Here is a 57671-nt window from a genome sequence, read left to right as displayed (position 1 = left end):
AGTAGAGACTCTATTGTATCTACCACATTATCCTTTTCAACAAATTGCTTAGTCAAAGTATCTCTTCTAGCTAATTCTACCGTTCCTTTTTCTAAATCTTTTGGACCAATAGCTATTCGAAGAGGAACACCCTGCAATTCATACTGCGCAAACTTGGCTCCTGGTCTATGCGTATCACGATTATCAAACTTAACCGAAATCCCTTTAGATCTTAAATCATTTACTATTTCATTAGCTACTTCCGAAATTTGCTCTAATTGCTCTTCTCCTTTATATATAGGCACAATAACCACCTGTATTGGAGCCAAATTAGGAGGCAGAACCAATCCGTTATCATCACTATGCGTCATAATAAGAGCCCCCATTAACCTTGTAGAAACCCCCCATGATGTAGCCCAAACGTAATCTAACTTTCCTTCTTTTGAGGTAAATTTAACATCAAATGCTTTAGCAAAATTTTGTCCTAAGAAATGTGAAGTTCCTGCCTGCAAAGCTTTACCATCTTGCATCAATGCCTCAATACAATACGTATCTTCTGCTCCAGCAAAACGCTCGCTTTCTGTTTTCCTTCCTTTAATCACTGGTATAGCCATAAAATTCTCAACAAAATCTGCATACACATTGTTCATCTGCTCAGTCTCAGCTATAGCTTCTTGTCTAGTTTCATGAGCCGTATGCCCTTCTTGCCATAAAAACTCAGCCGTACGTAAAAAAAGACGGGTTCTCATTTCCCAACGAACTACATTTGCCCATTGATTAACCAAAATAGGTAAATCACGATAAGACTGTATCCAACCTTTATACGTATTCCAAATAATAGCTTCAGATGTTGGGCGAACGATTAGCTCTTCTTCAAGTTTTGCCTTTGGATCTACAATCAATTTAGAGCTGTCTTCCGGATCCGTTTTTAACCTGTAATGGGTTACAACAGCACATTCTTTAGCAAATCCTTCAGCATTTTTTTCTTCAGCTTCAAAGAGGCTTTTTGGGACAAATAATGGAAAATATGCATTTTGATGCCCAGTTTCTTTAAACTTTCTATCTAATTCTGCCTGCATTTTTTCCCAAATAGCATACCCATACGGCTTAATAACCATACATCCTCTTACTGCTGAATTTTCGGCTAAATCAGCCTTTACGACTAATTCATTATACCATTTTGAATAATCTTCACTACGCTTCGTTAAATTCTTGCTCATAATCTGCTATTTGGCACAAATGTTGTGGCTTTGTTAAATATAATTTAATTAGCGCAAAACTAACTAAATTTGTAATGTTCAACAATAAAATAAGAAGATATGCAGTCTAAAAATTATTTTCAAAGAAATGGTGCTATAGGAGTCCTACTACTTGGCAGCATATTTTTGTTGACGTCTTGTGGCTCTTATGAATATACCCCGCATAATGATGGTATATATGGAGAAGCAAGAAGCCAAAGAAATATTGAAAATCAACAACCGAGTAATAACAACAATAATAACTCTGGTTATTATTCGTCCTATTTTTCAGAAAAATCTGCACAAATAGACAATGTAATAGAAAACAATGAGATTTTTACAGATGTTGATTCATACTCTAGTGAAGGATATGATACCGCAGACACAACTGCTACTGCAATTAATTATGAAGCAGGGCAACCTACTTGGGGAAGCAACCCTACAGAGGTTAATGTGAATTTATTCAATACCGGTTGGGGATGGAACGGCTGGGGATGGAACGGTTGGTATGGCCCAGGCTGGGGATGGAACGCTGGCTGGGGATGGAATGCTGGTTGGGGATGGAATGGACCAGGATGGGGCTTAGGCTTTGGATGGGGCAACCCATGGTATGGTGGTGGTTTTTATTGCCCTCCATATTATGCAGGCTTCTATAGAGGTTTTAATCGCGGTTTCTATCGTGGTTCTTATGGAAGAGGTCGATATTATGCTTACAACCGAGGCGCACGTAATGCTTATGCGTATTCAACCAGAAGTCGTGGTGCATACAACTCAAGATATAATGCCAGGTCAAGAAGTTCTGCTAACTATAGCAGAAGTAGACAAAGCTATACAAATCGAAGAAGAGTATCTGCAGATTCAAGAAGCAGGACAAGATCTTCAAATTATTATAATAACAGTACGCGATCCCGATCATCATCTGTAAACCGAGGTGGAACCAATAGATATTATGGTTCTTCAACACGGTCAAGAAGTTACTCTTCTCCTAGTCGAAGTAGAGGGTATTCACCGTCTAGATCATCCAATAGCAGAAGCTCTGGCTACTCTAGAGGAGGTTCATCACGCAGCAGTGGTTTTTCTCGCTCTGGTGGAAGCAGATCAAGAAGCAGCGGCTCTCGAAGCGGAGGAAGCAGAGGCCGAGGAAGAGGTTAAATGATAAAACATATCTAAACCTGATCATTATCAGACAACTTTTCTGAATGTCTTATTATTTTTGAGATATTCTGTAATTCAAAACTTAAAAACAGATGAAAAAAATATTTTTATTCATATGCACCATATCTATGTCTTTTCTGAATGCTCAAGATATTACAGACGCTCTACGATACTCCCAACAAAACATTATGGGTACAGCTCGATTTAGAGGCATGAGCGGGGCATTTGGTGCTCTTGGGGGTGATTTATCGGCTTTACAAATCAACCCAGCGGGATCTGCTGTATTTTTAGAATCGAATGGTTCAGTTACGCTCTCGACTAGCAGAATCGATAATGACGCAAATTATTTCGATGGCTTTTCTAATAATAGCGACATGAACTTAAATTTTAACCAGTTAGGAGCAGTTTTCATTTATGAATACAATAAAGATTCTAATGGAGTTAATAAATTTTCTTTAGGATTAGCCTATGATCAAACCTCAGATAATGCTGATGAGTTTCTTGCTTTTGGCCGAAGTGAAAGTACTGCCACTTATAGTAATTCAATAGATAATTACTTTCTAGCTGAAGCACAAGGAATCCCCTTAGACTTAATCACTCTTAGGTCTGGAGAAAATATTGATAATTTATATTCCTTTTTAGGAGAAAACGAAGGTTTTAGTGCACAACAAGCTTTTCTTGGTCACGAATCCTTTTTGATCGAAGCCAACGATCTAGACAATCCTGATAACACTTTATATTTTTCAAACATTGCTCCAGGTGTTTTTGATCAAGAGTTTTTCTTCGAAAGTACAGGCTTAAATGGTAAATTTACCCTTAACGGAGGAGCACAGATCAATCAAAACTATTATATAGGTTTCAATCTTAATTCTCACTTTATAAGTTATGATAAGGTTACTCAATTTTTTGAGCGAAATGATAATACTGGAAGCATTGTAAATGAAGTAACTTTTACCAATAGACTATCAACTACTGGAGCAGGTTTTTCTGCTCAAATTGGAGGGATTGCAAAAGTATCACAAATGATTCGTTTAGGGGCTTCTTTTGAAACGCCAACCTGGTATTATATTGAAGAAGAAACCACACAACAATTAGAAACATTCGGAAACACCAACGGACGAGCATTAGTAGATCCAAGAGTCACTAATATTTTTCCAGAGTATCGATTACGCACTCCCGCCACTGCAACGGGAAGTATCGCTTTCTTGTTTGGTCAGCAAGGATTAATCAGTTTAGATTACTCCTATAAAGATTATTCATCTATAAAACTTAGTTCTGATCAAGGTAATGTATTTTCTAATGTCAATAGAGAAATTAACGACAACCTTCAAGGCGTTTCAATAATTAGACTAGGAACAGAATGGAGAAATGGTCAGTGGAGTTTTAGAGGCGGTTTTAATTACGAAGAAAGTCCTTATGAAAACGATCTGTTATTTGGGGATAAAATAGGATATTCTATTGGTGGAGGATACAATTTTGGGAAGTTTAAATTTGACGTTGCCTATGATTATTCAGAACAACAAAGAGAGGAAGAGTTTTTCCCCGGATCTGGCTTCACTAATTTTGCAGTCATAGACTCGTATAGAGACAATTTCACGTTTACACTTGCGATGAATTTTTAAGAACAAATCAATATACATAATAAAAAAGGGAGGTAATTAAATTACCTCCCTTTTTTATTATCGTATCAACGAAAAGTTTCCTGCAAAAACCCTTCGTCTCATATTTGGATCTCTAGGTTCATTGAACTCTACTCTAAACCAATAATCGGAAGACGGCATTAGTTTACCATTATAGGTACCATCCCAACCTAAACCACCAGGGCGTAGCTGTTTTAACAATTTACCGTATCTATCAAATATATAAATTAATGCATCTGATTGATCTTCTATATTGATAAGACTCCAGGTATCATGAAATCCATCTCCGTTTGGAGTAAAATATTTAGGATACCCAAGAATCATAAAAATATCTGATTCTCTTTCGCTATCAGGGCAATTCGCATATCTAGCAGTTATGCGATAATCTCCCGGAGGAACATTTTCAAATACAGGAGAGGCCTGAAATTCTCTGTATACTATAAATCCATTTCCTAAATCCCGATCAAGCCTATACTCAAAATCTTCAAATCCCGCTGCTTGAACCTCTGGCGCAGCAGTAACTTGCGCAGTAATCGTGTAACTACCAGCAAAAGACTCTTCTGCAATACTATGCGATACCGAAGTTACGGCATTAGAAACATCTAAAACCACCAAATCATCTCTTCCTACTTCAACTGTTCTACCTGTATCAGAATATCCAATTAATTCATATACTCCCGGAGAACTCACTTCTAAAAACGGCACTCCTCCTTCAGGATCAGGAATAGAAGTAAAATTAGTAGTTCCTGGGTCTGCACTTCTCCATTGATAAGCAATAGCATCAGGGAATCTTCCTTCTATAGTAACCGGAAACTCGGATGGACCGCAAACCGCGACATCCATACCCACTCCCGGCTCAAGGATACTACAATCAGTTGTTCCTGCGTTAGGATCACCAAGATTAGTTTGTTGAAGCTGAATAACACCGGCTTCATCAGAAAAATTAGTAATCAAAATGATATAATACTCCCCAGATTGTGCAGAAGGAATTGTAAATGTTTCTATGAAAATATTTTCTTCAGGGGTTCTGGCATAACTACAATCTACAATATTCGTATTATCCATACCCAAAAGCCCAGTAGTATAATACTCAGGATCATCAACATTGTTAACACATTCTTCTGGACGCAAGTTCTCTCCATCTCCATTGTTATCACACCCAGTAGCCAACAGGTCACAATCTATAAACGACGTTGGAAATGGTCCCCAGGCGATAAAATCTACATCTAGCTGCCTTTCACCTCTATCCAAAGTGTTATTTACATTAATCTCTACCCATTGCTGAATATCAAAAATTAATTCGCCAGGTTGATCTATACGAATATAATACCAAGACGAGTTGCGCGTGGTATTAAGACACCCTAAGCCTTGAAAGCTTATATCTTCTCCCGTTATATTTGGAAATGTTAATTCTTGCGAAGCATCAGAACAAAATGGATTAGCAGTTCTACATGCCAGATCATTATCCTGTGCATGAATAGTAGTGTTGCAAATAAGAATAGCTACTATATATAATAAGATTTGAGGTAATACTTTTGCCATTTTCATATAACGTAAAAACTATATTTTTCTTGTATTATAGCCATATTTGGGATTTAAATATACACAACTTCTCCAAGAAATATGTAAAATATAATTGTTTAACATAGCTTTTACCAAGTAAAACAACAAAATCGTATCTTTGCAAACCATAATATTGCGGGACTAGTAAAAATTACAATTTTTACAACCTCAATATTAGGGATATTAGTAAATTATAAAAAATTGAAGTGTGAAAATTGACAAGGCCCTTGAAGCTATTGAAGCGCTAGGTGATAATCATGTAGCTACTAGCGCTACCACTCCCCTTAGAGAAGATGCGTTTAAACTTAGTGATAAAGAAAAAATTGCCTCTATAAAAGCAGATGTTGCCAGTATTATGGAAACTTTGGGGTTAGACTTAACAGATGACAGCTTGAAAGGCACACCGCAACGTGTAGCCAAAATGTTTGTAAATGAAATTTTTTCTGGTCTTCATCCACAAAGAAAACCAGATGCCTCTACATTTAGCAATCACTACAAGTACGGTGAGATGTTGGTAGAAAAAAATATAACTGTATATTCTACTTGCGAACATCACTTACTACCAATTGTGGGACGTGCACATGTAGCTTATATATCAAATGGTACTGTTGTTGGTTTATCCAAAATGAACCGCATTGTAGATTATTATGCTAAACGTCCTCAGGTACAAGAACGATTAACGATGCAAATCGTGCAGGACCTTCAAATTGTTCTAGGAACAAAAGATGTTGCTTGCGTTATCGATGCCAAACATTTATGCGTGAACTCCAGAGGGATTCGCGATATAGAAAGTAGTACTGTAACAAGTGAGTTTGGCGGCAAATTTAAAGAAGAATCTGTACGAAGAGAATTCTTAGATTATATCAAACTAGATACTACCTTTTAATCCAATTTTAGACACAAATTTTTGTATTCATTTAAATTATGGCAGGAGCTCCGTTGTATTTATCCATAGACCACCAACTAAAAGTATATAACTCAATTTCTGGGCAAAAAGAAACGTTTAAACCCATTACCGAAGGCAATGTTGGTATGTATGTTTGCGGCCCCACTGTATATAGCAATGTACATTTAGGAAACTGCCGCACCTTTATTTCTTTCGATATGGTGTTCAGATATCTGAAACACTTGGGTTACAAAGTAAGATATGTAAGAAATATAACGGATGCAGGGCATTTAGAAAATGATGCCGAAGAAGGTGAAGACAAGATTGCCAAAAAAGCACGCCTAGAGCAGTTGGAACCTATGGAAATAGTGCAACGATACACACTGGATTTTCATACCGTGATGTCTAATTTCAATGCATTACCACCTAGTATTGAACCCACAGCCACCGGACATATTGTAGAGCAAATAGAGATCATTAAAACCATTATTGATAATGGTTTTGCATACGTATCTAATGGTTCTGTATATTTTGATGTACAGAAGTTTAATGAAACAAATCATTATGGAAAATTAAGTGGTCGTAATCTTGAAGATATGATCGCCAATACTCGTGAATTATCTGCTCAAAGTGACAAAAAAAATCCTCAGGATTTTGCACTATGGAAAAAAGCTGATCCACAACATATCATGAGATGGCCATCGCCTTGGAGTGATGGTTTCCCAGGTTGGCACCTAGAGTGTACAGTAATGAGCACAAAATATCTTGGCGAACGTTTTGATATTCATGGCGGTGGAATGGATCTAAAATTTCCTCATCATGAATGTGAAATTGCTCAAGGTGAAGCGGCTTGTGGCCAAACACCTGTAAATTATTGGATGCATGCGAACATGCTTACATTAAACGGAAAAAAGATGGCAAAATCTACAGGAAATACTATATCTCCTGAAGAATTATTTTCCGGAAATAATGACTTTTTAGGCAAACCATTTCACCCAACAATTGTTCGCTTCTTTATGATGCAAGCGCATTATCGTAGTGTTTTGGATTTTTCTAACGATGCATTAGAAGCTTCAGAAAAGGGGTACTATAAATTAATGGAGGCTATTCAAACGGCAGAAGGATTGCAAGCAACAAAAGAAACGGAAGGGCTCGATGTTACTAAATGGATTGTTGAATGCTATGAAGCAATGAATGACGATTTTAATACACCAATTTTAATTGCCAAGTTGTTTGATGGTGTTAAATTCATCAATAATGTAAAAGACCAGAAAGCCTCAATTAATGATATTGATTTGATATTACTACAGAATGCCTTAGATGGTTTTGCATTTGGTATCCTAGGGCTTGTTAATATTAATGAAACCTCCTCGGGTATTAGTGATAAACTATCTGGCACGGTAGAATTACTTATAAAACTAAGAGCAGAAGCAAGAGCTAATAAAGATTTTGCAACAAGTGATAAAATTAGAGATAAACTTCTAGAAATAGGAATTCAACTGAAAGATGGTAGAGAAGGCACCAGTTTTTCTTTACATTAACAGCACTAAAATTGGCTTCTAAAATTGGCATAAAAAAAATTCTGATTTCACCTTTTATAGGATTGGTACGATTATATCAGATCTTGATTTCACCTTTAACTCCTGCTACTTGTCGATACCAACCAACATGCTCGCATTACACTATCGAAGCACTGCAAAAGCATGGTTTACTTAAAGGCGGTAAGCTTTCTATTAAAAGAATTTTTAGTTGTCATCCTTGGGGTGGTAGCGGGTATGATCCCGTACCTGAAGTGAAAGATCTATCAAAAAAGAATGAATCGGCCGAAAAATAATTTCATCATTTTCTAGCAATTTTATACATACTACATTTCTCATTTAAATACCTATATTTACTCTCGAAAAATAAACCTCTTATATGATATTCTCAAAAATTATCTGGAACCCAGTTGAAGGAATAGACCTTGGCTTTTTTATGATTCGTTTTTATAGTTTAATGTTTGTGGTAGCCTTTTCACTAGGTTGGTATTTAATGAAAAAAATATACATCCGTGAGAACATATCTATAGAAAAATTAGACAGTATTTTTATTTATGCCGTAATAGCAACACTTATTGGTGCACGTTTAGGTCATGTTTTCTTTTATGATTGGGATTATTATAAAAACAATCTATTAGAAATCATTTTACCTTTTAGATTCAAGCCAGAATTTGAGTTTATTGGTTTTCAGGGATTAGCAAGTCATGGTGCAGCAATAGGGATCATCATTGCTATGTATTATTATTCCAAGAATGTTATCCAGAAACATATTCTCTGGGTATTGGATCGACTCGTTATCGCAGTAGCATTTGGCGCTATTTTTGTTCGTTTAGGAAACTTTTTTAATTCCGAAATTATTGGAAATGAATCAGGAGATTCATCGTTTGGAGTGAAGTTTGTTCGTGAATATTATAGTAAATCAGAAGCCGTGCAAAAAACCGGAATCAAAAAGGTAAATGAAGCCTATAATGCTATTGTTGAAAATCCCAAGTTCTCATCTCTTCTAGATGCAGTTCCGTACAGACATCCTGCACAACTATATGAAGCTTTTGGTTATATTTTTGTAGCGATTATTCTTTGGTTTATTTATTGGAAAACCGATAAACGAAATAACCCAGGATTTCTTTTTGGAGCTTTTCTGATTTTATTATGGACCGTACGATTTTTTGTAGAATTTGTAAAGAAAAGCCAAGGTGGGTTTGAAGATTCTCTAGGAGATGCATTATCAACAGGACAATGGCTAAGTATTCCATTTATCATTGCCGGTATTTACTTTGTAGTAAGATCATTAAACAAAAAGAGTGAGACTATTTAAGAACCTCTCTACGTATACAAAATAACAAAAAGCCGATCCATAATGAAGATCGGCTTTTTAAATTCTATACAATTCAGTATGTTAAAATACCTCGTTAGATTCTTTAAGTTTTTCTGTATTTTCTACTAACTGAAGCTCATCAATAATTTTTTGAATATCGCCATCAATAATATTACCTAAATCATAAAGTGTAAGACCAATTCTATGATCAGTTACACGACCTTGCGGATAATTATAAGTTCTAATCTTAGCAGATCGATCTCCAGAAGAAACCATACTTTTACGTTTTTCAGAATCTGCCGCTTGTTTTTTCTCCAGCTCCAAGTCGTATAACCTTGATCGTAATACTTTTAAGGCTTTTTCAAGGTTTTTATGCGATGATTTCTGATCCTGACAACTTACAATCATCCCTGTGGGTTCATGATGTAATTTAATAGCAGAATAGGTAGTATTAACTGACTGCCCTCCAGGACCCGTCGATGTTGTTCTTTCTATCCTTACCTCTGTCATATCTAATTCAACATCAAATTCTTCAGCTTCTGGCAATACCATTACGGTTGCAGCACTGGTATGCACACGACCTTGAGTTTCTGTTTGAGGAACACGCTGTACACGATGTACTCCCGCTTCAAATTTCATTGTACCATAAGCATCTTCTCCATTAACCTCAAAAATAATTTCTTTATAACCTCCACTAGTACCTTCATTTAAATCAACCACACTTGTATTCCATCCTTTTCCTTCGCAATACTTAGTATACATTCTAAACAAATCCCCGGCAAAAATACTAGCCTCATCCCCTCCTGTACCTGCACGAATCTCAACCACGCAATTCTTAGCATCCTCAGGATCTTTTGGAACCAGCATAAATCTAATTTTTTCTTCCAATCCAGGAAGTTCTTCTTTTGCTTCTTCCAGTTGCATCTTGGCCATTTCTACCATTTCTGCATCACTCCCATCTGCAATTATCTCCTCAGCTTCTTTAAGATTATTGGTAAGTTCAATATATCGATCTCTCTCATCCATAAGTGCTTTGAGATCTTTGTACTCTTTATTTAGCTTTATATACCTTTTCTGATCTGCAATAATATCAGGTTGAATGATTAAATCACTCACTTCATCAAATCGTTGCTTTACAATATTTAATTTATCAATCATAATATTTCTATCCTAACTATGGAAGATACAAAAGTAAGGTTTTTTTGCACAAAAGGCGATACCTTCTTGGGCTACTATATATACTTTTCTTTCACAAAATCGTATTTTTGAAATGAATATGAAAAAATACAACATTACATATCATCATTTCTCGATTACTAAGTGGTTTTTTCTTATTGCTGTTTTATTCTGTTTACAAGGGTTTTCTAATTACAATTCCCCAGAAGTTAAACAAATCACTTCAGAACTTACAATTCAACCTAAACAGAAACAACCTTTTAGTACTGTTTGTTACCAAAAAAAATTAAAACAGCATATAGATCACTGCTTTGTTGATAAAAAACACAACACATTAGCACAGCTACATACGCATAGTGCAAGAACAACGATCAACACCTACTTACTCACTTTTTCTTTTTTAGACAGATTAATCATTAGAATCTCCTACCCAGACGAAGAAGAGTCTTTTCAACTAGTATAACCCTGTTATACATCGTATCAAAATCAATTTAGAGTATTTCTACGTTCACATCGTAACCCTAAAGATGATGACACATATTATCATTTACCGCATGAAAAGATTCAAAAAAATATTAAGGAGATTGGCTCTAATTTTATTTATAATGATAGCCTGTTTAGTTCCAGTTCCTTTTCTTTTTCAAAAAAAATCAGGAAAATTCGACCAGGACAACAAGATAGAACTTGTAGATTCTCAAGAAGAGAAAACCCAGATTAAAACAAAAAAAATAGATAACGAGTTATTTTCATAACTCTATATTCTGAGTTTTTGAGGTTAATTAACTCTAGTAGAAATCTCTCCTAATTCGATAACTTCAAAATTATCGAGAGTGACTTGTTGTAGATTTCTTAGGTCATCATTATCCCAATTATCATTGGGAGCTCCTGTGATAAAAATATCAGAACCCACATCAGCCAATATAAGCCCATACTTTTTCATGGCTCTTAAAATAATTTGATTCGTTTCAGAAAAACTACTAATGTCATAATTTGCCTTAAGACGTAATCTTCCTCCAAAAGGTAACAATTCATCACTTCTTTCTCCAGAAACCAGATGCCTTGCTGGTAATACATAACCTTCATATATTTTATTACGTCCAATTGTAAAACGAATTGGATGATCAATTTCACCTTTTTCGATTTCTGGATAACGAACTAATAAAGGAAATATAGGCAATCCGGCAGCATCTGCCGAGGTCCAGCCATCTGGTCTATAGGTAACAGTATTTAAATCAAAAACAGCAGCTGAGGAAGCCTCAAACCCGGCACCAGACTGTGAGGCATTATATAATTCATAGAGCATTCCGTTTTCAATATTTACAGAAATTATGTGACTATCTCCTGCCCCATTCCCTTCAATAGGTGCATTTAAGGGAATCGGGAATGGTCCTTGATCACTTTCATCCCCATAATTACCATCATACGAATTAGCCCTAAATGTAATTGGTACCAAAGGTTGATTGTTATTAACTACTACATAAGGTATCCCTATCGGAGCACCTTGATACAATCCACTACCAAAATCAGCAAATAGATGTTCGCTAAGACCGATGTTATTCAAAATTAAATCAGAATTGGGATCGATAGGACTATTAGAAATATCCATATTTAATGGATGATTTTCTGGAAACAGCTGAATGTTTTCTGCATCGGCCAACTCCGTATCTCCGGGAAAATTAGAGTTTGTAGAAGAGTTTTCTGCATCATCTGAGGAACAAGAAACCAGAAACACAAAAAGCAAAATGGTTGAATATAAGATTGGGGTATTCATAACATTAGGTGTTTATGATTTCATAACGCTATAATATCATAAATATTTTTAGGCTATTTTTCTTAAATCTAATATCTTTAATCTGGAATGGAATTAAAAAAAATTGGATTTGGAGGAGGTTGTCACTGGTGTACAGAAGCTGTTTTTCAAGCCTTAAAAGGAGTGACTAAAGTAGCACAGGGATATATTAAAAGTACAGGCAATGAACACTATTTCTCTGAAGCTGTTATTGTATCTTATGATCCCATGGTAATACTATTAAAAGATCTTATTGAAATTCATTTACACACACATAAAAGTACAGCCAACCATAGCTTTAGAAAAAAATACAGAAGTGCAATTTACTATTTTGAAGAAGCCGATAAAAACGATATTGAGCATCATTTAGACCAGCAACAGCAAAATTTTAACGCTCCAATTATTACCAAAACCTTGCCTTTTCTTGAGTTTTCACCTTCTAGACAAGAGCTTCTAGACTACTATATCAAAAATCCAGAAAAACCTTTTTGCAAGAAGTATATTCATCCAAAATTAGAATTTTTAAGAAATAAATATGCTACCTCAATGAAATAATCTTAACTATACGTATATGTTCCAAATTCACTATTGATAGTTAATTTTTTCTTATCTGATGCTTCAACCTTACCCACGATCTGTGCATCTACATTAAAGCTTTTTGAAATTGAAATAATTTCTTCAGCAATTTCTGGAGAAACATACACCTCCATTCGATGACCCATATTAAATACCTGGTACATTTCTTTCCAATCTGTACCTGAATTCTCCTGTATTAATTTGAATAATGGCGGAACATCAAATAGGTTATCTTTTACAATATGTAAGTTATCGACAAAATGTAAAATTTTAGTTTGCGCTCCTCCACTACAATGAACCATTCCATGAATAGTCTTACTATCAAACTTTGACAATATCTTCTTAATAATTGGAGCATACGTTCGCGTAGGAGATAACACTAATTTTCCAGCATCCAATGGAGAACCTTTAACCTGATCTGTAAGGCTTGTATTACCAGAATACACTAATTCTTGAGGAACTGAGGGATCAAAGCTTTCTGGATACTTTTTGGCCAATACCTCACTAAACACGTCGTGTCTGGCGGAGGTTAAACCATTACTACCCATACCTCCATTATATTCTTTTTCGTAATTTGCTTGACCGAACGACGCTAATCCAACGATTACATCACCAGCTTTTATATTGGCATTATCGATAACGTCTTTTCGTTTCATACGAGCGGTAACCGTAGAATCAACAATAATAGTTCTTACCAAATCACCAACATCTGCAGTTTCTCCTCCTGTAGAATGAATTTTTACTCCAAAGTTATCAAGTTCTGTAAGAAGTTCTTCGGTGCCGTTAATAATTGCAGACAGTACCTCTCCCGGAATCAAATTTTTGTTTCTACCTATCGTAGAAGACAGCATGATATTATCGGTTGCACCTACACATAAAAGATCATCTATATTCATGATCAATGCATCTTGCGCTATACCTTTCCATACTGAAAGATCTCCTGTTTCTTTCCAATACATATATGCCAAAGAAGATTTGGTACCGGCTCCATCTGCATGCATAATAAGACAATAATCATCATCACCTGTAAGATAATCAGGGACAATTTTGCAAAATGCTTTCGGAAAAAGTCCTTTATCAATATTCTTGATTGCACTATGCACATCTTCCTTGGATGCAGAAACTCCTCGTTGTGCGTAGCGTTTACTTACTTCTTGACTCATGGTATTGAAATTAAAGCGCAAAGATAATTCAATTTAATTCAAAGACTAAATTGAAAACAGAAAAATCCGAATCGCAATTGAATTACAATTAAGATTCGGATTTTAGATGTTTTGAAATCAAGTTGGATTATTACTCCCAGTCTGGCATAGCAGCGTTTTCAAGCACTGTAGTTCTGGCGTCCAAATCTGAAATTGGAACTGTTAAAACATTTCTTGCAGAAATACCATCATTAGATGTATTTACAAAAATAATACTGGCTTCGTTTGGAGAAAATCTGGCATCCAAATCATTAGTTCCTGGCACTTTACTTGTAGATAAGTCTGTACTTGTCATCGCACCAAAATCATACACAAACACCCTGGAATCTAATTGACGATAATTTAAAGGGTTCTCTGTACCCGATATATCTCTACTATATAATAATTTAGTTCCATCAATTGATAAATTAATACTTCCGGCGGCACCGTTCTGCCCTGTTAATACCACATCTTGCACTGTGCCTGACTCGTCTATTGTAAAAATCTGTACAGCATATCCATCCAGATTATTAGTTTTTAACGCAATGATCCCGGTAGTTTCATTTTTATCTACCTCTGTAATAAGATCTCCTGTTGTTTGATATATCTCTTCCAAACCACTACCATCGACATTAATAGAATACAATCTGTTCTGATTTGGGAACAATAGTTTTGCTCCGTTATCATCCCATGAAAAATCTATTTCTTCTAGGTTAAATCCAGATACTCCTATTGAAGAGGTGACCTGTTTAACTTCTGAACCATCTTCATTCATAGTAAATAAATGTGTTTGCGAGCCTACAGATTGTAAAAATGCTATTTTACCAGTACTAGGATTTCTTCGAGGCCTAAAACTATTTTTTGAAGTAGGAGTAAGTGAAATTACAGTACCTCCACTCTCGCTAGCAGAATAAATAACACTATTACCCTCTACTAATCGTGTAAAAACAATCCTATTATTAGGAGGTGTTGCCGTTTCAAAAGCAAAAGTAGCACTATTTACCGGGCTATTTATATTATCATTTGCTGCAACATCCCAAAAGTATTTTACTCCATAAGAAAGTCCAGACAATGTAAATGTTGTATCTGTTATATTTTCAAAACGCTCTACCGTCGCGTTTTCATCATTTCTTAAACTTACGGTGTAGGTTAATGTATCATCATCAGGATCACTAGCGCTCCACACTAATTCTACATCTACAGGAAGATCCACGGAATTATCTGCCGGCGTGATTAATGTAGCCGCATTAGGTGGTCTATTACCTGCAGTTTCTATATCCATTTCAAAAACGACTTCTAACTCCCTATTAGAGATTATCGTAATTCCTTCAAAAACTGCTAATAAACCTTCTCGTTGAGCCGATAGCGAATAATCTCCCGAAGGCACATTCTCTAGACGGTAGAAGCCATCTGCATCTGTAAAAACTGTACTGGTTCCTGGGTTGGTAGATATTTTCACATTCTCTAAGGGTTCGTTTGTTCCCACTCTAACCACACGTCCCTTGACCGATCCTAACCCGACTAAATCAATAGTATCTTCACTACAGGATACGATGGTCAACATGACAAAAATGCTTACTATTTTTATAATAAATTCTTTCATTTACTTAATAATTTTATACTTTAGAAACTATATCTATTTTAATTTTTTACTCCATCCTTTTTGACTGGTTTCCCAAAATACCAGTTGAGTCCTAAAGAAAAATTAAAATATTGGTCGTCTCGTTTTCCTTGTGCTATATTGTCTAGTTCATCATTTAAAACAAGATGTTGAGATACATTAGCCGAAATTCCAATATTATCAGAAATTAAATATTCGACTCCCCCACCATATTGGAATTTAAACGCACTAGTATCAAAATCATCATCATTTACTACGCCGATTCCACCAAAGAAAAAGGGTGATATTTTCTCAAATGGTAATAATGTCAATTCTGCATTAACTCCGATAGCATTAAACCCTTCAGAAAATGCATTTTCGTTTGTAAGTTCAAATTTATTAATACTAGCATTTAGATTAAGGTATGGGTTAAAATACCATCTTACCCCTATTTCTGCAGAATACGTAAATTCGGGATTATTATAATCTCCACTTATCAGCGCAGTACCTCCTTTTATAAAAATAGATTTTTGAGATCTTCTATCCTTGAAGTATCGATCATATAATGCTGTGTTTTGTGCTTCACTTTTTTCAACTTTATAGTTCCCGATAAGTTCATTAATTTTTTCAGGTTCTGCTTTAACCGCCCACAACTTGTCTTCTATTCCTTCTATGATCAATGATTCTACAGCTTTTTCTATAGCTTCAGAAACAGCTAATTGAGCAGGTTCATTTTTGGTAAAGCCAGTTTCAGCTTCAAGCAGCCTTCTAAATTTCACATATCTAAAAAAGTTAGCATCTAGTGCTTGTGATAAAATAGTTTTAGATACATATACGGTTTTTAAAATTTTTCCACTAGATGTTGACACTGCTCTTAAATATACCGTAATTCTATCTTGTCTATATTGGGTAGATCCACCTATACCAAAGTATCTGGCTCCTAGACCTCCTGTAATTATATTTGAGTCATAAGAAACAATACCTCCTTCTAAAATAATTCCCGCATATAATAATGGTGGTAATTGGGGTTCGTTTGGATTTTTGGTTTTTCTATACTCTTTTCTGGTAGAACGAATGATATTACGCTCATTGAGTAAGTTGCTTAAATTTTCTCTTTCTATAGGTACAAACCATTTAGAGTCTTCTAACGCTTTTATTAAAATTGTAGTTGCCCCTTGTGTGACTGCAGTACTAAACGTACTTCCAGCTTCAGTGGGTTTATATTGACCCGTTTGATCTCTAAACTTATACACGCCTACAACCACTGGTTCTACTGGAGGAGGAATATTTCTTAGTATTTCCGTCACTTCTGTATCCTCTCCAATTCTAGCTGTTTCTATCTGAATAGGTTGATTAAAATATGCTCCGCATCCGGATAATAAAAGTGCGCAAGAAATTATTGCGATTACTTTATAAAACTTATCGTACATTAAAAATTAATTAGGAATTATTACTTGGGACTGATCTCCGGTATTAGTATCCAAAATATTGATCACCAAACCTTCTCCAGAAGGGAAGATTTCTATAAAAAGTGACCCAAAACTAAACGTACCTTCAGTAAGGCCGTCTTCACCAAATTGATCATTAAATAATGATCTTGATATTTCATTTAGTAATTGATTATTTAAACTTTCGGTAAATCTTTCGAGATCCGATCTTTCATCTCTAGATGCTTCATCAGGATCTGTAAATTTATTTTGGGCCTCTGCAGAACTTAGAAGCCATTGATAATTAAATGTATCTCCTCCAAAAGCTGGGTTTGTAGGTCTGTATACCAGATCTTGGCCAAAAGAGAGACCATAGACTGAAAAAATAAGAAATATAGTTATTACAATTGATTTCATCCTTACATACTTTTTTAATATCGAAAAATATCCTTTTTCTGTTTTTTGAGGTCTTTAAAATATTTATATACTTTTCGTATTGAGATTTTCGACATTTGTTCTAAATATTCAAGGTCAGGTTTGCTTAAAAATTTATGAAGTACATTATCTTCAATCTTGACTTGAATTATTGTTGTACGCCCAAAACTTAAAGTTTCATACACTCCCACAACTTTATTCCCATTTATTTGATTAAGTGTGTATGAATTATAAAAAAAATCATAAAAGTCTCTACCAGGCTTTGTCTTTGTCTCTTCGACGACTATACCTTTTAACTCTAATCCATCATCTGATGATTCTTCTTCATTTTTTTGAGGCTTTTTTTTTATTTGCTCGTTAAATGCTATGCGATCTTTAGCAATGATTTTATCATCTTCATAAATAAGTAAAAGCAATATAACTTTATCTGTACTATCTATGTTTAGTGAAATTTTTGATAGTTCTTTACTTTCATTAGCCTCTAAAGTAAATCTACCTTCTTGGTTATTTTTTGACGTATTATTTTGAGCATCAGTTCTAAAAACAGTGAATACATAATTTAAGCTCTTATAGACTTCTGTAGTATTAGTTGCGGTACTTGTAATAGAAACAGCATCATCAATAGTTTCTGTTTTAATCTTTGCCGCAACATCAATATTAACAAACTGAGCTATAGAAACCTGAAATATCAAGCTAAAGAGTATAATGAATTTCAGTTTCATGACTTAGTATATGACATTTAAAAACTTCTAACAATTATGGTCTTGGCATCTCCAGACATTTTAAATTTCAGGTTTTTGGATAGTTCATTGCCACCAAAACGTTCAAAGATCAAGTTATCCCCTTCTTGAATAAGTTGAAGATTGGTCGATATTTCTGAATTAAAAGAGAAGTCTACCACAGAATTATTGTTTCCATTTTGTGTGATTGCTTTTTCTATCTCTCTTGCTGATTCATTAATCTCAACTGTATTTTGATCTCCATTCTGAACTATTTTTATATCAGAAGATTCTGCAATAATATTAGAAAAAACAACATTGTCAGTTCCTATCTGTTGAATAAAAATAGAATTTACTCCTTCAGAAAGCGAAGATTGATTTCTTGCACCCTGAGACACTATATTATCTACCTGGGATAATGCAATAAACTTATCCTGATCGGTAATCGAAATTTCACCTTCTTCATTACTTTGCGCAAAAGCAACCAATGTAGAAAGCAAAACAATCGCGAGTGTATTTAAAATCGTGTTTTTCATCTTTTCGGAATTAAAAAACTAAGAAAGAGTTATGCTTATTTTTATCATAAGCATAACTCTTCTAAAGATATTAATTTTTTTACTTAAATCTTATTAAAATCCTCCAGCACCATTAGACTGTGTTACTATTGAAGAATTATTAGATCCAACCTGAAGAATTACACTATTATGCGCATCTCCTGTTTGTGTAACAAATGTAAAGTTGTCAGTTCCGAATTGAGTATCTTGAGCAACATTTCCATTACCTGATTGGAAAATATCACTGATGTTACCTGCACCATTTTGTGATGTAATTGCAAGGTTCTCATCTCCTAACTGTATTTGGCTAGCAATATTATTTTCTCCTTGGATACCAAAATCACCTTCTTGAGAAACTTCACCTATATTACCATCACCAATTTGGAATTGCTGTGAAAAGTTATTACCTCCAAAGAATAATAGATTCTGAGTTACAGAAGCGCTATTTCCATTTCCTAACTGAGTTTGAGTAACTGTGTTGTTATCTTCTTCATGCTGAGCAAATGCATTATTTCTTTCACCAGACTGGAACTGATCTACAGAACCACCTCTAGAATCAAACAAGAAACTACCTTGGATAGAAGTCGCCACGTTACCGCTTCCTACTTGATTTTGGATATTTACATTATCAGAACCATCCTGAGATGCACTAGCTTGGTTACCTAACCCATCTTGATCTTGATCAGAACTATTATTCGTTCCATTTTGAACCGCAGATACCAAGTTTTCGTCTCCTAATTGAAGTTGATCAGAAGTATTATTACTTCCATTTTGAGTTGCCTCAGCTACATTTCCGTTACCAACTTGGATTTGGATTGAGAAGTTCTCACCTCCAAAAGATGCTAAATTTTGTTCAGCGCTTGCGCTATTTGCATCTCCTAATTGTCCTTGAAGAATTGTGTTATTATCTTCTTCATGGTTAGCAAACGCTTCATTTTCGTCTCCTAATTGTACTTGTTGTACTTCTCCTCCTCTTGATCCAAAAGAAACACTTCCTTGAATAGAAGTTGCAACGTTTCCTCCACCTTGTTGATCCTGGATCACAACATTATTAGTACCCCACTGCTCAGCTTCAGCCATATTAGCTTCTCCGAACTGAAGTTGTTGCGAAAAGTTAAAACTACCCACTTGCGCAATTGTAGAAGTATTAAATGCTCCTTCTTGACTGCTATCGCTAAAGTTATCTATACCTTCTTGCGTAGATGTTGCAGAGTTACCATCTCCTATTTGCTCTTGAAAAGCTGTATTAGTAGATCCCTCTTGAGATACTACCGCACTATTACCATCGCCTTCTTGAGTTTGAATAGCAAAATTATCTCCTCCAAAAAAGGCTAAATTTTGAGTGGCACTAGCAGAATTTCCGTTACCTACTTGCAATTGATACACCTGATTAGCATCTTCTTCATGTTTAACAAAAGCAGTATTTTTATCTCCTATTTGAGTTTGCTCTACAATACCATTTCTAGAATCGAATGCATCACCCTGGATCGCTTGTGCGTTGTTTCCTCCTCCTTCTTGAACTGTCAAAGAAGAATTGAAAGTTCCAACTTGTGAAATATCAGCAACATTATCTTCCCCTGCTTGACTGACATTACTAGCATTTGCTTGTGCAACCATAACTGATGCACTCAATAAAGCCGCTAGACTAAGAATCATTGTTTTCATACGTAATATATTTAAAGTGATTTATGAGTTTACTTTTTTAAAAAACCTTACCATAAGAAAAAGCTTAGAAAAACCTATTCCTTTAATTTAAATCCAATAAAAAACTGTTTGGGGAGACCTTAGGGGTATTGTCAAAAACTACATACTTTGACATTGACAAATTTATAAAATTATAGAAGTTATTTTATTAATTCTTCAACTATTCGACGAAATACGTTACGGAAAACCCGTAAAAACGGGTTTTCCCACATATTCATTAAGGATTTAACAGATGGCTATTTTTTCACAAAAACCATCAAAAACACAAGTAAGTCAGTTAATTCTTACTTTATCGCGTAAAAAGAAGCTCTCTATACTTTGTTAATGGCCACAACTCATCATCGACAAGAAGCTCTAGTTTATCGCAACTATATCTAATCTCATCAAATAAAGGTTTTACCTTATTACAATAATCTGAAGCTTTCTTTTCTATATCAATTAATTTATTCGCTTTTCTACGTTCACCGGTCATTTCATTCACCTTGGTATTGATTTTTCCGATATGCTCAGAAATTTCTTCAATGATCTCCATTTGTTCCTTAGCATACTTTTTAAAATCTTTACCATAAAGTTCTTTCAAGCCTGAAACATTATTGATCAACATGTTTTGATATCTAATCGCTGTTGGAATTACATGATTACGAGCAATATCTCCAAGCACTCTGCCTTCTATTTGGATTCTCAATGCATATTCTTCTATCTCTATTTCATAACGCGCTTCGGCTTCAGTTTTATTCATTACGCCCATTTTTTCAAAAAGCGCTAAATTTTCTTTAGATACCTTAGCCCTTAAAGCCTCAGGAGTGGTTTTATTATTGCTCAGCCCTCTTTTCTTTGCTTCTTTCTCCCAATCTTCGCTATACCCATTCCCTTCAAAAAGAATATCTTTAGATTTTTTTATATATTCTCTTAATACATTAAAAATTGCTTCATCTTTTTTCAACCCTTTCTTATCTATCAATGCATCAACTTCTTCTTTAAAATCAACCAGCTGTTTCGCTACAATAGTATTAAGAATCGTCATTGGATTTGCACAATTTGCTTTAGAACCTACAGCTCTAAACTCAAATTTATTCCCGGTAAAGGCAAAAGGAGAAGTTCGGTTACGATCGGTGTTATCCAATAAAATCTCTGGTATTTTACCTACAACATTCAGCTTTAAATCAGTTTTCTCTTGTGGAGATAATTTACCATCAGTAACACCTTCTAACTCTTTAAGTACGGCTGTCAATTGATCTCCTATAAACACAGACATAATTGCTGGTGGAGCTTCATTAGCACCTAAACGATGGTCATTACTGGCAGAGGCAATACCTGCTCTCATTAATTCTTCATTGTCATTAATTGCCTTTATTGTATTAATGAAAAAAGTCAAAAATTGAAGATTACTCATTGGGGTTTTTCCTGGACCTAAGAGATTTACCCCTGTATTAGTTCCAAGAGACCAATTATTATGTTTTCCTGATCCATTAACTCCTGCAAATGGTTTTTCATGCAACAATACTGTAAGATTATGCCTAGCTGCAACCTTGCCCATGATATCCATTAGCAATGAGTTATGATCTACTGCCAAATTTGTTTCTTCAAATATGGGAGCCAACTCAAACTGATTAGGAGCAACCTCATTATGTCTTGTCTTAACCGGTATCCCCAATAACATACATTCAATTTCAAGATCCATCATAAAATTTAATGCCCTTGTAGGTATACTTCCAAAATAATGATCATCTAACTGTTGCCCTTTTGCCGAAGAATGCCCGAGCAATGTTCTACCAGTCATAACTATATCTGGTCTAGAATAAACCAATGCACTGTCTATCAAGAAATACTCTTGTTCCCAACCTAAAGAAGCATTTACTTTTTTTACATTTTTATCAAAATATTTTGCCACTGCTGTTGCTGCATGATCAACTGCTTGCAAGGCTCTTAGTAGTGGCGTTTTATAATCTAAAGCCTCTCCTGTATATGCAACAAAAACGGTAGGAATACATAATGTGGTCCCATAAATAAAAGCTGGAGAAGTTGGATCCCACGCTGTATATCCTCTGGCTTCAAAAGTATTTCGTATACCTCCATGAGGAAACGAAGAAGCATCAGGTTCTTGTTGCACCAATTGACCTCCTCCAAATTTTTCTATAGCCTCCCCATTACCAATAGTTTCAAAAAAAGCATCATGTTTTTCTGCTGTAGCTCCTGTAAGTGGTTGAAACCAGTGCGTATAATGTGTAACCCCTTTAGACAACGACCAATCCTTCATGGCAGAAGCAATTTGATCTGCTATCTTACGATCAATCTTAGCACCACTCTCAATAGCATCCATTACGCTATTATAAGCATCTTTAGTTAGCGATTGTAACATGGTTTTTTGATCAAAAACATTTTCGCCAAATAATACCGAACGACGTTCTGTTTCTTTAACTGCCACAGAGCCACGATTTAAGGTTTCTTTTAAGGCTTGAAATCTAAGTGTTGACATAATTGAATGGATTTTATTGCAAATATAAAACAAGTTTCTATTGAAAATATGAAAATTAAGCTCTTTTAAAATTGAAGATTTTTAAAAATACCCCCTAAAAAAGTAGGGTGTTCATAAAATTTGAATAATAAATACACTTTCACCCCTTGTTTTTTTCATGTTTATAAAAAAGAAAGTTAAATTTGCAGCTATATAGAGTTCAATTTATAAAGTGTTAATTATGAGTAAAGCTAAATTAGAGTACATTTGGCTAGATGGTTACAAACCAACTGCTAATCTAAGAAGTAAAACAAAGATTGAAGAAAATTTTAGTGGAAAATTAGAGGATTGCCCAATGTGGTCTTTTGATGGTAGTTCTACAAGACAAGCTGAAGGAGGTTCTTCAGATTGTTTATTAAAGCCTGTAGCTATTTATCCAGATCCTACAAGAAGAAATGGATATTTAGTAATGACCGAAGTTTTAAATGCAGATGGAACACCTCACGAGTCTAATGCCAGAGCTACAATTGATGATAATGATAATGACTTCTGGTTTGGTTTTGAGCAAGAGTACTTTATTATGGATAAAAATACTCAATTACCTTTAGGATTCCCAGTAGGTGGATATCCTGGACCACAAGGAATGTATTACTGTTCTGTAGGTGGAAAAAACACACACGGTAGAGATTTCGTAGAAGAGCATGCAGATCTATGTATTGATGCCGGTCTTAATTTTGAAGGAATCAACCAAGAAGTTGCAAGTGGACAGTGGGAATTTCAATTATTCTCTAAAGGAGCTAAAAAAGCTGGAGACGAAATTTGGATAGCACGTTACTTATTAGATCGTCTTACTGAAAAATATGGTTATTATATTGAATACCACCCTAAACCTATTAAAGGAGACTGGAATGGGTCTGGTATGCACGCAAACTTCTCTAACACTGTTCTAAGAACATGTGGATCTAAAGAAGTATATGAAACTATTTGTGAAGCATTTAGGCCTGTAACAAAAGAGCATATTGCTGTTTATGGAGAATTTAATGATCAAAGATTAACCGGAGAGCACGAAACACAATCTATTAATGAGTTCTCTTATGGTGTATCTGACAGAGGAGCATCGATAAGAATCCCTATCATTACTGTAGAAAAAGGATGGAAAGGTTGGTTAGAAGACCGTCGCCCTGCTTCTAACGGAGATCCATATAAAATTGCAGCTAGAATTGTTAAAACAGTAAAAACTGCAGATGTTGCTGCTTTGATAGCATAACAATAACATACTTGAACTAACCACCATGTTGGTTAAACGCAAAAAACCTCTGAGAATTTCAGAGGTTTTTTTATTATTTAATCTAATCTATCTTCCTTTCTATTTCAAAAATACTAATGCAATAAAAATAACATAGCTCACAAAGATCAATAATCCTTTTGGACGAGTTAGCACCATTTTTTTAGGAATAAAAGCCAACGGCAATAAAACCAGTGCAAAACCAAGCATCCAGTATATATTAACACTCATTAAGGTTTCATCTTTTACAGCTATAGGCTGTATCATAGAAGTTATTCCTAATACTGAAGCAATATTAAAGATATTAGACCCTATAAGATTTCCTAAAGAAATAGCTTTTTCCTGTTTAAGAGCCGCAATAACTGAAGCAGCCAACTCAGGAACACTAGTACCAACAGCAATAAGTGTTACAGCAATAACGCCTTCACTTACTCCTAATTTTAAAGCTATATCCTCAGCTCCTTTAACCAATAACTCAGAACCAAAATACAAAGCACACCCTCCTATCAACAACCACATAAAAATTTTAAAATTTGATGTTTTTTGTAAAGAATCATCCACTTCTTCTAACATAGTATCAGAAAATTTTCGAGCCCTTCTAATTAAAAGAAAAAGATACAGTAACAACGACACAAACAACACAAGTCCTTCAATTTGACTTAAAACACCATCATTAAGTAGTGCATAAAGCGCAAATGATAACAAAACCATTACTGGCCAATTAAATTTGTAAAAATCCCTATCAATAGCCAACGGACCAATGATTGCTGTAATACCCAGAACCAAACCTATATTTGCAATGTTAGACCCTACGACGTTACCCAAAGATATATCAGACAATCCATCTAATGCAGCTTGTATACTAACTAATAGTTCTGGCGCAGATGTTGCAAAAGAAACCACGGTTAAACCAATAACCATTTTCGAAAGTTTTAGCCTAAATGACAATGCTACAGAGGATCTCACCAAAAACTCCCCTCCAACAACAAGAAGAACCAGTCCAATTACAACATAAAGTATACTCAATATCATAGCTTATTATTTGCCTGCGAATATAAAATAAGTATAGCATTGTTCATGAATTAAAACTCATGTTTTTTATCTTTTTATTATCTTCGAAAGATGAAAAAACAACTATTTTCGATTCTTGCGAAAACAAATAAATTAATCTTACCTAGTTTTACCAAAAAGCGTTTAGATCTAGCTAAAGCGTCAAAGTTTCAGCTACTGATATTTGGATGGAGATTATATGTCACCAAAAGAGCACTAGACTAAAAAAAGCCAGTCAAATCTTGCGCAAAGATTTTTTTTTGCAACACTCATCTTTACATTTCGTATTTAAGATGAATATTTGATATCCTTATATAAACAACCTAAAATATTTAGTATGAAAACGTGGCTTATCATAGGGTTAAGCATACTAGGTATGCTTTCTCTAACGGCATTTACCGAGAACCCTAACAAACCAGTAATTGCCAATCCAGAGCAATCAGACGAAATAACAGCTGTAATTAATAAAAATACATCTGAAAAAGAATTAGAGGACCTAAAAACATTTTTTGCAGAAAACGGTATAGAACTAATCATTAAAAAAATTAATTATAATGATCAAAATGAAATTACTAGTTTGAGTTTGATCCTTAAAAGAGGCAACTCTAAAAGTCAATATTCTTCATCTTCTAATCAACCCATTTCTGAAATCGAATTAGGCTACAAAGACAACAGTCTATATATCACTAATTCTGGTATATTTGATATAGCAGCTTGGAAAAATCAATCCGGTTTTAAGTATCCAAAAATAGATATGGATAGTATAATGAAAAAACACAATTTTGCTTTTGACTATAATTTTGATGAAGAAACAGATTCACTAGCTTTTAATGGACATTTTAATATTCAAAAGTTCAAAGATCATATTATGAAATCCTTTTCTTTTGATGAAGATGAAAACGGTAATTTCTTTTTTAATGGTCAACCCATGCATTCTTTCGGAAATCCGAATACCCAAAGATTTCGTTTTATAGACAATCCAAATATTGAAAAATTAATTATTATAGACGGAAAAGAATCGGACTTTAAAACACTAGATAGTTTAGCAAAATCAAATCAACTTGCCGAAGTAGATTTTCTAAAACCAGAAACTGCTATCAGTATTTATGGTGACAAGGCAAAAGATGGGGCTATAATTGCAATTACAGAAAAGTAATTGAATAACTATAGTATTCGAACCAAAAGCTCTCCAAACGAGAGCTTTTTTTAATTTAATAACTCAACAAAGAAGCTACAGGATACTTTAGCTTATCACTTCCGTTAAGAAAATCAAGGGTCATAATAAAATTACATTGAACAACTATCCCACCTAATTCTTCTACTAAATCACAAACCGCTTTAGCTGTACCACCAGTAGCCAAAACATCATCATGTATAAGTACGTGCTCTCCTGGTTTGATTGCATCAATATGAATCTCTACAGTATCATCTCCATACTCTAAGTCATACGTTTTCGATTTTACCTCATATGGAAGTTTTCCTTTTTTACGTACAGGTATAAAACCCGCTTCTAATCGCTCCGCAATCATACCTCCGATTATAAATCCTCTTGACTCTACTCCTATCACCTTGTCAACTTTAATATCTCTTGGCGAGAGATTGGCTAATTTACTTGCACAACTGGTTAGCGCCTCATAGTTACCTAACAAAGGAGTAATATCTTTAAACAAAATCCCTGGCTTAGGAAAATCAGGAATATCTCTTATAAAATCTTGTATGTTCATCGGCCGAAAATAATGAAAATTAAAAAAAATGACCAAAAAAAAGGGAAAACCTTCATTAAATTAAGAAAGTTGCTCAAAAACCCCCTTCAGATGTTTATTTTTCTAACCATAAAACACATTTTAAATTACAATATAAAACAACAATAAAGAATTATTACTTACATATCAAAACCAAAATTACTTTTTTAATTACATACATATAATCACTTTTATAGATTTTGGTATAAACATTTTGCCAGTATTTTTTCTTCAGATATATTGAAAAAACAAGTAACAATTACAATTAATTAATAATCAAAAAAAATAGAAATCATGTAAACAAAACTACTACTTCAAGTAATGGAAAAATTAATCAATTAATCATTTTAAACTATTTAATATGTTAACATTTTTAGGAATCATAATGATTCTTACAGGAATCATCATTTTTATTATCAAACCAATTTTTACAACTTCCAAAGTTTTAAAATGGTTTACCACAAAGCGTAATTTTCAAATGATCGGCTTAGGTTTGATCTTAAGTGTAGTCTCTGGAATATTCTTTTATGCAGAACCGGGTACGGCCTACGCAGTACAATATCCATGGGGAAGCCAAAAAGCTGTAGTAAACCAAGGGATTAATACAAAAATGTGGGGACGTCTTATACCAATACAGTTTGAATTACCTATAAAATATGTGATTCCGGATAAAGAAGGTGAACTAGGAGAGCAAAGTAAATATGCTAATGTAGATGTAGCTAAGTATTGGGCATTTAGCGATGCGGTTAAAGCCAGAATTGCTACTTCGGTAGTAATTAGTATTAATACAGTTGACGAAGATCAATTTTTATCGGTTGCCGATCGTAATAAAACAGAAAGAAACTTGATCCGTTCACGTATCATTCCAAATATTGATCAATCCATAAAGAACACATGTAAGCTCATGGATGCTCAAGATTATATTTCAGGGCAAGCTTCAGATTTCGACCGGTATTTCAAAGATCAGTTAGAAAATGGTATGTATGTATTAGAAGAGTATATTGCAAACGAGAACAGAGAAACTATTGGGGATAGTACAACGGTGCGAACGATAGTTAATAACGAATCTAAGCAGAAACGTTTTAGAATAAAGTACGAAAATGGTCAGCCGGTAAGAGAAAAAGGCAACTCTCTTAAGGCGTATGGACTTACTGTTGTGCAAGCTGTTGTGACCGAAATTGATTGGGAGTCTACTTTTGATAAGCGATTACAGCTTCAAAAAGAAGAAGTAGCACAAACACAATTAGAAAAACAACAAGCAGAACGTGAATTCTATCGAGCACAAAAAGAAACTGCAAGAGGTGAAGCTGAAAAAGCTGCAGAAAGAGCTCGATTAGAGAAAGAGCAGATCCAAAAAACGATCGAAGCAGAAACCAAAGCTAAAGTTGCCGAGTTTAACCTAATCGAGGAACGTAAAAATTATGAAGTAGCTCAATTTAAGGCCAAAACTCAAAAGACCATGGCAGATGCACAATCGTATGAAAATGCAAAATTAGTAAATGCTGGTCTTACTCCGCAAGAACGCGCAGAATGGGAATACAAAACCTCTGTTAATATTGCCAGAGAGCTTAAAGAACTAAAATTACCAGAAATCTATATCCAAGACGGAAATAAACAAGGTAACGAGGGGAATCTATTACAATCTTTGATTGGAGCAGATTTAGCTAAGAAAATAATGTCAAACAAAAGCAAATAAAGTGATTAATTCTTGACAATTACACATCAAATCAATTGCTTATGCATTATATATCAGGCTACTTGAATTATATCTTTGAGTATTATTTCACCAAGGTATATCAAGTAGCTTTTTTTAGTTATTAAAAAGTCGAAATAAATGTTGTCAACTATATAAAAAACATTTATATTTGCACCCGCAAAACGGCCTCGTAGCATAACTGAATAGTGCACTTGATTACGGCTCAAGAGGTTGCAGGTTTGAATCCTGCCGAGGTCACAGAATAATCAAAGAGTTACAGAAACAAACCACTGTAACTCTTTTTTATTTACACAAAATTTGCACCTAAAACTTCAATCTAGGTAGTGACTTCTTTTCCCAGTATTTCTATATTTTCAACGATTCTATTTAACTCAGCTAATAAAGTAGTATTATGTATGCTCTCATTGTTCAGATAAATCAGTTGAAAATGAAAAACCACTCTATTTCTTGAGTGGTTTTCGGTTGTAAACAAATCTATTATGGTTCGGTCCCCAACTCCCATAATGTAATCTTAAATTCGATATGCTTTACTAAGTGATAAGTTTAGTTTATAAAAGGATTACTCCATTTTGCATCTGTATAAACACTGGTCCCTGAAAGCGTTTTAATGAATGCTTCGAGTGCCTGAATCTCTGCAATAGTTAAATTAAGGTTCTGCCCGTTACCTCCTGGTCCGCCACGCAAACGGTTATCCAAATTTGTATTTCCCGTGGCATCGATATCATTATAATGCTCTATTGCATCGATTGCAGTAGCCATACTGGCATCATGCATTAATGCTCCATTAATAATTCCCGAACTATTAAAAATATCTCGTAAGGTTGGTGCTCTGGTTACCGTAAGGTCGGTTGCCGTGGCATCTGCAAAAATACCAATAACACCATTATTTAAACTCATAGGATCGATATCAAACTCTGGAGCCGCGTGACAAGTTATACATCCAGCTCCATTTTGATTTGGTGACCTAAAAAATAAATCTTTTCCCTCGTTTTCCAGTGCAGTGAAATTAGGAAACTGTTGATTATCATTTTGAACAACGGACCTACCCACATCATATTTAGCGTCAAAAGATTGTATACTGCGAATAAACTGCGCCATACTTTCTTGTAAACGTGCTTCAGTTATGGTTGTATTACCATAAACAAACTGAAATAACTCCTGATAATAATCCAAGGCTTCCAACTTTGTCAAAAGATCTGCTAGCGCAGGATCTCCATTTTGGCCACTAAAGCCCATTTCAGCATGATCTTGTATAGGTTGCGTGGTTTGCTCTTCTAATGTATTAGCACGTTCATCCCAAAAAAAACGTGTTTCTCTGGCAAATCTTGTATTGATTAAACGCATACTATGCCTACCCGTTACACCATTGACGCCTATACTCACATTATTATTATCACCAAATGCAAAGGCTTGCTGATGACAACTTGCACAAGCAATAGTATTATCTACAGATAGATTTTTATCATAAAACAAAACCCTACCTAATGTTGCCTTTGCATCGGTAATCACATTGGTATTTGTATTATCCTTGGTTATATAATCTGGAATGTTCTGATTGGCGTAATTAGCTAGATTATCTAAATCTATATTACTTCCAAATATTTGTTGAATCACCAACGAATCTACGATACCTTCGGAATTTTCATCTGGCACTTCTACATAATTTTCATCACCAGAACAAGAAATCAATACAGAAAATACAAGTATTGCTATTAGTTTATTTACATTCATATTTTGGGGTTTTTCGGTTGATTTTAAGTATTATTAGACTTATAAAACTTTAAAAGGTTTAATTCGGAGGCTAGTTTTTTAGCAATTATTCGGTTCTAAAATTCCAAACCTGACCAATGGTAGTTCCTTGATTGCTATCCTTCACTACTACTCTCCAATAATACTGTGTGTCTGAAGCAACCGAAACATCAAAGTTTGTTGTTGTGATATTTTCAGTCGTCAATTGTGGTGGATTGGTCTCTCCAAAATATACATCATATACCAGCGTATCACCATCGGCATCAGTGGTATCCCAAGCTAAAGAAACTGTGTTGCCAGTAGGTGTTGCTCCATCTAGAGGTGTAACTGCTGTTGGTGCATAAGGAATCGTATTGATACCTGCATCTGGTTCTGTAAAGAAAGATTGCGTGGTGGAGTAATCGCTCTCATTACCTTCACTATCTCTGGCTTTTACACGCCAATAATAAGTAACTCCTTTTTCTAACGTAAAAGCTTGTAGGGCTTCGGTGGTGACCGCAGTAAATGATATGCTCCCAAAATTATTATCTGTAGAGATATCGATGATATAACTTATGTCATCTCCTTCAGGATCGGAAATTGAATTCCATGTAAACTCTAGGTTAAAATTTGTGCAAGTCAAATTTTGAGTAGGAAATACTAAACCTGGTGCTACAAGAGCTTCATTTGTTAGTGCTCGGGTTGCTCCTCCATCATCATCTCCACTACATGAGAGCACTAAGGATAGAGTTATTAAGGTTATAAATATCTTTTTCATGATTATAATAGGTATAAGTTTAAACAATTTGATAATCCCTGGTCCTAAAAGTTACTCTTTTACAATTCTGAATGTACTTGACGCATCACCTGATATTGTGACAAAGTATACTCCTTGTGATAATTGCCCCATCGGCAATATTACTCTTCCATCCACAACACCATATTCTTTTGAAGCAACAATTACTCCTAAAGTATTATGAACTTCTATCTCCACTGTTGTTTTTGTAAACGATGGAATTGTGAGTGTTACATCAGATCTGGTTGGATAAAACCTACATGTGTAAAAATTGAAACTAATGCTTTAATAAGTGCACCTAAATACAAAAGGGTTATAGATAGTTTTGAATACTCAGGAAATTTTAAAAAACCCTATTGTGATAAAGAGGAAAAAATTATCGTCACGATTTTACATGCCCATGTTCATGTTATTGATGACGTTCTTCATTGGTTCTAGCTTATCGGGGATTATGCTTTGGATGAATAAGGGATTTACAGAAAACTTTTTTGAGATATGGATGACTAATTTTTTTCGTACCTGGATAATTGTCATTCCTATTGTGATTGTGACCCTCCCCCTAGTAACCCGAATAACTAAATTCATAGCCGAATCACCTAAGAATTAAATATTAAAAGATATGAATAAAAAAAGTCGCTACACAGAAAAATTGTCACACAAAAATGCAACTATAGTAATGGTAGACTTCCTTACGGGGTTTGATCCCGGGTTACGCACCATTGAGAAAAGCACTTTTGTTAATAATGCAACTGCATTCGCAAAAATTTCACAAATTTTTAAGATGCCTACCATTGTTTTAGGTGAAGAAGGTGGTTTCAGGGGTAAATTTTACCCTCTTGTTTCAGAATACCTTGGCCATGGTATATCCGTAGAACGTTTTACACCCAGTGCTTGGGATGAACCAAAATTTAGAGAAGAACTCGAAAAAATTGGTAGAAAGAAAATTATTTTGGGAGGCATTGCACTTGACATTTGCGCTCAATTGTTAACCCTCGATTTACTTAATAATGGTTACGAACCTTACGTAGTTGTAGATTGTTCAGGTAGTGACCAAAAACTTGTAGAACATGCAGCCATGTTACGTATGACACAGGCGGGAGCTACCATGGTTTCCTGGGGAACACTTGCATCTGAATTAATGGGTGATTGGAGAACGCCAGAAGGAGAGGCTGTTGGAAAACTGTATCAGGAGCATAGTGGATGGGGTGGCTTTTATCAAGCATTTAAAGATTAAACTTAAAATATTTCAAAATGAAATTTCAGGAATTCGAACAACACAAATTATATGTAAACAATACTCGTTTACATATTCGAAAAGCGGGCACGGGACCTCCAATAATTCTGATACATGGCTGGTTAGGAACCTCCTATACCTGGCGTAAAGTTGCACCTAAATTGATAAAAGAAGGTTTTATGGTTGTCTGCCCAGATATGCGAGGATATGGTGATAGTGATAAACCAGAACAAGGCTACGATGGATTGAATCTTGTTGAAGACCTACGTGGTATTATACAACAGTTAGACATCAAGGAAAAGGTACATATAATAGGTTGGGATATGGGAGCATTACCGACCTATTTGTTTGCTTCAAAATATCCTGAGGAAGTTGCCAGTATCACTTATCTGGATGAACCGTTGCCTAGTGTGAACCTTCACCAATTTACCACATTCACCGAGGAAAATCATGGTGGCTATTGGCATTTTGGTTTCAACTCAGCCATAGATCTCCCTGAAATATTAATCTCAGGTAATGAACGAGCATTCTGGAATTACCTCTATGGATTGATGTTATACAATCCGTCTGCAATTTCAGAAGAAGATAAAGATGAATATATGCGCACTTATGCCTCAAAAGCTGGAATACGAGGTAGTGTAGGATGGTACAAAGATGCATTAACTACAACAGAGCAATTTGCGGTAGCCATTAAGAACGGAAAAATTATTGTTCCAGTATTGGCCCTTGGTGGTCAATATGGTTCTGTATATACTCACGAACAATTAAAGCCCTATTGCGAAAGCATAGTTGGAGGTATCATCCCTAATTGCGGTCACATGATAGCAGAAGAACGGCCAGAATATTTGGTAACTGAACTTTTAAAATTCTATGAAGAATTATAATTACTTAAAAGGAGTTGAAAACAGTCAGAATTAATGCAAAAAACCTCATTCATAATTCTCATGGTTTTACTAACAGGAGCCAATACTCATATGACTTTCGGACAAGAAAGATCCTTAGAGAGACCTCCTATCATTCCTTTAAGACAACTAGAGAATTATGAATTCTTAAAAGACTCCAGCAAAGCCTCCTTGTTCTTTGATCCTATAAAGTTTATCCCGCTTAACAGAAAGAAGGACACCTATATTTCACTAGGTGGTGAAATAAAAACGTTTTATGAAAGTATTTTGAACCGAGAAGATGAAGGTGAAGGATATTTATTAACTCGATTTATGATTCATGCAGACATTCATCTAGGAACCAAGTTTAGAATCTTCATTCAACCAGCTTCTGGTTTCGATTTTTTTAAAGAAGCCCCAGCTTCCATAGTTGACAGAGATGAATTGTTTTTACTGAACTTCTTTGCAGTTTACAAATTTCTCCAAAACGAAAGTAATTCACTAGCCTTTAGACTTGGCAGACAGGAACTGAATTATGGCAGAGGTAGACTAATTACTATACGTGAAGGACCAAACATTAGACATTATTGGGAAGGCATTAGCTTGCTTTTTGATAGCCCTAAATGGAAAGGAGATGCCTTTTTTACAAAATATGGTACAAATAAATCTGGAGTGTTTGACAACCCTATTTGGGATAACGAAGAGACTTTTTGGGGTAGTTATTGGCAATCTAAAAAAACAATCTTTAAAAATACTAAGTTAAACGTATACTATTTAGGCTTTATAGATAATGTGTCGCAATTCTTTAATGCTACAGGAAAAGAAACACGACATTCTATTGGTGGTAGGTTATATAAAACTCAAAGTCAATGGGACTATGATATAGAAATTACTGGTCAATTTGGGAATATTGGTGATGCCGATATTTTGGCTATTGGTTTTTTTGGTGAAGTAGGTTATACTTTAAAACCAGACGCCACTATTAAACATAGAATTGGTCTAAAGACTGATTACTTTACTGGAGACCGAGATGCCGCCGACAACAAAGCAAATACTTTCAACCCCATGTATCCTAGACAAGGCTATTATAGAGGTTCAGGGGCTTTATATGCTGCCAACTATTGGGATATACATCCCAGTTTTTCTATCAACGTAGCTAACAACTTTTCATTTTTGGTAGATTGGACATGGTATTGGAGAGTCTCTTCTGAAGATGGAATCTATATAGGTGGCTCTGGAATCCCCCAATTAGCACCTAATGAATCGAGTAAAAAATACTTGGGCAGTCAGCTAGATTTTGAATTTTCATACAGGTTAAATGAATATATCAACACGACAATAAATTATGCTCATTTCTATTCAGGAGGATTTGTAGAAGAAAATCCCACTCCGACCGAAATCAGTGACTTTTTAAACGTCTCATTACTTTTTCGATTTTAACAACGTAAAACCATGATTTTAATAGAAAACATTTTTGGAACCAAAGACGCCCCAACTATATTGTTATTCGGTGGCAATCCATCAAGAAGACTTGAAGTCTTAAAACTCATTTCACAACTTGGCAATATCAGCATCCTCGGCGCCCTAAGTGAAGAAGAAGGTATTGAAATTATGAAAAAAACCTGCAAGGTAGATTTAGTGCTTATTGGTGGTGCATATACATTTGAACAACGTTTCCGAATTAAGAATTTCATCGAAGAACATGATAAAAATATTGAGATAACAGAACCCGGCGTAGAATACCTATACAGTAATCAGAATATTAAAGACGCCATAATTAATAAAATAAACTTTAATCAAATTATAACATAATGAAAAACAAAATTTTACTCGTTGTCACAATCCTTTTTGGGCTTATGATGCTCAATTCAGGAGCAAGCAAGTTTACCAACCATATGCCAGCAATCGAAATGCCGGAAGCTGCAAATGAACTGATTCAGGCCATGATTGCCTCCGGATGGCTGTTTGCCCTGGTAGGGATTGTTGAAATTGTAGGAGGAATTTTATTCGCTCTTCCAAAATATCGTGCACTTGGTGCGATAATCATTTTTCCAATTACGGTTGGCATCTTTTTGTTCAACATTTTCTTGGCACCAGCGAACGCCGTTATGGGAATCATTTTACTTATTATTAACGTTTGGGTTTTATGGGAAAATCGAAATAAGTATAGCCCTATGTGGAGCAGTACAAAGATCTAAAAAGTCAAAGTAACTATTTAAAAAAATATGAAAATGAACAATTATCAAGAAATTATGAACCTGGAAAGTCGTGCAGAAATGACTTTTGACAATGGTCTATTTGATGAACACCTAAGCCTTTGGGATCAAAATGAATGCAAATTCGAAAGCCCTTTCGGAAATTTTGAAGAAGCGAAAACTTACATTGATTGGTTAAAGGGGTTTTATGAAATGACACAAAAACTAGGCGGTACTCGTCATTTGATTTTAAATCCAGTTGTTGAAATAAAGAATGACATAGCTCTATTCACTGGATATCTTTATATCATCAATAAATCCAACGGCTCCTTTATGGGAACTTCAGTCATGAACGATAGGTTCAAAAAAATTGATTCTCAGTGGGCATTTGTATATCGAAGTGTTACACCAGACCAAGACTTAAGTAATTTGCTGCACTAAGATATACCTTAAGTAATTTTCAGATTTCTTGATAATCTCTAATTTCCAAAATATCAGTTTTAAATTCTTCAATTTGACTAAGAAACAATTTCATCAAGACAGAAATAGTATTCTTATTAGCTATTCCTTCTTTGCACTTTATGGATAGAATAAAGTTTTCTTGCTCAAATTTGCATTGAAACAACTCACAGGTTACTTCTTCGCTGCTTGAGAAAACTCGTTTGATTGCGTTCTTTACGCATGCAACGAATCGAAGGATATGCTCGTCTGCTATTCGGAATCTGACAAATGTTACCATAAAAAGTGATTAAGAGTTTTTCAATTATATTTTTAAGTTCTAAGTCCTTGTTTTCGGAACTCTAATGGGGTCATTCCTTCATATTTCTTAAAAAAGCGTATAAAATATCCTGAACTTTCAAACCCTAATTGATATGCGATTTCGGATATATTATTGAACGTATGAAGCAATTGACACTTAGCCATTAAAATCGTTCGTTGATTGATGATAGATTTAGCAGATTTTCCACTTGCCTTGCGAACGCATTCGCCCAAGTAAGTCGGATTGATATTCAACAAATCTGCAAACTCGCGCACCATAAAAGGTCGGTCCACCTTTTGAGCAGCTAAGTCTTTAAAATTTTGCTCCATAATGAACATAAACTTGTGATAAATAAAATCTGAAGATTTTTTGGACACTCCCAGACCACTTCCACTTCCGTCGGCGTGCATTCGATTGGTTTTTATAAGAATCACAAAGATCCAAAATTTAATAAGGTCTTTTGAATACTTATTGGGGCTGGTAAATTCTTTATGCAATTCGTTAAAGATGGTCTTATAAAGCTTGAATCTTGCAGCATTTAATTCAAATTTTCTGCGAGAATTAGGTAGTAAATAATCAAATGTATTAATCAAGTTTTTATCATCTACCAATAGTAATAAAAAATCTAGGGTAAATGATACCAAATAACCTTTAGGGTCATTCAATTTTTGCCATGTCTTTATCTCGCCAGGTTTAGAAAAGAAAATCTGCTTCTCACCAATTTCAAGAGATTGCAACTGATTTATTTTAGCGATTGAACCATCTTCAACAAAATAAATGGTAAAAAAGTCATAGATAAAAGGTGAGTCTAACAAATAATCAGGAGTAACCGACGCTAGGTCACACATAAAGAATTCGCTTTTTCTCTGAATTTTTGATGAATACTTCTCACTCAAAAAGGGCAACACGTTTTTTACGAATTCATGAATACTAAGGCTTGGTATGTATTTCTGCTTTGTGGTCATAGTAAATTATTTTTTTATTGACCAGTTGCCAAATCAATACCAAATACCAAATAATCCGCAAAACACTGAAAAACAAACGAATAACATGTTGTTAATTTTAGACACAGCACTTATTCATGAAAATTAAATGAAAAAAATACGTGATATTCATGAAATTTTCACGATTTTTAATATACTAAAAGAAGTTAAATATGGAACCCACATCCAAAAAAAATGCCTCTCAAGGTTTACCTTCTGATGTTAACGTCGTATTTATTTTAGAAGCTCTAATTAAGGTAGAAAACTCTCAGGACTTACTTAAGGTAATCCTTGAAAAAGTAAATACTGTATTTCCTTTTGATGATGTTGGGTTATTTGAGATTAATGAAAAGGGCGAACATCGGGATTTTGCGGTAGATGAGTATAATTATAATCAAATTTCTGAATCTATCAAAAATGCAGGAATTAAGGGATTCTTAGCACCAGACGAAGCACTAAATTCATTACTTGATAAAACAAATGTAACCAATCTTGAGACCCTATTTAATAAGTTCGACAAACACCCTCATTTTCCTTTTTTACTAGAGGCGGGTTTAAGACATTTTATCAGCACACCTTTGTATTCCAGAGGCAAGCTGTTCGGGCTCTTCATACTTTGGTCGAAAAAAGAAAAGTGTTTTACCACAGAACATTTTCCTCTATTCGAAAAAATAGCAAATGTAATTAGTGTTCCTTTTAAAAATATTATCGATAGAGAAAATCTTATTCAAGAGCGAAATTTTAAAGATAGCCTACTTCAAATAACCGAGGCTCTTGCTTCTGTAAACAGCGAAAAAGAACTTTACAGGACACTCTTTAATACCGTAAAACCCATTTTACCCTTTGACGAATTTGGTCTCTTCGTCCTTGACGAAAGTAAGGATTACCACTATGAACTTATTGACGAAAATACAGCTCAAGGTCTCAGGGCACAACAGCTTATAGAAACAAATCTCGGAAAACATACTAAGTATCAGCATAAAGGGTCTACAGCAGAATGGCTTATGAGTAGGACTGAAAGCATCCATACCATTGAATTTCTTATAAAGAAAACGCATCACCCTCAGTTAAAATATATGCAAGAGGCAGGATTACAACAAATGATATCAGCTCCTTTAACCAAAGGGGGTGAAACATTTGGCCTTTTATGTCTTAATTCCAGGCAAAAAGATTTCTACAAAAAATTTCATTTACCCTTTTTCAAAAACATTGCAGAACAATTTTCTGTAACCGTCAGTAATATTCTGGCCAATAATCAAATTCAAAACGAGAAGACGTTTAAGGAAACCCTATTAAATATCAGCACAGCTGTATCACATATTACAAATCGAAACGATTTGTTCAAATTTATTTTTGGACAAATCAAAAGCATCCTAAATTTTGATAATGCAGGATTATTCTACTTGAATATAGAGCAGGATTGCTTCTATGAACTTTTGGAAGAGGACATCATAGACCCCATACAAGATAATCTAAGTAAAAATAACTTACTAGGGCCATTTGATTACTCCAGCGCCAATGAGAACGCCTGGATTTACACAGACGACATTGCGTTGTTTGACATAGCTGAACAATCAAAAATATACCCAAACCCACAATGGGATATTATGCTCGAAGGAGGGTTAAAAAAAATGATAGCTGGTCCTTTAAATTATGGAGGACAAAAAATTGGACTTATTTGTTTTAATTCAAAAGATACTAATCAATATTCTAATGAGAATTTTAAGCTATTTCGTGCAATATCAGAACAAGTCGCCATAGCACTTAACAATGTGATTGCCAATGAAAAAATAGAGCAAAGAAACTTAGAAAAAACTCAACTACTGAGCATTACCCAAAAAGTAAACGAGATTACAGATATCAAAGACTTTTTACGTTTTACCAACAACCATCTGAAGCCTATATTCAATTTTGTTGATATAGGCACATTTCTTCTTACAGAAGATAAGGAATATCACTATGACGTTGTTACCCTGGACTCGTCTATCAGTCCTTCCAATTGGAATATTGCCTTGTCCGAAGAGAAGAGCCTGTTTAGGCACAGGGCTTCTCTCATTGATTGGATGATGCAACAGAATACGAAAAACAACAATTTAACTCTTTTTGATTTTGTCGATTTACAAAAGAAGTATCCCGATTACTATCAATTCAAACTAAAGGAATTTAAGGAGGCAGGATATCGAGATTGTCTTGCTGCGAATCTTAGGGTTGGGGAATCAGAATTTGGTATGTTCTGCATCAACGCAGTAGAGAAAAACTATTTTGACAAGGGTAAATTTACCTTATTTAAAAACATTGTTGAACAGCTCTCCATAGCTATATCCAATATTTTGGCAAATGACAGATTAGCACGAGAAAAAGACTTCAGTGAGACTCTTTTAGATTTGACAGAGGCCATCTCATCAGCAATCACACCACTCGAATTATATAACACCATTACCAAACCAGTGAAAAAAGTTATACCTTTTGAACATCTGGGCATCTTGATCCTAGATGATAATAAAACACAGCATTATGAACTTTTGAGTGAACGCTTTGATATCAAGACACCTCTCACCATCAATGACCTTGGTAATGCCATGCGTTATGAGCATGAAAACACTTCAGTGAAATGGTTAATGGATAATGGACCCGTAATCGTCTCAATGGATTATTTGGCGAAGCACACATCTCATCCAAGAAACAAGGACATGGTTGCTGCTGGCTTAAAGACACTACTCGGAGGTCCCTTGATTGCCAATGGAGAACTTTTTGGAATGATGGCATTCAAATCTAAAACTGAAGACGTGTTCACAGATGAACATGTTGCCTTTTTTAGGGCAATTTCAAAGCAGGTGGCAGTTACTGTTTCTAATATTCTGGCACAACATCACTTGGTTCGGGAAAAAAAGTTTAGTGAAACCTTATTACATATTACCGAATCACTTTCTTCAGTTCGCTCAACGACAGGTCTTTACAAAAAAATATTTAAAAGTGTTCAACCCGTTTTTCCTTTTCAGGAAATGGCTATTATGTTACTTGATAAGTCTGGGAATTATAATTTTGAGCTAACTGATGACACAAAAAGTATTCATCGTCATGTTCCTAATATGGCAGAAGAGCTCTGGGGGCAACCATTGGTATTTAAGCATTCAGGAAGTATCACAGAATGGTTCAAAAACAATGGTCCAGTTGCCATAAGTATTGAAGAAGCAGAAAGACAGGTTCATGAACCTTTACACGAGCATTTATTAGCTGCAGGTTTTCATCATATCATTGGCGGACCATTGGTTTCAAATAGTAAACCATTTGGCATATTGGTTTTTTTTTCAAAGACTAAAAACTTCTACAGAGATGAACATATACCTATGTATAAGGCAATAAATGAGCAAGTAAGTTTAGCCGTATCGAACATTCTTGCCAGTGAAGAAGTATCCAAGCAAAATGCATTGCAGGCTCTAGAAATTAATCTCTCACAAAACATTCCTCATATCAAAGATTATCACAGTTTTTTTGGCAGTTTTTTGCAACATCTCAAAGAATTTATGCCGTTCACTTATGCAATGATATCTTTACAAGACAATGAAAATAGCACAGGACATTATCAATGGATAACGCCCAAGGAATATCGTTCTTTAGGAATGAAAGAAATGAAGGTTTTATATAGTCTTAGTGAAAATGAAGTCAAAGAACAGGAAAACCAATTGCTTCGATTCAAACTGGGCAAAAAAGGATTTATTAATGATTTAGATAAGCAGAACGCATTGCCTTTTAAAAAACTAATCCAAAATATGGGGTTAAAATCTATGTTGAAAAAAGAGTTCCCTATGGGTGGAGGAACATCAAAACTAAGTATCATACTTTTCAACAAACAACCTTATAAATTTCTCCCATCGGATTATGAAGCGCTATCTTCCTTAGAAAACACTATAGTCCTTTCATTTGATAACATGCTAGCTTCAAGAGAAATTGAAAAACTATCAGAACAATTACTGCTAGAGAAAAGCTATCTAGAAACTGCGGTTCGAGAAGCCTACAACTTTGGGGATATGGTAGGTGATAGTGAAGCAATGCAAGCCGTATTTCAGCAAATTAAGGAAGTTTCACAAGTTGATGCTACTACTTTGATTCTTGGTGAAACAGGTACCGGTAAAGAACTTATTGCAAGGGCTATTCATGAGAACTCAACCCGAAAAGACAGAGTACTTGTTAAGGTCAATTGTGCCGCCATTCCTGCCCAGATAGTAGAATCTGAGCTTTTTGGTCATGAAAAAGGTGCATTTACCGGCGCCATTCAACAGCGAATTGGAAAATTTGAACTTGCGAATCACGGCACTATATTTCTTGATGAAATTGGTGAAATGCCTCTAGATCTGCAAACCAAATTACTTCGTGTACTTCAGGAACGCGAAGTAGAACGTTTGGGAAGTAATAAGATCATTAAATTAGATATTCGGATCATTGCAGCCACCAACAGGAACTTAGCTGAAGAAGTAGAAAAAGGAAAATTTAGAGAAGACCTTTTTTATCGCTTAAACAGCTATCCGATTATTGTACCACCACTACGTTCAAGAGGAGATGATATTTTATTATTGGCCGACTTTTTTGCTCGACAGTTTTCTGAACGTTATGCTTTACCATATAAAGGCTTCACCAAAAACACCACCACTAGATTACTTTCTTATGAATGGCCAGGCAATGTACGTGAATTACAAAACCTTTTAGAACAAGCAATTATTTCACAAAAGGGCAAAGTATTGGAAATTTATCCCGGGAGATCTGGAGTACCTGGGTTTGAAAAACCTAGCATCTCTAATAAAGCCATAAACCTTGACCTTATATCAGATCCTGAATTTGATATGGAATCTATTAAAGAAGAGAGAGATAAATTGGAACGCAATTATCTCTTAAAGGTTCTTGAATTAACCAAATGGCGTGTCAGTGGTAAATATGGAGCTGCGCGGAAACTCGGTGTCGCTCCATCCACCTTAGAATCCAGAATGCGAAAGTTAGGTATTACTCGTCAATAATTTCTGCTTTACACTTGAATATGTGCCATATATTATGGTATTCTGAAACCCTCTTATATACTTATTTGTAGTTATTTTACAGTACTATATTTAGAGAAATTCTCTTATTTAACAGGTAAGTTACCTACCCCATATAGAGGTTGGTGCTCAGTTATTAATATTCATTTGAAAAACCAGAGCAGTGAAAAGATGGCAGATTGATAGTTCGCACTCAAGGGTTTCTTTTATCGTAAAACATTTAGGGTTCGCTGATGTGTCAGGAAGTTTATTGGGTTATGAAGGAAGTATTCTACAAAAGAATACGAATAACTTTCAAGAAAGCATATTTAAATTCAAAGGAAACTTATCTAGTGTTTTTACAGGAAATTCTGAACGCGATGAACACCTCTGTTCAGAAGATTTCTTTGATGTAAAAAACGATGATTTTGTAAGATTCAACAGTACAAGTGTTAATCAGATAGATGAAACCCATTACTTCATCGTAGGCATATTGATATTGAAGGGAAACTCAAAATCAATTACAATAACTGGTCATTACAAGGGAAAGAAAAAAGGAATTGATTCTAAGTATAGAATTGGATTTGAATTCACGGCATTAATAGAAAGAACTGATTTTGGTATAAACTGGCATGGTCAAAACGAAGAAGGATCCGAACTTGTGTCGGACCAAATTCGAATACACATACATTTACAACTTTTTGAAAAACATATAAAAAATGATACAAATATTTGATAATAAACAAGACCTCTGTTATGAGTGTTGGGATAATACCGGCAAGGTGTTTTTCTATTATAACCAAAGAGGTATTGATGTTATTTGTATTGAAAAAACTGAGTTTCCCAAAAATTTTGAACAAACTGAGAGTTTTAAGATCATTGTAGGTACTCTCGTAGATTTAATGCAAGCTATGAAGCTTACCATCATCACTAATTGCCCATGGATAAAAGCATATCTAAGAATTTACTCAAAAAAGGTTATATCATAGGAACTTCAAGCAAAAGAATTTTGGCTTTAGAGGAAGGTTCAATTTCCACTTTAGCCGTATCCCAGACACCCAATCCATCCCTTCTTTCAAGGTTTTTACCCCCAACCTTGGCTTCTCCTTCCAACAAGAAAATATAAAGTCCACTCTTATGTGAGTGTAATGAATATTCAATTTTTTGCGACTCGAAAAACTCTCCCAAATAAAACCAGGCATCCTGATGAATCCAAACACCAGCATCGTTGTCATTTGGTGAGAGTATTTGTCCAAACTTGTTTTTATAACCTTTTGGATTTAGAGTTATTTGATCATACCTTGGTTTAACATTCTCCTCTTTTGGAATAATCCATATCTGAAGAAATTGAACTTCTTTATCTTCATTGGCGTTCATTTCACTATGTTCAATACCTGTCCCTGCACTCATTACTTGCACATCTCCTTGTTTAATAATTTCCTTTCTTCCGGTACTATCCAGGTGTTGTAAATCACCTGATAAAGGAATTGAAATGATTTCCATATTACGATGAGGGTGTGCACCGAAACCTTTACCCCCAGCTACAGTATCATCATTTAAAACTCGCAGAGCGCCAAAAGACATCCTATCTGGATTATAGTAATTTCCGAAACTAAATGTATGTCTAGATTGTAGCCATCCAAAATCGGCTTTTCCTCTGCTATCAGCCTTGTGTATTATTGTATTCATTTTTAAATTCAAATTGTTTTGATATTCGGTTAGTCGAATTAATCAAGTAAACCTTGTTCTTCCTAAATTTAATGATTAGACCAAAATCTAAGCTTTTCTAACAATTCAGGACTTGAAGGTTCACCGTAGACTCCATAAGCATATACATAAATACCTTTAAGTCCATATTTGGATGCGCAAACTGTATATTGTACAAACTTATCATCTGGGTTTGAGTTACTATCAAATCAAAAATAGTCATCTATTAGGAAATCATCGGCAAACAATTCCAGATAAAGGTTTTCATAAATTAAATAATTAGTATTGATATGTAAATCTTTATTACATCCCACTTTGCACAAGTCCTTCATTGCATCTACCATTAAATTAAATCATATGTTTTCTACATATAATGGTATTTGATTCATCCATGATACAAATTAATGACTTGATACCCCATTCTTATTCCATTCTAACAATTGTTTATTATAATCTATTCCTAATCCATAGGCACCACCATATCGCTTAGAAATTTTTAGTACTGGTTCGTACATTTCACTCCTCGCCCAATCGCGATGAATTTCTAATAAATACTGTAAAGAAGTAATAGGTTTTACACCAGCTTGAAACATTCGGGTTAAGGCCATGTCATGGGCTTCCTGAGAGGTCCCACCACAAGCATCTACTACTACATAAACTTCGTAACCATCTTCTAAAGCAGATAAAGAAGCTGATAGTGTACAAACCTCAGTCCATAGCCCAGCAATGACCAACTTTTTCTTTCCCGTTTTGCCTACCGCTGTAACCACTCTTTTATCCTCCCAGGAGTTCATAGTAGTTCTATCAATGTATTCTTTCTCATTCGGAAAGTATTCGCGTATTTCTGGAAATACGGGTCCACTAAATGATTTTTCGGCAACTGTGGTAACAATCGTTGGTACCTTGTATAAAGTAGCTGCTGCTGCCAAAAGCCCAGTATTGTTCCGTAATTCTTCGATTGGTTGAGATTCTACCGCAAACGCCATTTGACTTTCATGATCTATCATCAACAACACATGGTTTTCCGGGTTTAATAATTCCTTTGAAGCATTAGACGGGTCATTATTAGGATTAGGGTTGTATTGTTTCCATTGTGCATTTACTTCAAGCATAGAAACTATAACTATTAATACTGTAGTCGTAAGTTTTTTCATCTTATAAAAGTTTAGGATTTTAGAACTATTTCATTAAACTAAATTAGCCATAGATTCACTCACGGTAACATCCCTTTTTAAAGGAATAATAGGACTTTTTAAGGTTGCCTTAATGGCGAAACAAAAAATAAACTACTCGTCTTAATTAGAAACAAGTAGCTTACAACCTAAAACCCAAACTAATAACCAACTAAATATTATCTCTCTTTAAAATTTTTGTTCTTCAAAAACCAAAGCAAACCTAAAAAAGCAGAAATAACTGAAGCGGTCAAAATTCCTATTTTAGCAATACTCAGTAGGTTCTCATCCTCTAATGCCAGTTCGGCAATAAACAAAGACATTGTAAAACCTATTCCCGCCATCATCCCAATACCATAAATACTTTTCCAAGTCACTTGGTTGGGTAGTTCACTAAGTCCCGATTTAACTAGAATTCTTGAAAAAACCGAAATACCCAGTACCTTTCCCAGGACTAGTCCTATAATTATCCCTAAGCTGACTGGGTGAAAAAGCATTCGAAAAAAATCATCAGTGATTCTCACGCCTGCATTCGCAAGAGCAAAAAGGGGTAAAATCAAAAAGTTGACAGCCGGTTTTAGCATATGTTCAACACGTTGTAGTGGTGTTCCTGCTCTTTTGGATTCAATTGAGATGTTATGAAGTATCTCTTCTTGTTTTGGAGTGAGTAAAGAATTGTCATTGGTACAGGAATCTTCAAAATCTTCAATCCATGATTTTAAATGCGTCTTATATTCTAGTTCGGTCACCTTTCTTGTTGCAGGGATAGTCAAAGCTCCCAGTACCCCCGCCAAAGTAGCATGAATTCCAGAAAGTAACAGAGCTATCCACAAGCCTAAGACTCCTACGACAACATAAAACCACATATTACGTATACCTACCACATTAGCTAAAACCATTATCCCTAAATATATCATACCAATTATTAAACTTTGAAAGTCGATTTGCGGAGTTAGAAATAATGCGATGACCAAAATAGCACCTACATCATCTACTGTAGCTAAAGCTGTTAAGAACACCTTTCCGTTTTTAGAAATGGTATTTCCTGCCAATGCCACAATACCTAAAGCAAAAGCAATATCAGTGGCCATAGGAATTCCCCAAGCACTTGAAGCTTCAGAATCATGATTTATAATGAAAAAAAGAATCGCTGGCAAAATCATCCCACCTAATGCTGCAACAACTGGCAATAAAGCTTTTTTTAACTGAGAAAGCTCTCCCGAAATGATCTCTCTTTTTATTTCTAAACCTACGGTAAAAAAGAAAATAGCCATCAACCCATCGTTAATCCAGATATGAATAGGTTCGGTAAGCGAAAAATCTTGGAATCCAATAGTGAATTCCATTTCAAAAAAATGGAAATAACTCTCTCCAAATGAAGAGTTTGCCCAAAGCATAGCCAAAACCACCATAGTAAGTAATAGCACGCCCTTTGCTATAGAACTTGAAAATCCATTATTAACACGGTCTATATATTTATCGATAAGACCATTCTTCATTTTTCAAGTAAGCTTTTAATGTCATTAATCAAAACTTCGGTACTGCCCAAATCGGTGCCATCATAAATTCCTCGAATATGTCTTTCTCCGTCAACCAAAATAAAACTGCCATCGTGTATAAAACTTCCTTTTGCTAATTCATCTTCTTGGGCGGTGACATAATATTCTTTTGCTATCTCATATATTTCCTCTCTCACCCCAGTCACTAAATGCCATTTTCCTTTTAAGGCTCCTACATCTTCTCCATATGATTTTAGCTTGGGAATTGAGTCTGACCTTGGGTCTATAGAATGAGATAGAATAAGTACCTCAGAATTGTTCTTAAAAGCTTCTTGAATTCTAATTTTGTTTCCAGCCATAGCAGGACAAATGGTTGGGCAAGTAGTAAAAAAGAAGTCTGCCACATACATTCGACCGTCAAATTCTGCTTGGGTAACTTCTTCTCCGAATTGATTTATAAACCGAAAATCAGGAATGGTATTCTCAGTAAATTCTTTACGAATCTGAAATTGACTGTTTGCAATTACGTTGACTTCACTTTCTTTTTTCTTTATATGATCTAGTATCATTAGAAAAAGAGCTATCAAAGAGACACCTGAAATTATTATCAATATTTTAAGCCCTTTCGCAGTCATACAAAAGAATAGGTTATGTTCTTAACTTCTAATGGTTCATCAGGAATATTTCGGCCTCGAACTTGAACGGGTTCAAAGAACACTCGTATCTTTTCTCCTGCACCAATTCGGTCTCTTATGGATCTAGTAATTTCGACATGCATATACACATCTTTTTCCAGTTTACCACCCTCTGCTGATACAATAGGTAATATGGTAAATGTACCAATGTACTTACAGTTTTCAGGACTAGGTTGAGCATCTCCGAAAAGAAAAAACACCCTAGAGCAATAAGGCATATAAGGCAATTGTGTCCGCTCATATTTTAGCAGCACATGAGAAGCGTTAGCTAAATCTATCTTCTCGACCGATTGTACTTTTCGTTCTTCCTCCAAAGAAGTATTGTAAATACCAGATGCTTTTACCAAATCATAAGATGGAACCACTTTATCTTCTAGTGAATTGTATACTCCATCTTCGCTATTAAAATCAAGGTCTTCGAATTGATATCCCAGTTTTTTGGTATCCAATACATCTTTGATTTTAATCCCGATGGGTTTTCCTTTCTCATCTGTAAAATAAAACACTTTTTCAAGCCAACTCGCCTCTAAAGGATTCCTGTGAGATTGGTCGGCGTCTAGCCATGCCTGCCAAAAACGGTCGCAATTACCATGATGGCCATAAAAGATTGGATCATACCCTGCGGCAACAAAACCAGCCATTTCGCCACCAATCCAATTGTGTATGTTGTTATGAAAACTCTGTTCAGCGATTCCATCTATTTGCGGACCTTGCCCTTTATAAGGGAAGGGATACCCTCCAAACGTCATAAATTTTTTAGCTCTCAAAGCTGGTCCCATATTCATAAAATCAAAAGGAATAATGTCATTGGGTTCGACCAACCGCGTGTCATTGTATAAAGGATTTTCTTTCCCTCCTTGATATTGTTCGGGAATACTGGGGTGTTTGGTCCAATCCCAATAATGCAGTGCCAACTTTGGTTCGCCCACCGCATGTTGAAGTTTCTTTTCTAAAGTCCAAAGATATGTTCTATGCCATGGCCATACATACCAACTGTAGTGCACTTGATATGTAAATTCTGTCGTCGCACAGAATTTTGTATGCAACGCACCATTTTCACTCCATCCTGTAGGATCAAGAGGCCATTTCTCACTACGTTTTCTCAGTATAGCAACAGCATCCTTTAAAAGTTGTAGTTCGGGGTCATTCACGGCGAAAGAAGCAATATTCTTTCTTGTAACTACTGATGAAGCGCCTGAGTTTATAGCTTGACTAACTGTTCCAAACGTATTCTCATCTGTAGGTTTGGTTTTACATGATGAAATTAAACCAGTACTTATTGCAGTTATACCAAGAGTACCAAACGCAGTACTTTTTAAAAAAGAACGCCTATTTGTCCCTGATGTTATTTTATTATTCATATAGTTAAAATTTTCGAATGAGTAATACCCCTATAACCAGAAAAACCACACCTACGAGGCGTTGCCAATTGATTTGTTTTACAGGTAGGTCTAACAAACCATAGTGATCAAGAATGAGAGATATGATCATCTGACCGGTTACTATCAAGGAAAATGTCAATGCCGTACCCAGCCTTGGAGCTAATATGATGACTACAGCCACGTAAAACGCTCCTAAGATTCCAGCGGTCCAGACTAACGGTGATACAGTTTTAGTTTGAACTATAGAAGTAAAATTGAATTTTAAGATGAATAGATAAATTAGAAGCCCCAACGAACCAATAAGAAAGGATGCAAAGGCAGCAAAAATTGGTTGTTGAACCGATTTACCCAATTGCACATTCAGTCCAGCTTGAATGGGCAAAACCGCACCTGCTATTATCGCTACTACTATGTAAAGGATTTGTGCTTTCATCAATTATATTTTTCTTTAAACCACGACTGACTAATTATCCTATCTGCTGAATATTTTCCAGGGCCTAATATGATTATAACTATAAAAGCTAAGGAATACATCAACGGTACATCCTTAACAGACCAAGGATCATCCAAATGAACAATTATAAGACCAATGAAAGGAATCATGAATGCTCCCACAGCAAACAGCCGCGTAAATAATCCCATCATCACAAAAACCGAACAGATAACATTAGAAAAAATAGCAATCAACGTAGCATTATAACCACCCATCCCGAATGGATCTGGGATATGTTGAATCTCTTCATGAAAGTTGACTATCTTTTTATAACCATGAATAAAAAGAAAAGCAAGGGATATTGTTATCCTATAAATTAAAAGGACAACATCCAATCTTTTTTCAGGTGTTTGTGTTGCAACCAAAACCATTAACCATCTTCTTATTATCTCCATACTTTCACGAGTACTTTTATACTGTCTATTTGGTTTGATATCCTCCATAATGTTTTACCGGAGACCATTCTGGAATTGCTTCCAGTAAAGGAGGGTTTAGTTCCTTAAATTCATCAGAGGCATATACAATCTTACCATTGGTTACCGTCAAAACTGATTTCAATTCTGAGATTTTATCTTCGGAAATAGAAAAGTAATCTTCAGAAAGAATTGCAAAATCTGCATACATACCAACTTCCAATGTTCCTTTGACATCCTCTTCCTGGGAAATCCAAGCACTACCCTTAGTATAAAGACCTAAAGCTTCTTCTCGAGAAAGTTGATTCGATTCTTCAGCCAATTGAAAACCACCTACTGTTTTACCTGAAATTAACCAATAGAGTGCTGGCCATGGATTGTAACTGGCCACACGTGTTCCGTCAGTACCTGCGCCAACTGGAATACCCATTCCCATGATTTTTTTGATGGGCGGAGCTTGTTTCGCTTTTTCAGCCCCATAACGTTCCACAAAATATTCACCAGCATAGGCCATACGCGCTTGAATCGCTATGCCGCCATTTAACGCTTTGATTCGCTTTAACTCACTTTCTGTAACCGTTTCTGCATGGTCAAAGAGCCATCTTTTTGAAGCTAGCTTCCCTTCTGTTTCCAGATTTACTTCTTCAAGCACATCTAGCATTTTGGCAATAGTTTCTCCATAAGTCGCATGAATCCTAAAGGGCCAGCCTTTATTTACGTGTAAACGAACAATACGTTTTAAATCTTTACGCCAAGTTGGCCTATCTTTTAATAAAGGTTGTGGTGCTAAAAAATTCTCAAAGTCACCTGCACTCCACGCTAAAAACTCTCCGCCTCCTTCCAATTCATAACCATGCTCGAGATGTATTTCTCCATTTTGACCTAATTTATTAGTTGCCATCCATTCCTGAAATTCTTCATATTCGGCTCCTTTATTTTGTGGAAATAAATAATAAGACAATCTTATGGGCATCTCTCCCGCTTTTGCTAATACATCTGTGCCTTTATAGTCTTTCGGAAATTTGTGACCTCCTCCTCCTGCATCTATACCACTAGTGATCCCTAAACTATTCAATTCTCGGTAGAATTGCTTTGTGCTATTTATCATTTCAGCTTCAGATAATGGAGGTAAAGAACCTATTCTTGCATATAAAATAGTAGGGTTGGGTTCAGCTAGTAAAACACCTGTAAGCTTACCATTCGGTCCTTTTTCAAAAGAGCTTCCTTCAGGTGCTTTAGTATTTTCATCAATATTCAGTGCTTTCAAACCCGCCTTATTCAACCAAGCTCTACTGTAAAGAAATAATATATAAGCCGGCACATCACCCGTTGCTTTATTGATTTCTTCAGGTGTGGGAAAACGCTTTTCTTCAAACTGAAAGGGACTCCACCCTCCAATCACACGAACCCATTGTCCTTCTGGTGTTCTAGCCGCTTGTTCCTTTAGTATTTGTAATGCCCGTTTTAATGATTTAACACCGTCCCACCTTAATTCTGCATTAAAAAACCGTCCACCCCGAGTAAGATGTAAATGAGAATCATTAAGTCCTGGAATAAGTGTTCGTCCTTGAGCATCTATTGTATTAGTATTTTCGCCGATATAACCTTCTATCTCTGTAGCGGTGCCAACAGCTGATATTTTACCTTCTTTTACAGCTATTGCTCCTGCAAATGAACTTTTATCATCCATTATGGCAACTTTGGCATTTTTAATCACCAAATCTGCTTTTTCTGAGTTGTTATCTTGCGAACTATTGCTCCTTTCTTCACCTTTGTTTTTACAACCTTGTAAAAACAGTAGAGTGGTAATTAGGAATATGAATTTTAGATAGTTTTTCATGAGAAATGGCTTTAAAATTTACCATACTCAAAACTCCTACAATTTTAATAAATGACTGGTGGATTTATTACACCGATAGTATCACTTTTTACAGGGTAATGCATTCCCAACAGGCTGCTGAAGATAATTTTCTGCTGATATATCATATAAGAGAAAATAAAAAGGGGGTTAAAGGATCTAATTGTGTATAATTTAAAAATTGATTTAATTATTTGATAGACTTTTGTCTTTCAAACTAAAGGCAAATAAATTTATTTACAATCAAATAGAGATCATCAACAAATCTTTTCAACTTTGCTGATGATGAAATCTGTATATTGAAAATGTAGTTATCTTTTGTATCTCTACATAATTGTTAGCAAAAATTAAAATGAATGTTTAAACGGACAATAAAACTTTTTTCTACTGCATGTATATTTCATTTTCTTTACCTTAGAAACAAACATACGGTGCAAGGGATTCAATTATGCAACGTCATAAAAAAAAGAAATAATGATTAACCGATTAGAATTTTCAATTGATATCGAGGCAGAAAAAACTACGATTTGGAAGGCGCTCTGGAATGATAGCTCCTATCGCGAATGGGTTAGTGTCTTTTTAGAAGGGTCTTATGCCATAACTGATGATTGGGAAGAAGGTAGTAAAGTACATTTCCTTGGTCCGGATAAAAGTGGCATCTATAGCATTATTGAAACGCATATCCCTAATCAAACAATAAAGTTTAAGCATATCGGAACTATAGTAAACGGAAAGGAACAACCTATTGATGATGAAACAAAAAAATGGTCAGGAGCGACAGAAATTTATACACTTAGTGAAGGAATAGACGGAATCACACTTTCTGTAGAAATTGATGTACTCGATGAGCATCTTGAATTTATGATAAAAACATTTCCAAAGGCACTTAAAAAAGTAAAAAACAACTCCCATTAAAATTGCTTAGCTCATTATAAATCAACTACCTTAACGACTCTTAAGATTCTTTCTTGATACTATTCTGCAACAATTCGTACATAAAAAATAATCTGTAAATCGAAACTTAAATTGGATAAAGAATTAGCTAAATATATCATCAAGTACTACGGAGGATTACTTAATGATTATGAACGTAAAGCGTATCAACATATTCTCTCAATGTCAAAACTAGGATGGAGAAGAAAAAATAAAAAATTATTGAAGGCGTATGAAAGTAAAGGTTGGATATCAACTGATCCAAAAGTTCTTGAATTAATAAAAAATGGAACCGAGGAATTTTTTAGAATTACAGCTCAAAGAATCCTGAATGATCATAATGAACAGATATTTATAAACAACTGTTCTAAGTGTAAAAAGCTAACAAGAACTCCTGAGGCCAGACAATGCAGACATTGCGGAAACAAGTGGTTTGACGAATCTAAACCGGAATAGAATTCAATTTAAAGCATTATTCATCTAAAAAACTTCATACAATGTAGTTACTATAATACCGCTACGATCATCTAAACCCAATGATAATAGTTGTTTTTCTTTTTTTACCTTAAAATTAAATGGTGGAGCCAATATGTCTAAACCGCTTTGCTTCTTTAGTCTGATCCCTTGTCCAGAAATGATGTCTTTATTAGGCACAAAATTACCTGCAGGCAAATGTTCTGTTAAAATAACATATTTAAAACCAGTTAACTTACTCACTATATTTTGTACCTCAGCATTTGATAAATGTTGTAGTACTTGTCTTAAAATAGCACAATGACCAGGAGGCAAATCATCTATTGCGATATCCAAACAATGAAATTCTAAATTCTCTTCTTTAAATTTTTCTGTATTATATGCTATAAGGTCTGCTACTATATCTACTGCGATATATTTCTTGGTATATTTCACTAATTCTTTTCCAACATTAAAATCCCCACAACCTAAATCACATACCACGATAGAATTTTTGAATGATGACAAGAATGATATTAAAACATCTATGTATGGATGTACTATTCCTGGATGATGTGACCCTATCCCAGAATAAAAATCAGATTCATTACTACCCCAAAGTTTCATCTCATAAATCTGCTCCATAGCATCTTTGGTCGGCCAAGGTTTCTTTATTTTTTTAATTTTATTCTTGTTCTTCTTCATAAACACTTCATTGGTTTATATAGACTTCAAAAAGTATACTTCTTAGTATTCAAATGTAAGATTAAAACAAGCACCCAGTATGCACAATTGAATATATTTAAACCTAAACAACTGATTTGATAGAAAACATTGTACACCTAAATCTCAGTTATGAATGAAGGCTAAATATCTTCTTTGGAGACTCTGCTAGTTCCAGAAGATCGAAAAACGAGAATAAACCCTACAAATAGAGAAAATTTATCGACACAAATACATCTAAATAATTATATAACAAAACGATGTGAAATACTTAAAAAAAATCTAATTACCGTATCTTTGCCGCCTTATCTAAAGGTTAATAGTATGCAAGATCCTAAAATGCTAACTTACATTAAAGATGTCTTAAAAAATATGCCAGCTGATTGGTTACATCTAACCACTCATCGACTTGATATATATGAGGAAAAGTTGGCCAAAACACAGTTTTTAGAACAGTTTGAAACTTTATTTAATAATCATGATGCTCAATCATCATCATTAAGTGAGTTACCTACGGCATTTGACTATATTAGATTAGGTCATCCATTATCTTGTGTACTAGAATGGGTAATTGCTAAGATGCATGATCTCAAAGCAGAGCATGTGATTAGTTTTTCTTCAATGACCATTCCTATATTGGCAGTGTTGAGAAAAAACGCATTGGATAATAAAAATACTCAAATCTTCTATATAGGTAAATTACCCGATTTTTTTGATGCAGAAATATTACAACAGGTTTATGGTTATACTTTTGAGATAACTAATGTGGAAAATGTATCTGCAATTTCTGAGAATAATGACAGTACCATTTTTATTTCACAAAAAGACGAAGTTTGCACATTTGAACTCACCTCAAATGTTGACTTTTTTATCAATATAAATACTCATTTAGGCAGTGTTTTATTGGTACAAGGCGAACAAAATGAAGGTTATATTTCAGAAATTCAACATGTAAGAAGAAGAGAAACTATTGCAATGACACCCGCCAATACGTTGATTGCTTTGAAGCATTTATTTGAGAAACCTTCTTTTGATCAAACAATACATACTTTTGAAACAAACAAGACAGATGTTTTAGCGTCTATACGAGAAATTACAGGAACAGATGCAGAGGCTCTAGTGGGCTCTAGTGGACTATCTATACAATATGCGATTATGATGGGGCTGGTGCACGAAGCTTTAGAAAAACATAAAGGAAAAGCGATCAAGATTATTGTTCCTCCAAATTGTTATGGAGGTACAAATGATCAAGCGCGGCGAGTGGCCGCTTGTAGTGATACTATTGAAGTTATGGATTTACCTGTTGATGGTGGTAAGGATATGGTTCAAAGCATAGAGGTCGTTTTAGACAAAATCGCTAAAGAAGATGCTATTCCATATATAATTGCAGAAATTCCAACAAATCCAAGAGTAGAAGTCCCAGATCTTAATAGATTAGAAGACGTTTTACGTAAAGAACGTAAAACTAAACATGGCGAAATTGCTATAGATCCGGTTTTTATTTTAGATCAAACATTTTGTCCTAATGTTCATTTTTTGGGCGAAAATGAAATACTCTCTACCGTTAGGGCCATAGCATATGTTAGTGGATCAAAATTTCCAAGTGGAGGTCAATGTACCGCAGGATACTGTGTAGCCAATAAAAAATCTGAAGCTTTGATGGAAAAAATAAAGTTGCATCTAAAGCTTTGCGATAATGAAGCCACACCACTTCAAATGGAAATATTAGCAAAACAATTGCCTTCGATGAATCAAAGAATTCATGATGCCTACAAGAACACGCGTGAATTTGTAGACTTCATCAATACCAATTTACCGGGGGCAAACATCAATTTTGTTTCTTCAGCCTTAGCAGAAAATGGATTTACTCCATCTGTGTTTTCTTTAGATCTTCCTACGAAAGGAAATAGTGAAGAGGAAAAAGAATCTTATAAAAGAGCATTGAATCTTAAATTAATCAATATGATGATTAATGAAATCCCTAATGAAAGTAAGTTCTGTGTGAGTTATGGGCAATTAAAGGGCTGTTATTGGACCATACCTGCAACATCTACTCAGGGAACAACTAAAGAAGGAGACAAAGATTATATTGTACGTGCTGCTCTTTCTCCTAATTTGGATCTCAAACGCCATAAGGAAGTCTTTTTGGATTTTGTTAATAGTATTTGACACCTGGAGAAATAATAACAACTTTTCAACTTACGTCTTCTGTGTAGGACATAATTAGGATCAGGATAAGACATCTCGGGTTATTTTTTTGGACTAGATATCTTTTATACCAAAAAAAATGCTGCCGTTAGCAGCGGTTTTTAGTTATGTAATCCTCAAATCGTAAACCTATGAAGACCTTGTAAACATAAAGTTATTCTAAGAACAAGAATATTTTCATACTTCTTAACACAAAAATCTTAAAAAAAGTTGTAAATTTAAGTACAAGAAATTATAAATCAACAGCTTATGAAAAAACTTTTACTCCTTTCATTTTTACTTCCTCTTACATTTTTTGCACAAACCAATTACTCGCAAGAGGATATTGCAGCAGCAGCAGCACACGACCAACAATGGTTACTCACTAACACTACAGGTGACCAAATGGATTATACATATGGTATTACAAAGATGGTTCAATCTTTTATTCAGGATAAAACAAATTGGGAAGCCAAATCTATGGCATGCCGCACAAACTGTTTACAATGGACACACCAAAGTAATACAACGGGTAACCTAAAAAAGAGAAAAATCTCGTATAAACTATATTATGATAAGTTACCGACAGGAAAACGAATTAGTACAAAAGTAGTTTTTGAAGGTAGCAGAGATCTTATTGTTGATTTTTTTATGAATTATTGGACCGAAGATCTTGAGTTTACCCAAGATTCGCAAGGTAAAGACCATCTTGCTACCGTACGATTTTTAACAGATATAGCAACATTAAGAATTAATGAAGAAGGTGAAGCGTCTATCACCGTGACAACGGGTACTGCCAAAGATGCTTATGCTACTATGATATCTCATAATTAGTAACAACTAACGTTATAATCAATACACTACTCCCCTTATTTGTCTACATAGACAAATAAGGGGAGTAGTGTATAATAAGGGGAAAAAACATTTGTCTATCCAATACAGTATTAAGGTTATACTTAATAGATTTCAACTATATTCAAAAAAAGGTCCAATTTCTGAACACTGATACTTTTTGTTATGGTGTGCATTTTTCTCAGTATTTGATTTAATGTTATATTGCTTTTTTGTTTGTTATAAGTACTTTTATAATAACTATAAAGTTACAAAAGGTAATTATATATAACTGTTGTATGTAATGCCCAAAACAAACTGTCGTATTCAAAGTACAAGTAATGGATAAGAATTTCCCAACTATAAAAACTGACCGACTATTACTTCGTGAAATTACTAATTTCGACCTTGAAAATATTTTCAATGGACTTTCCAACCCAAAAGTTATTGAACACTACGGAATTAGTTTTGACAGTTTGAACGCAACTAAGCAACAAATGATTTGGTATAAGAATGAAAAACAAATGTGGTGGGCGATTTGCTCTCTTAACAACCAAGTTTTCTACGGAGCTGGCGGATTAAATAATATTGATTGTAAAGTAAAAAAAGCGGAAATTGGACTTTGGCTACTTCCTGAGTTTTGGGGAAAAGGAATTATGAAAGAAACCTTACCGTTGATTTCTGACTACGGATTAAACCAACTCAAACTAAACCGAGTTGAGGGATTTGTTGAAACTGAAAATATTAATTGTAAAAGAGCAATGTCCAAACTTGATTTTCAACTCGAAAGAACAATGATAGATTGTGAAATAAAAAATAGAAAATTAATCAGCTTGGATGTATACGTTAAAACAATCTAATCAAAAAAGCACTAGACACAACAATGTGTCCTATGAAAAGCCTTAGTCCAGTTCTCTAAAGTTAATAAATATTTCCTTTTTGCTTTAAACCATCTTTTTTCTTTTAATATAACTTGCTCAGCATCCTATATGTGATACACCATTTATGGGGTTCACCG

The 57671-nt window shown here is 34.8% G+C and carries 55 protein-coding genes and 1 tRNA gene (1 of these 56 running past the window's edge); 28 read left to right on the top strand and 28 right to left on the bottom strand.

Annotation, left to right across the window (positions count from 1 at the left end; genetic code table 11):
- Positions 1-1199 carry the 5' portion of a proline--tRNA ligase gene (gene proS / locus JJQ60_RS14775; protein WP_201921737.1) on the bottom strand. The gene continues 280 nt to the left of window position 1, outside the view, so only the first 1199 of its 1479 coding nucleotides appear in the window; its start codon is at positions 1197-1199; the stop codon falls past the left edge of the window.
- Between the two features lie 99 nt (positions 1200-1298).
- Between proS and JJQ60_RS14770 the strand changes: the two genes are divergently transcribed.
- Positions 1299-2369, top strand: a complete 1071-nt coding sequence (locus tag JJQ60_RS14770; RefSeq protein ID WP_201921734.1) for a DUF5320 domain-containing protein — start codon at positions 1299-1301, stop codon at positions 2367-2369.
- A 95-nt stretch (positions 2370-2464) separates the two neighbouring features.
- Complete coding sequence (locus JJQ60_RS14765) at positions 2465-3994, top strand: OmpP1/FadL family transporter (protein WP_201921731.1); 1530 nt, start codon at positions 2465-2467, stop codon at positions 3992-3994.
- 57 nt (positions 3995-4051) lie between these two features.
- Here the strand turns inward: JJQ60_RS14765 and JJQ60_RS14760 are convergent, their stop codons facing one another.
- Positions 4052-5554: a T9SS type B sorting domain-containing protein gene (locus JJQ60_RS14760; protein WP_201921728.1), complete on the bottom strand. Its 1503-nt coding sequence runs from the start codon at positions 5552-5554 to the stop codon at positions 4052-4054.
- Between the two features lie 229 nt (positions 5555-5783).
- On the opposite strand from JJQ60_RS14760, the gene folE reads away from it, so the two are divergent.
- The 4 genes from folE (at position 5784) to lgt (ending at position 9314) form a co-directional block, all read left to right on the top strand.
- A complete protein-coding gene (gene folE / locus JJQ60_RS14755) occupies positions 5784-6461 on the top strand; it encodes a GTP cyclohydrolase I FolE (protein ID WP_201921725.1) in 678 nt (225 codons plus the stop codon).
- A gap of 38 nt (positions 6462-6499) precedes the next feature.
- The gene (gene cysS, locus JJQ60_RS14750) at positions 6500-8002 is read left to right on the top strand and encodes a cysteine--tRNA ligase (protein ID WP_201921722.1); all 1503 of its coding nucleotides are present in this window, start codon (positions 6500-6502) and stop codon (positions 8000-8002) included.
- 29 nt (positions 8003-8031) lie between these two features.
- Positions 8032-8295, top strand: coding sequence for a membrane protein insertion efficiency factor YidD (gene yidD / locus JJQ60_RS14745; protein WP_201922571.1), 264 nt, complete (start codon positions 8032-8034; stop codon positions 8293-8295).
- A gap of 83 nt (positions 8296-8378) precedes the next feature.
- The gene (gene lgt, locus JJQ60_RS14740) at positions 8379-9314 is read left to right on the top strand and encodes a prolipoprotein diacylglyceryl transferase (protein ID WP_201921719.1); all 936 of its coding nucleotides are present in this window, start codon (positions 8379-8381) and stop codon (positions 9312-9314) included.
- Positions 9315-9395: 81 nt separating this feature from the next.
- On the opposite strand, the gene prfA is transcribed toward lgt, so the two are convergent.
- Positions 9396-10472, bottom strand: a complete 1077-nt coding sequence (gene prfA, locus JJQ60_RS14735; RefSeq protein ID WP_201921717.1) for a peptide chain release factor 1 — start codon at positions 10470-10472, stop codon at positions 9396-9398.
- Between the two features lie 118 nt (positions 10473-10590).
- On the opposite strand from prfA, the gene JJQ60_RS14730 reads away from it, so the two are divergent.
- Positions 10591-10953, top strand: coding sequence for a hypothetical protein (locus JJQ60_RS14730; protein ID WP_201921714.1), 363 nt, complete (start codon positions 10591-10593; stop codon positions 10951-10953).
- 142 nt (positions 10954-11095) lie between these two features.
- A complete protein-coding gene (locus JJQ60_RS14725; protein ID WP_201921711.1) occupies positions 11096-11242 on the top strand; it encodes a hypothetical protein in 147 nt (48 codons plus the stop codon).
- 23 nt (positions 11243-11265) lie between these two features.
- Here the strand turns inward: JJQ60_RS14725 and JJQ60_RS14720 are convergent, their stop codons facing one another.
- Positions 11266-12261 carry a hypothetical protein gene (locus tag JJQ60_RS14720; protein ID WP_201921708.1) on the bottom strand — a complete coding sequence of 332 codons (996 nt, stop codon included), beginning with the start codon at positions 12259-12261 and terminating at the stop codon, positions 11266-11268.
- An 87-nt stretch (positions 12262-12348) separates the two neighbouring features.
- Here JJQ60_RS14720 and JJQ60_RS14715 point away from each other — a divergent pair, with 87 nt between their 5' ends.
- A complete protein-coding gene (locus JJQ60_RS14715; protein ID WP_201921705.1) occupies positions 12349-12834 on the top strand; it encodes a peptide-methionine (S)-S-oxide reductase in 486 nt (161 codons plus the stop codon).
- A gap of 2 nt (positions 12835-12836) precedes the next feature.
- Here the strand turns inward: JJQ60_RS14715 and JJQ60_RS14710 are convergent, their stop codons facing one another.
- The 8 genes from JJQ60_RS14710 to JJQ60_RS14675 form a co-directional block, all read right to left on the bottom strand.
- Complete coding sequence (locus JJQ60_RS14710) at positions 12837-14018, bottom strand: AIR synthase related protein (protein ID WP_201921702.1); 1182 nt, start codon at positions 14016-14018, stop codon at positions 12837-12839.
- A gap of 130 nt (positions 14019-14148) precedes the next feature.
- Entirely contained in the window at positions 14149-15639 is a 1491-nt protein-coding gene (locus tag JJQ60_RS14705; protein WP_201921698.1) for a carboxypeptidase regulatory-like domain-containing protein, read from the bottom strand.
- Between the two features lie 38 nt (positions 15640-15677).
- The gene (locus tag JJQ60_RS14700; RefSeq protein ID WP_201921694.1) at positions 15678-17066 is read right to left on the bottom strand and encodes a CsgG/HfaB family protein; all 1389 of its coding nucleotides are present in this window, start codon (positions 17064-17066) and stop codon (positions 15678-15680) included.
- A 6-nt stretch (positions 17067-17072) separates the two neighbouring features.
- Positions 17073-17480 carry a curli production assembly/transport component CsgF gene (locus JJQ60_RS14695; RefSeq protein ID WP_201921691.1) on the bottom strand — a complete coding sequence of 136 codons (408 nt, stop codon included), beginning with the start codon at positions 17478-17480 and terminating at the stop codon, positions 17073-17075.
- A 14-nt stretch (positions 17481-17494) separates the two neighbouring features.
- Positions 17495-18220, bottom strand: coding sequence for a CsgE family curli-type amyloid fiber assembly protein (locus JJQ60_RS14690; protein ID WP_201921687.1), 726 nt, complete (start codon positions 18218-18220; stop codon positions 17495-17497).
- A gap of 17 nt (positions 18221-18237) precedes the next feature.
- Positions 18238-18753, bottom strand: a complete 516-nt coding sequence (locus tag JJQ60_RS14685; RefSeq protein ID WP_201921684.1) for a hypothetical protein — start codon at positions 18751-18753, stop codon at positions 18238-18240.
- 93 nt (positions 18754-18846) lie between these two features.
- The gene (locus JJQ60_RS14680) at positions 18847-20436 is read right to left on the bottom strand and encodes a hypothetical protein (protein WP_201922569.1); all 1590 of its coding nucleotides are present in this window, start codon (positions 20434-20436) and stop codon (positions 18847-18849) included.
- 328 nt (positions 20437-20764) lie between these two features.
- Positions 20765-22951 carry a glutamine synthetase III family protein gene (locus tag JJQ60_RS14675; RefSeq protein WP_201921681.1) on the bottom strand — a complete coding sequence of 729 codons (2187 nt, stop codon included), beginning with the start codon at positions 22949-22951 and terminating at the stop codon, positions 20765-20767.
- Between the two features lie 220 nt (positions 22952-23171).
- On the opposite strand from JJQ60_RS14675, the gene JJQ60_RS14670 reads away from it, so the two are divergent.
- Positions 23172-24197 carry a glutamine synthetase beta-grasp domain-containing protein gene (locus JJQ60_RS14670; protein ID WP_201921679.1) on the top strand — a complete coding sequence of 342 codons (1026 nt, stop codon included), beginning with the start codon at positions 23172-23174 and terminating at the stop codon, positions 24195-24197.
- Positions 24198-24296: 99 nt separating this feature from the next.
- On the opposite strand, the gene JJQ60_RS14665 is transcribed toward JJQ60_RS14670, so the two are convergent.
- The gene (locus JJQ60_RS14665) at positions 24297-25241 is read right to left on the bottom strand and encodes a calcium/sodium antiporter (RefSeq protein ID WP_201922566.1); all 945 of its coding nucleotides are present in this window, start codon (positions 25239-25241) and stop codon (positions 24297-24299) included.
- A gap of 361 nt (positions 25242-25602) precedes the next feature.
- On the opposite strand from JJQ60_RS14665, the gene JJQ60_RS14660 reads away from it, so the two are divergent.
- Positions 25603-26421: a hypothetical protein gene (locus JJQ60_RS14660; RefSeq protein ID WP_201921677.1), complete on the top strand. Its 819-nt coding sequence runs from the start codon at positions 25603-25605 to the stop codon at positions 26419-26421.
- 55 nt (positions 26422-26476) lie between these two features.
- Here the strand turns inward: JJQ60_RS14660 and JJQ60_RS14655 are convergent, their stop codons facing one another.
- On the bottom strand, positions 26477-26989 hold the full coding sequence (locus JJQ60_RS14655) for an adenine phosphoribosyltransferase (RefSeq protein WP_201921672.1): 513 nt from the start codon (positions 26987-26989) through the stop codon (positions 26477-26479).
- Positions 26990-27368: 379 nt separating this feature from the next.
- On the opposite strand from JJQ60_RS14655, the gene JJQ60_RS14650 reads away from it, so the two are divergent.
- Both JJQ60_RS14650 and JJQ60_RS14645 read left to right on the top strand, forming a co-directional pair.
- Positions 27369-28703 (top strand): SPFH domain-containing protein, encoded by a 1335-nt coding sequence (locus tag JJQ60_RS14650; RefSeq protein WP_201921669.1) that lies wholly within the window; start codon positions 27369-27371, stop codon positions 28701-28703.
- 184 nt (positions 28704-28887) lie between these two features.
- Positions 28888-28961: transfer RNA gene (locus tag JJQ60_RS14645), tRNA-Arg, on the top strand.
- 306 nt (positions 28962-29267) lie between these two features.
- Here JJQ60_RS14645 and JJQ60_RS14640 read toward each other — a convergent pair.
- The 3 genes from JJQ60_RS14640 to JJQ60_RS22085 form a co-directional block, all read right to left on the bottom strand.
- The gene (locus tag JJQ60_RS14640) at positions 29268-30455 is read right to left on the bottom strand and encodes a cytochrome-c peroxidase (protein WP_201921667.1); all 1188 of its coding nucleotides are present in this window, start codon (positions 30453-30455) and stop codon (positions 29268-29270) included.
- 85 nt (positions 30456-30540) lie between these two features.
- The gene (locus JJQ60_RS14635; protein ID WP_201921664.1) at positions 30541-31230 is read right to left on the bottom strand and encodes a hypothetical protein; all 690 of its coding nucleotides are present in this window, start codon (positions 31228-31230) and stop codon (positions 30541-30543) included.
- 51 nt (positions 31231-31281) lie between these two features.
- Positions 31282-31530 carry a T9SS type A sorting domain-containing protein gene (locus JJQ60_RS22085; protein ID WP_201922563.1) on the bottom strand — a complete coding sequence of 83 codons (249 nt, stop codon included), beginning with the start codon at positions 31528-31530 and terminating at the stop codon, positions 31282-31284.
- Between the two features lie 112 nt (positions 31531-31642).
- Here JJQ60_RS22085 and JJQ60_RS22390 point away from each other — a divergent pair, with 112 nt between their 5' ends.
- The 7 genes from JJQ60_RS22390 to JJQ60_RS14595 are packed head-to-tail and all read left to right on the top strand — an operon-like array spanning position 31643 to position 35999.
- A complete protein-coding gene (locus JJQ60_RS22390) occupies positions 31643-31855 on the top strand; it encodes a DUF2798 domain-containing protein (protein WP_394369550.1) in 213 nt (70 codons plus the stop codon).
- A gap of 12 nt (positions 31856-31867) precedes the next feature.
- On the top strand, positions 31868-32482 hold the full coding sequence (locus JJQ60_RS14620) for an isochorismatase family protein (protein WP_201921659.1): 615 nt from the start codon (positions 31868-31870) through the stop codon (positions 32480-32482).
- A gap of 17 nt (positions 32483-32499) precedes the next feature.
- A complete protein-coding gene (locus JJQ60_RS14615) occupies positions 32500-33366 on the top strand; it encodes an alpha/beta fold hydrolase (protein ID WP_201921654.1) in 867 nt (288 codons plus the stop codon).
- A 60-nt stretch (positions 33367-33426) separates the two neighbouring features.
- A complete protein-coding gene (locus tag JJQ60_RS14610; protein WP_201921651.1) occupies positions 33427-34803 on the top strand; it encodes an alginate export family protein in 1377 nt (458 codons plus the stop codon).
- 12 nt (positions 34804-34815) lie between these two features.
- The gene (locus JJQ60_RS14605) at positions 34816-35175 is read left to right on the top strand and encodes a hypothetical protein (RefSeq protein WP_201921649.1); all 360 of its coding nucleotides are present in this window, start codon (positions 34816-34818) and stop codon (positions 35173-35175) included.
- Entirely contained in the window at positions 35175-35561 is a 387-nt protein-coding gene (locus JJQ60_RS14600) for a DoxX family protein (protein WP_201921646.1), read from the top strand. The genes JJQ60_RS14605 and JJQ60_RS14600 overlap by 1 nt, the downstream gene beginning before the upstream one ends.
- Positions 35562-35594: 33 nt before the next feature.
- On the top strand, positions 35595-35999 hold the full coding sequence (locus tag JJQ60_RS14595; protein ID WP_201921643.1) for a nuclear transport factor 2 family protein: 405 nt from the start codon (positions 35595-35597) through the stop codon (positions 35997-35999).
- A gap of 19 nt (positions 36000-36018) precedes the next feature.
- On the opposite strand, the gene JJQ60_RS14590 is transcribed toward JJQ60_RS14595, so the two are convergent.
- Together JJQ60_RS14590 and JJQ60_RS14585 are read right to left on the bottom strand one after the other, a co-directional pair.
- Positions 36019-36297 carry a hypothetical protein gene (locus JJQ60_RS14590; protein WP_201921640.1) on the bottom strand — a complete coding sequence of 93 codons (279 nt, stop codon included), beginning with the start codon at positions 36295-36297 and terminating at the stop codon, positions 36019-36021.
- 32 nt (positions 36298-36329) lie between these two features.
- Positions 36330-37283: an AraC family transcriptional regulator gene (locus JJQ60_RS14585; protein WP_201921637.1), complete on the bottom strand. Its 954-nt coding sequence runs from the start codon at positions 37281-37283 to the stop codon at positions 36330-36332.
- Between the two features lie 191 nt (positions 37284-37474).
- Here JJQ60_RS14585 and JJQ60_RS14580 point away from each other — a divergent pair, with 191 nt between their 5' ends.
- The 3 genes from JJQ60_RS14580 (at position 37475) to JJQ60_RS14570 (ending at position 43296) form a co-directional block, all read left to right on the top strand.
- Positions 37475-42310: a sigma-54-dependent Fis family transcriptional regulator gene (locus JJQ60_RS14580; protein ID WP_201921634.1), complete on the top strand. Its 4836-nt coding sequence runs from the start codon at positions 37475-37477 to the stop codon at positions 42308-42310.
- Positions 42311-42491: 181 nt separating this feature from the next.
- Positions 42492-43043, top strand: coding sequence for a YceI family protein (locus JJQ60_RS14575; RefSeq protein WP_201921630.1), 552 nt, complete (start codon positions 42492-42494; stop codon positions 43041-43043).
- Positions 43027-43296, top strand: a complete 270-nt coding sequence (locus JJQ60_RS14570; RefSeq protein WP_201921627.1) for a hypothetical protein — start codon at positions 43027-43029, stop codon at positions 43294-43296. Before JJQ60_RS14575 ends, JJQ60_RS14570 begins: the two co-directional genes overlap by 17 nt.
- Here JJQ60_RS14570 and JJQ60_RS14565 read toward each other — a convergent pair.
- From JJQ60_RS14565 to JJQ60_RS14530, 8 genes are all read right to left on the bottom strand, one after another.
- Positions 43286-43996 (bottom strand): pirin family protein, encoded by a 711-nt coding sequence (locus JJQ60_RS14565; protein WP_201921624.1) that lies wholly within the window; start codon positions 43994-43996, stop codon positions 43286-43288. The genes JJQ60_RS14570 and JJQ60_RS14565 overlap by 11 nt on opposite strands.
- A gap of 419 nt (positions 43997-44415) precedes the next feature.
- Entirely contained in the window at positions 44416-45168 is a 753-nt protein-coding gene (locus tag JJQ60_RS14560) for a hydrolase (protein WP_236669135.1), read from the bottom strand.
- A gap of 197 nt (positions 45169-45365) precedes the next feature.
- Complete coding sequence (gene nhaA, locus JJQ60_RS14555; RefSeq protein WP_201921621.1) at positions 45366-46685, bottom strand: Na+/H+ antiporter NhaA; 1320 nt, start codon at positions 46683-46685, stop codon at positions 45366-45368.
- On the bottom strand, positions 46682-47254 hold the full coding sequence (locus tag JJQ60_RS14550; protein ID WP_201921618.1) for an SCO family protein: 573 nt from the start codon (positions 47252-47254) through the stop codon (positions 46682-46684). The genes nhaA and JJQ60_RS14550 overlap by 4 nt, the downstream gene beginning before the upstream one ends.
- Positions 47255-47316: 62 nt before the next feature.
- Positions 47317-48741: a tyrosinase family protein gene (locus JJQ60_RS14545; RefSeq protein WP_201921615.1), complete on the bottom strand. Its 1425-nt coding sequence runs from the start codon at positions 48739-48741 to the stop codon at positions 47317-47319.
- 4 nt (positions 48742-48745) lie between these two features.
- Positions 48746-49195, bottom strand: a complete 450-nt coding sequence (locus tag JJQ60_RS14540) for a DMT family transporter (RefSeq protein ID WP_201921613.1) — start codon at positions 49193-49195, stop codon at positions 48746-48748.
- Entirely contained in the window at positions 49195-49698 is a 504-nt protein-coding gene (locus tag JJQ60_RS14535) for a DoxX family protein (RefSeq protein ID WP_201921611.1), read from the bottom strand. Before JJQ60_RS14535 ends, JJQ60_RS14540 begins: the two co-directional genes overlap by 1 nt.
- Entirely contained in the window at positions 49676-51508 is a 1833-nt protein-coding gene (locus JJQ60_RS14530) for an amidohydrolase (RefSeq protein ID WP_201921608.1), read from the bottom strand. The genes JJQ60_RS14535 and JJQ60_RS14530 overlap by 23 nt, the downstream gene beginning before the upstream one ends.
- 492 nt (positions 51509-52000) lie before the next feature.
- On the opposite strand from JJQ60_RS14530, the gene JJQ60_RS14525 reads away from it, so the two are divergent.
- Both JJQ60_RS14525 and JJQ60_RS14520 read left to right on the top strand, forming a co-directional pair.
- Positions 52001-52441 carry a hypothetical protein gene (locus JJQ60_RS14525; RefSeq protein ID WP_201921605.1) on the top strand — a complete coding sequence of 147 codons (441 nt, stop codon included), beginning with the start codon at positions 52001-52003 and terminating at the stop codon, positions 52439-52441.
- Positions 52442-52552: 111 nt separating this feature from the next.
- Positions 52553-52915 (top strand): hypothetical protein, encoded by a 363-nt coding sequence (locus JJQ60_RS14520; RefSeq protein ID WP_201921603.1) that lies wholly within the window; start codon positions 52553-52555, stop codon positions 52913-52915.
- 24 nt (positions 52916-52939) lie between these two features.
- On the opposite strand, the gene JJQ60_RS14515 is transcribed toward JJQ60_RS14520, so the two are convergent.
- Positions 52940-53617: a class I SAM-dependent methyltransferase gene (locus JJQ60_RS14515; RefSeq protein ID WP_201921600.1), complete on the bottom strand. Its 678-nt coding sequence runs from the start codon at positions 53615-53617 to the stop codon at positions 52940-52942.
- A 342-nt stretch (positions 53618-53959) separates the two neighbouring features.
- Here JJQ60_RS14515 and JJQ60_RS14510 point away from each other — a divergent pair, with 342 nt between their 5' ends.
- The 3 genes from JJQ60_RS14510 to JJQ60_RS14500 all read left to right on the top strand — a co-directional run bounded on the left by JJQ60_RS14510 (position 53960) and on the right by JJQ60_RS14500 (position 57513).
- Entirely contained in the window at positions 53960-55804 is a 1845-nt protein-coding gene (locus JJQ60_RS14510) for a PLP-dependent transferase (RefSeq protein WP_201921597.1), read from the top strand.
- 288 nt (positions 55805-56092) lie between these two features.
- On the top strand, positions 56093-56656 hold the full coding sequence (locus JJQ60_RS14505) for a hypothetical protein (protein ID WP_201921593.1): 564 nt from the start codon (positions 56093-56095) through the stop codon (positions 56654-56656).
- 338 nt (positions 56657-56994) lie between these two features.
- Complete coding sequence (locus tag JJQ60_RS14500; protein WP_201921590.1) at positions 56995-57513, top strand: GNAT family N-acetyltransferase; 519 nt, start codon at positions 56995-56997, stop codon at positions 57511-57513.
- The last annotated feature ends 158 nt before the right edge of the window (positions 57514-57671 follow it).

It is taken from the genome of Aquimarina mytili (assembly GCF_016735115.1).
Classification (GTDB): Bacteria; Bacteroidota; Bacteroidia; order Flavobacteriales; family Flavobacteriaceae; genus Aquimarina; species Aquimarina mytili.
Note: the sequence above shows the minus strand (reverse complement) of the source record. Positions and strands in the feature narration are given on the sequence as shown.

Bases quoted from the DNA above. Each gene is read 5' to 3' on its own strand.
- JJQ60_RS14770 (WP_201921734.1), top strand. From the start codon at position 1,299: ATGCAGTCTAAAAATTATTTTCAAAGAAATGGTGCTATAGGAGTCCTA.
- JJQ60_RS14765 (WP_201921731.1), top strand. From the start codon at position 2,465: ATGAAAAAAATATTTTTATTCATATGCACCATATCTATGTCTTTTCTG.
- JJQ60_RS14760 (WP_201921728.1), bottom strand. From the start codon at position 5,554: ATGGCAAAAGTATTACCTCAAATCTTATTATATATAGTAGCTATTCTT.
- cysS (WP_201921722.1), top strand. From the start codon at position 6,500: ATGGCAGGAGCTCCGTTGTATTTATCCATAGACCACCAACTAAAAGTA.
- lgt (WP_201921719.1), top strand. From the start codon at position 8,379: ATGATATTCTCAAAAATTATCTGGAACCCAGTTGAAGGAATAGACCTT.
- prfA (WP_201921717.1), bottom strand. From the start codon at position 10,472: ATGATTGATAAATTAAATATTGTAAAGCAACGATTTGATGAAGTGAGT.
- JJQ60_RS14730 (WP_201921714.1), top strand. From the start codon at position 10,591: ATGAAAAAATACAACATTACATATCATCATTTCTCGATTACTAAGTGG.
- JJQ60_RS14725 (WP_201921711.1), top strand. From the start codon at position 11,096: ATGATAGCCTGTTTAGTTCCAGTTCCTTTTCTTTTTCAAAAAAAATCA.
- JJQ60_RS14720 (WP_201921708.1), bottom strand. From the start codon at position 12,261: ATGAATACCCCAATCTTATATTCAACCATTTTGCTTTTTGTGTTTCTG.
- JJQ60_RS14715 (WP_201921705.1), top strand. From the start codon at position 12,349: ATGGAATTAAAAAAAATTGGATTTGGAGGAGGTTGTCACTGGTGTACA.
- JJQ60_RS14710 (WP_201921702.1), bottom strand. From the start codon at position 14,018: ATGAGTCAAGAAGTAAGTAAACGCTACGCACAACGAGGAGTTTCTGCA.
- JJQ60_RS14705 (WP_201921698.1), bottom strand. From the start codon at position 15,639: ATGAAAGAATTTATTATAAAAATAGTAAGCATTTTTGTCATGTTGACC.
- JJQ60_RS14700 (WP_201921694.1), bottom strand. From the start codon at position 17,066: ATGTACGATAAGTTTTATAAAGTAATCGCAATAATTTCTTGCGCACTT.
- JJQ60_RS14695 (WP_201921691.1), bottom strand. From the start codon at position 17,480: ATGAAATCAATTGTAATAACTATATTTCTTATTTTTTCAGTCTATGGT.
- JJQ60_RS14690 (WP_201921687.1), bottom strand. From the start codon at position 18,220: ATGAAACTGAAATTCATTATACTCTTTAGCTTGATATTTCAGGTTTCT.
- JJQ60_RS14685 (WP_201921684.1), bottom strand. From the start codon at position 18,753: ATGAAAAACACGATTTTAAATACACTCGCGATTGTTTTGCTTTCTACA.
- JJQ60_RS14680 (WP_201922569.1), bottom strand. From the start codon at position 20,436: ATGAAAACAATGATTCTTAGTCTAGCGGCTTTATTGAGTGCATCAGTT.
- JJQ60_RS14675 (WP_201921681.1), bottom strand. From the start codon at position 22,951: ATGTCAACACTTAGATTTCAAGCCTTAAAAGAAACCTTAAATCGTGGC.
- JJQ60_RS14670 (WP_201921679.1), top strand. From the start codon at position 23,172: ATGAGTAAAGCTAAATTAGAGTACATTTGGCTAGATGGTTACAAACCA.
- JJQ60_RS14660 (WP_201921677.1), top strand. From the start codon at position 25,603: ATGAAAACGTGGCTTATCATAGGGTTAAGCATACTAGGTATGCTTTCT.
- JJQ60_RS14655 (WP_201921672.1), bottom strand. From the start codon at position 26,989: ATGAACATACAAGATTTTATAAGAGATATTCCTGATTTTCCTAAGCCA.
- JJQ60_RS14650 (WP_201921669.1), top strand. From the start codon at position 27,369: ATGTTAACATTTTTAGGAATCATAATGATTCTTACAGGAATCATCATT.
- JJQ60_RS14640 (WP_201921667.1), bottom strand. From the start codon at position 30,455: ATGAATGTAAATAAACTAATAGCAATACTTGTATTTTCTGTATTGATT.
- JJQ60_RS14635 (WP_201921664.1), bottom strand. From the start codon at position 31,230: ATGAAAAAGATATTTATAACCTTAATAACTCTATCCTTAGTGCTCTCA.
- JJQ60_RS22390 (WP_394369550.1), top strand. From the start codon at position 31,643: ATGCCCATGTTCATGTTATTGATGACGTTCTTCATTGGTTCTAGCTTA.
- JJQ60_RS14620 (WP_201921659.1), top strand. From the start codon at position 31,868: ATGAATAAAAAAAGTCGCTACACAGAAAAATTGTCACACAAAAATGCA.
- JJQ60_RS14615 (WP_201921654.1), top strand. From the start codon at position 32,500: ATGAAATTTCAGGAATTCGAACAACACAAATTATATGTAAACAATACT.
- JJQ60_RS14610 (WP_201921651.1), top strand. From the start codon at position 33,427: ATGGTTTTACTAACAGGAGCCAATACTCATATGACTTTCGGACAAGAA.
- JJQ60_RS14605 (WP_201921649.1), top strand. From the start codon at position 34,816: ATGATTTTAATAGAAAACATTTTTGGAACCAAAGACGCCCCAACTATA.
- JJQ60_RS14600 (WP_201921646.1), top strand. From the start codon at position 35,175: ATGAAAAACAAAATTTTACTCGTTGTCACAATCCTTTTTGGGCTTATG.
- JJQ60_RS14595 (WP_201921643.1), top strand. From the start codon at position 35,595: ATGAACAATTATCAAGAAATTATGAACCTGGAAAGTCGTGCAGAAATG.
- JJQ60_RS14590 (WP_201921640.1), bottom strand. From the start codon at position 36,297: ATGGTAACATTTGTCAGATTCCGAATAGCAGACGAGCATATCCTTCGA.
- JJQ60_RS14585 (WP_201921637.1), bottom strand. From the start codon at position 37,283: ATGACCACAAAGCAGAAATACATACCAAGCCTTAGTATTCATGAATTC.
- JJQ60_RS14580 (WP_201921634.1), top strand. From the start codon at position 37,475: ATGGAACCCACATCCAAAAAAAATGCCTCTCAAGGTTTACCTTCTGAT.
- JJQ60_RS14570 (WP_201921627.1), top strand. From the start codon at position 43,027: ATGATACAAATATTTGATAATAAACAAGACCTCTGTTATGAGTGTTGG.
- JJQ60_RS14565 (WP_201921624.1), bottom strand. From the start codon at position 43,996: ATGAATACAATAATACACAAGGCTGATAGCAGAGGAAAAGCCGATTTT.
- JJQ60_RS14560 (WP_236669135.1), bottom strand. From the start codon at position 45,168: ATGAAAAAACTTACGACTACAGTATTAATAGTTATAGTTTCTATGCTT.
- nhaA (WP_201921621.1), bottom strand. From the start codon at position 46,685: ATGAAGAATGGTCTTATCGATAAATATATAGACCGTGTTAATAATGGA.
- JJQ60_RS14550 (WP_201921618.1), bottom strand. From the start codon at position 47,254: ATGATACTAGATCATATAAAGAAAAAAGAAAGTGAAGTCAACGTAATT.
- JJQ60_RS14545 (WP_201921615.1), bottom strand. From the start codon at position 48,741: ATGAATAATAAAATAACATCAGGGACAAATAGGCGTTCTTTTTTAAAA.
- JJQ60_RS14540 (WP_201921613.1), bottom strand. From the start codon at position 49,195: ATGAAAGCACAAATCCTTTACATAGTAGTAGCGATAATAGCAGGTGCG.
- JJQ60_RS14535 (WP_201921611.1), bottom strand. From the start codon at position 49,698: ATGGAGGATATCAAACCAAATAGACAGTATAAAAGTACTCGTGAAAGT.
- JJQ60_RS14530 (WP_201921608.1), bottom strand. From the start codon at position 51,508: ATGAAAAACTATCTAAAATTCATATTCCTAATTACCACTCTACTGTTT.
- JJQ60_RS14525 (WP_201921605.1), top strand. From the start codon at position 52,001: ATGATTAACCGATTAGAATTTTCAATTGATATCGAGGCAGAAAAAACT.
- JJQ60_RS14515 (WP_201921600.1), bottom strand. From the start codon at position 53,617: ATGAAGAAGAACAAGAATAAAATTAAAAAAATAAAGAAACCTTGGCCG.
- JJQ60_RS14510 (WP_201921597.1), top strand. From the start codon at position 53,960: ATGCAAGATCCTAAAATGCTAACTTACATTAAAGATGTCTTAAAAAAT.
- JJQ60_RS14505 (WP_201921593.1), top strand. From the start codon at position 56,093: ATGAAAAAACTTTTACTCCTTTCATTTTTACTTCCTCTTACATTTTTT.
- JJQ60_RS14500 (WP_201921590.1), top strand. From the start codon at position 56,995: ATGGATAAGAATTTCCCAACTATAAAAACTGACCGACTATTACTTCGT.